Consider the following 57,671-nt stretch of genomic DNA (forward strand, 5'->3'; position numbering starts at 1 on the left):
GTTTAATTCCTTACGAAGCGAAGTGCTAAAACCTCTAATGGCAGATTTTGTTGCTACATAAATGGTGCTTTTTGCTTCTTTGCTTTCTGCGCTCATCGACCCGATATTAATAATATGTCCTGATTTTTGCTGTTTCATCCTTAAGGCCGCTTCCTGTGCAAATGCCAGATATCCTGTAATATTGGTGTCTATGATGTATTTGTACTCATCATAACTTTCCTTGGTTATTCCCGGAGCTGCAAGTGCCGCATTATTGATCAGAATGTCAATACCGCCAAGTTCTGTGTCTGCTATTTTTAAGATTTTCTGTATGTCTTCTTTTTTAGTAACGTCGGCAGGAGTACCGTAAACCTCACTGCCGGGAAATTGTTTTTGAATATCAGCAACGGCATCTTTAAAATCCTTCTCATCTCTGCCAAAAATCAGCACCCTGCCTCCCAGCGATACCAAAACATCGGCGATTGCTTTTCCTATTCCGGTTGTTCCTCCTGTTATTACTATTCTTTTACCTTTAATATTCTGTCCAAAGTAATTTGTCAATTTTTCCATTATATATCTTTTATAAAGTGATTATTATTAGTTATCCTGAAGCTTTAATTCAATATTACCATTGAATTTTAATTGTGCCCCGACCTGAAATTTTATATTCATGTATTTCTGCCTTTTTATGAAAAGCCTTTTGTAGTTCCTTATCCTGAAAAACAGTCATTTTAATGCTGCTCTGGCCCAATTTTAGAATTTTCAAATTGCAGTACATTTCCTTATCGCCGTCAAGGTTTATAGTGATTGATTTTCCTCTCTTACTTTGGCGGGTAATGGGATAGTCAATAAAAATTAAAAAGTCTTCATCGATTTTGATGTATTGTCTCGGTACAACGCCAAATGCCATTCCGGCACCATAGACTTCCTGCCCGACCTGGCCGCTTTTTTCCCAGCCGTTGTACAGGTCTTCTAATGGAATCCATAAGTCACGCTGCAACTCACCAGTTTTTACTTCATCAGAAAGCATTTCTTTCGGAAGTAAAGGCGGGTAATAATAGGCAATCCTATTGACGGCATATTTAACAAATTCAGGAATCAGCGTTTTTACAGCAGGCAGCAGCTCTACATCTTCCGCTTTAATTAAATATTCTGATAAAGCGGCGTATACTTCCAGCTCTTCATATGCAGCAGTATAAGGCGCATCATTGAGAGGAAATATCGAAAAGAAATTGGTGTAATTTTTTCCAAATCCATACCTGCAGTCATACAGCTGTACATTTTTAAAGAGTCCGGCAAGACAGATATAACTCAGATCGAGATACATTTTTTTCTTGGTAATTTTATACAATTCTAGTAGGGCACCGGCAGCAAAGGCAGTATTATTGGCCTGGTATAAAATAGAAACGCCGAGATCTTCCAGTTTTTTTGCCGCTCTTTCAGCTTCGTTTAAATAGCGTTTTTCCTTTGTGAGCTTATAAACTAAAAGCATTAAATGAGCATAGGAGCCCGGGACGTCATTTTCCCCTCCGGCGCCGGGGGCAGTTTCTTTTTTTATAATTTCCAGTGTTTCCATATTATAAAATACAGGCCATTTATAATTAAAATGATGCGCGGTCCTGATTACATAATCAACGGAATCCAATAGAAGTTTCTCTGCTGTTTTATTGCCTTGGAGCGCCAGTCTCGCCAGATTCATCAGCGGGTGATGAAGGTACCAGGAATCCATCACCATTTCTTTTTTCTGTTCTTCAGAACCATCCAGCTGATCAGCAAGGGCAGGAAGCCAGCGGTTTATACATTTTATTTTGGGATCGTAAAAAGCAGGAAGTCCTTTAATCAAATCTTCGCAAACCGGCTGTTTCTCGCCGCTCCATTTTTCATATTCTTTAAAAGGAGTTAGTACAGCAAGCTGAACCATACTTTCAGCGGGAGTTTCATAATCGCATAAGTAAGCATTGAGGTAAGGAATTCCGCTTTTTTGAGTCCATGAACCCTTATTATTAGTTAAGTCGGCAATTACCTTTTTTGCAATATCCGGCCAGTTGTTATATTCAATTGCGGGTTGTTCTAATACCTTATATATTTTTACAAGATTATTTAAAAAGTGTTCACAAATGGCCGTTGGTTTATTTACAACTTCCGTTTCTAATATGACATAGGCGTCTGACAGGATAAAAGCTTTACCTGCAGGCAGAGGCAGTTTATCAGTGGCAGGAAGCTGAAAACCAAGTTCGGGCCATTTTCCCCCGACTGTATTTTTAGATTCAGTTTGGGTAGCCTCACAATATTCCGACAATGAAGTAAGATTTTGGAAATAAAAAAACGATCCTGTTTTAGGCTTTGTTATGCTGGCAAATAATAGTCCGGAGCGGGAACCAAATTGTTCCATATGAATTGTTCCTGCAGTATTTTCGACACTTCCATTTTGTGTCAGCGGAATTATATCACGAGGCCAAAACGGCATCATCAATGGAACAACGGCCGTAAATGACGTGGTGTAGTGTAAAACAGGTGTTACAGTATCCGGAAAATTAATACGGACTTCATAGCTCCCAAGTCTTGAATTTAAAATAATAACAATGCTATCTTGATCATCAAACAAATTTGATACCTCAAAACAGCTGTTCATAGCAAAGGCAGTACGAAAAGCTATTTTTCCACTATTTGGCATTATAACAGCAATCCAGAGCGAATCACCTGTGTTATAAAGCTGGTAAGTAAAAGAACTAATTTTTCTTTCTAAAAGGATCTCACTATTCTCAATATCTGCCTGAGCAGTCGCGCTCCAGGGTGTAACTGTATGCATAATGATATTTTTTAGTTAGTTATATAATAGCGTGTAAGCGAGTAAGAAATAAAACATGAGCCATGCATTTCAATCTTTTAGCAAGCTCACAGTTATTATTAAAGATAAATGCCCACTATCATCGTACCGAAGGAGATAAGCATAAAATAAATGAATAATCCGTATCTGTGTAAAAATGGCTTCATATTAAATTGATTTACAACAAATTTCAGAAGGTTAACTAATTTTTTCTTTACATAATTTATATAACATTTTATAAGATTTTGCCTAAAGCATATTTATATTAGTTTTTTAGAAAAAAGACTTTTTTAATCTAAGCGATGCAAGGTTTGAATACTATAAGAAATTGCTTAAAACCTATAAAGTCTTAAGATATAGGCTGTTGTAATTTTGGCATTTAACCTTAAAAAAAACATTATGAAAACTGCGATAAAAAAAACGACCGCTTCAAAAAGCAAATCAGGCAACACAGGTACTGCTGCCAATAAAACAACAACAGCTAAAGCAACTGCTAAAACAACATCTAAAACCACAGCCAAAGGAACAGTAAAAGCAAAACCTTCTGCTGCTGAAGGACTAAGAGAATTGTTTGTAGACTCATTAAAAGATATCTACTGGGCTGAGAAAGCATTGGTTAAAGCACTTCCAAAAATGGCAAAAAATGCCACATCTCAAAATCTAATTACTGCAATAAACGATCATTTAGCTGTAACAGAGAAACAAGTAGCCAGACTTGAAGAAGTTTTTAAATCTGTAGGTGAAAAAGCAGCAGCTAAAAAGTGTGATGCTATGGAAGGACTTATAAAAGAGGGCGAAAGCATTATCGAGGAAACAGAATCAGGACCGGTAAGAGATGCCGGAATTATTGCCGCATCTCAAAAAATTGAGCACTATGAAATTGCTACTTATGGTACACTGGCGGCTTTTGCAACGACTTTGGGAGAAGATGATGCGGTACTTTTGCTTGAAAAAACACTTGCTGAAGAAAAAGAAGCGGATGTTTTATTAACTGAAGCGGCTTATAATACGATCAATTTTGATGCGAAAGAGGAAGATCAAAAATAATTTCAATCGCAAATCCCAGATTTGATTTGAAATAAAGAGCCTGTACTATTTTTAATAGTACAGGTTTTTTTGTACCGATAAAAATCCAGTCTTATCCTTATAATTATTGGCAGCAGTATTCTTTATTGTTTAGCTGTAGATTCATGTTGTATTTGTAAGAATTAGGAATTATTGTATAAGATTAATCGTTTAATTTACAGTTACTTAGTTTTCTGATAATTTTAAAAAAAACTATTATGAAAGCAGCAGTTATACACGGACCGGGTTCTGTTAAATACGATACGGTAGAAGATCCGAAAATCAATGCACAGGATGATATTATTTTAAAGGTTACTTCTACGGCGATCTGCGGATCAGATCTGCATATTTATTCCGGGGCCATGCCGACTTCTCCAATGGTTCTGGGCCACGAATTTATGGGAATAGTAGAGGAGACAGGAGCAGCAGTTACCCATTTAAAAAGAGGAGACCGGGTAGTGGTTCCTTTTCCAATTGCATGTGGAAACTGTTTTTTCTGCAATCATGATGTTCCGGGAAATTGCGAACATAGTAATCCTGAGCATTATGGACCTGAGGGAGGAATAGTGACTGAAAAAGGAGGAGCGCTTTTTGGCTATACTGATCTTTACGGAGGTTATGATGGGGGACAAGCACAATATGTACGGGTTCCATATGCCAATTATGGACCGCGTGTGGTGCCTGAAAACCTTACGGATGAGCAGGTGCTTTTTCTTACCGATATTTTTCCTACCGGATATACAGGAGTGGACTGGGGTGAAGTAAAAGGAGGAGAGACCGTTGCTATTTTTGGCTCTGGCCCCGTAGGGATCATGGCCGCTAAAAGTGCATGGCTTAGGGGCGCATCGCAGGTGATAATAGTAGATACTCTTCAGTATCGTCTTGATAAAGTAAGGGTTTCTACGGGAGCCACTACTATTTTATGGGATGATCCAAAAGACGTAGTTGAACAGATCAGAGCCCTTACTAAAGGCCGTGGTGCGGATGTGTGTATCGATGCAGTAGGATTTGAACCAGAGAGAAGTCTGACCGATAAAATCAAAGCCACTATCAATTTTGAAAAAGGTTCCATTAAAGTATTAGAAGCTTGTATGAGCGCTGTCAGACGAAGCGGTATTGTTTCTGTTCTGGGTGTTTATCCTGTCAATTATGATAATTTTCCGCTGGGACAGTTTTTTGATAAGGGTATAATTTTAAAAGGCGGACAGGCTCCTGCGCATAAACATATCGATAAACTTTTACAATACGTGATAGAGGGTAAAGTTCAGCTTGATGACATTATTACCCACAGGCTTCCGCTTTCTGAAATTTCACATGCTTATGATATTTTCAATAAGAAGGAAGATGGCTGTGTTAAGGTAGTTCTTGATCCATGGAAATAAGCGGCTATAATATCGCGCATTAATTTTTTTATAATATAATTGAAATATTATTAATGAAAAACCTGCACACTGTGCAGGTTTTTTATTTTAAATAGTACATGTTTTTTATATTATAAATTTCCACATTATTGCTTCATGGATTACCGTAAGTCTCAAGTATTTCTGTCACGATTCGCATCGATGCTGCCTCGCAGAAATCCAAACCTGAATAATCGGGGTTAAGGCCGCCCATATAAGGAACAGCCATCATATAAATATTTTTGTTGTAGGCTCCGTACTGGTCAATAATCTGAAAATTATCATTGACTGCAATTCCGGGAACCTGCATAAAATAGTCGCCCTGCTCGTCTTTTTCAATTATAGGGCTGTTTTTATTAAATGCTGTGAATCCTTCTTCGGATGATTTAAATTTTAATCGTGCCGAGCTGACAGCCTTCTGGGAGAGCAGACCCTGAAAAGGAAAATCATTATACGAGAGATGAGGCTGACCCACGCAGTCAATAAATGTTTTGTAATAAACAGACTGCTGTATATTATCATTATCAGTAAATTTATAAAGTATGCCGCCGTTATTTTGAGGCTCTACAGTGCTTTCGGCTCCTACAGGAACCAGATCCAGTACTCCGGCCTGATGAAGTGCCAAAAGTTCAGAACAAGATTTCTGGGGTACAAAAGCAATTATGATCGAAATAAGCGGCATGAGTACTTTCTGCAGACGCTGCATATCTTCGGCTGATAAATATTTTGCGGGATGATTCACTGCAAAACTAAGTACAGCAAGCATTTCTTTCCAATAAATAGATTCCTGTCTTTTAATGGATTTTTCTGCCTGCTTAAATTCTGCCCTTAACAGCTGAAAAGGGTCCAGCCGTTCACGCAGCTCCATCATTTCAGCCACAAAATCTTCAATTGTAAATCCTTTAATCTGCTGATAAAATTCGGGATCCCTCTCTCTGAAGATTTCTTTAAAATCCTTTTCAAAGAGAAAGTCAAGTGATAAAAAACCATCATTATTTTTTCTGTGCGTATCAATTTCTTCTGCTGTGAGCAGGGAGCTGTTGGAAAGATGGGAGTCTTCAAGGTGAAAACGCACTGCCGGAAGCATCCCGCTTCTGGAATGCATGATAATTTTAAAAGCATCATTTTCGGCCAGCGGCTCAAAAAAGAGGCTGCCATCTGCTGATTCTTCAAAATTACCGTTATGTCTGGCAAGTGTTCTTATAGCGTCAATTGCAGTAAGGGAAGAACCCTTTACAGCAATGGGATGATTAAGCCGTTGTGCCAGTTTTTGAGGAGGGTAAGGAGCATCATAATATCCCGGTATGGTACCTTCATAACGTACAGGCCATTTGTGTCCGGTGCAAATTACTACGTAATCAAATTCCTGGCTTTCACTATGAGCTGCTTCAATATTTACAACTTGTTTTGCTGAATTCCAAATGACATCAGTAACCGTGCTGTTTAAATGAACCTTTGTGACAATACCGGCTTTTGCTCCTGCTTGCTGAAGAAGTTCAAACTGTCCGCTGAGATAATAGCCAAAAAGAAGGCGCGGTACTACTTTATATTCATTAAAGCGCTCCGGATCAATTTTAAATCTTTCCAGTAAATCTGAAGGTGCAGTTTTAATCCATTCTGCCATAGCATTCACAATTACAGGTATTTCATTATCCGACACATTGGTAACATGTTCATCATTGGCGCCTTCAATGCTGTATGGCATTCCCGATCCAAGTTCTGCTTTTCTTTCAAAAATATCAATATCAAAATCATTTCTTCCTGATTCTATTAATCTCTTATAGACAAACAGCCCGCTTGGACCTCCGCCGAGAATGGCAATTCGTTTTTTTATTTTTTCAATATCCATTGGTAATTGTATTTATTGCTGAGAATTTAAGAGACTTCCTTTAGGTTATTGCGCGATGGATTCAATTTATGTATATCTGCATCGAGCTCAATTTCTATTGCTGCTGAGCGGGAACCAGAACTGAATCCATAAATTTTCCAGTTATAACGGTTCCTTGTTCGTCCTCCCACTGTGTTATGACATTTTCTATCAAATCGGGTTCAAAACCGATTACTTTCATTACAGGTCCGCCAAATTCCTGTTTTACATCTTGTCCTTTTTTAAATATTGTGCTCATAATGATAGGTTTAATGCAGAGACAGTCTTAAAAATAACTTTGGCTCTTGCGGTTTTGATTTATATTGTCTGTAAATATTAATAGGGCTTATTAGATTTTATTTTTTCAAAAATCAGCGAAGCGGTTTTGTCTGCTGCCTGCTGCAGGATTTCATGCGGACTGCCGGTGAAAACCTCTCTGTGATTTATGGTTCCCATAGGTGTAATTATAGAGAGAAATATTGTACCGACAGGTTTTTCCTCGTTTTCACTTCCTCCTGGAGTGGTAAGACCTGTCAGGGCAACGGTAATATCGGAATTAAATATAACAGCAGCGCGTTCTGCAAGTGCACTGGTCACTTCTGCTGATTCAGGCGTATAGGTCTCTATAAGATCGTGTGGCACGAGCATGATTTCTTCTTTTACAAATACTTCGTAACACACAATCCCGCCTCTTAAAATTTGTCCTGAGACAGGAGACAAAGAAAATTCAAAACTTAATTTTCCAGCTGATGCGCTTTCTGCAAAGGCAATGTTCCAGCCTTTGGCTGCTATGGCTTCGCTGCATTTGATTATAATTTCAGATGTCATACTTATTTGTCTATATTATTATTCTCCAGCAGGACTAATGTTAAGAAGTGTTTATAAACGGCAGGCAGTCTGTTGTATTGTAAAAATGTTTTCATGCCAGCTCTATTAACTAACCAAATTTCAGAAAACAGTTGTTTTATTTTGTTATATCTTTTGCTCTATTACTTATAAAATTAATTCGTACCAATTATCTATTATCCTGACGGAAAATATTAAGTAATGCTTTGTTATGCCGGAAAATCACGCAAATATGGATATGATAAGTGTAATTTCATCATAGAAATATGATGCTTTATCAATGTAGTAAACTAATGTTGAAATTTTAAAAGAAATTTATCTAAGAAAATGATTCAAAAAAAATTAAGTTTACTGAATAGTTCTCAATAATTTATAAGTAGCAAATGCATGAATTTTAATTGCCAATTTTTTAAGTTTTTTCTACTATGGCAATTTTTTTTTCATCTTGTATAAAAGATCAAGCACAAGATATTGAAAATCTAAAATCTCAATAATTATTCTAATTACAAGAAGATTGACCATGAAAAAACAAACCTATATCATTATCCTATTTTTTTTTATTAGTCTAATTCAAGCACAAAAAAATAGTCAAGATTATTTTACATTAAAGGGTGTTTTAAAAAATAACTACAAAGGTTATTTATACGTTTCTTATGATGATAAAAAAGATAGTTGTTTAGTAAAAAACAATAAATTTTCTTTCAAAGGCAATATACAAGGTAACATGACAAATGTATTTTTCTGGTTGACAGGAAAACCTTGTATAATGAAAAAAGAATTTTTTATCGAAAATAAAAACGTTAAAATCAACTTAGCTTTTTACGAAGAAATCCAAAACAAGGATACGACAGTTTTTTTTCATGCAACTTCAATTGTGGGTACAAAAACAGCTTTAATACAGGCCGATTATGAAAGATTTGCTGCTAGTAATTTATTTGCTAAAGATAGGCATCAAAAGTTATACAGAAAGCTCAACACAATGGCAGTTAAAAACCCCAAAAATTATTATGTGGGGAATTTAATAGAGGAAATGTGTTGGGATAGTACCTTGGATAAAAATCAATTAAAAAAAATATATAGTAAATTAGATAAAAAAAATCAACGAAAAGGAACTATTTATATTATAGAAAAAAAACTGTATCCTAAAAACGACATAAATGTAAACGATATGGTTTATGATTTTGAATTGCCGGATGAAAACAATACTGTATTTAAAACAGTATCTTTAAAAGGGAAATGGTATCTTATAGATTTTTGGGCAACCTATTGTAGTATCTGTATCGCTGCATTTCCTAAATTACAAAAGATTCACGATTTATATAAAGACAGGAATTTTGAGATTTTAGCAGTTTCCGTTGATAAAGATTTGCAACAATGGCAAAATTTCTTGAAAATGAATGATCTAAAATGGAAAAATTTGATTGAAAAAAGAGGTATTGACAATAGCGAAGCTGTAAAAAAATACATTTCTTTTACCCCATCAAATTTTTTAATTAACCCCGAAGGTAAAATAGTTGCAAGGAATATTAGTCCCGAAGATTTAGAAAAATTACTCAAAAAAAAATTAAAATAATCCTAAACAATGACCGAGAATTTCCTTTTCCAGTATTTGAAAAGGTAAGACATCTTTATTGATAAAAATGAGTTTTTGTTTCAAATACAATCATATCACGATAACCATTTTATGAATAATATAAAGAAATTGCCTTATTTTCAAGTGAATTTGTAAGATAATTATTTTGTATTTTATAATAGAGCGGTTAGTATGGATCGGTAGGAGTTAAATACTTAGAAAGTGAAGAATCAATTTTTAAATATGTTTTTTGAACAAAAATTTTTAATCCTATGTAAATGTATATTTTTTGAATTTTTGCATTATCAAAAACTAAAAATAAAAAGATATTTTGAAAAATATTAATGTAAAATTTAGCAAGTATCAAGATATCAATTTAACAACTCTTTACTCTAAACTTAATTCTTAAGCATTAATTTTAATCCTATTCTTTCAAGACTTTCAATCATATTTGAAACAACATTTTCAGTAAGAATATAACTTGAAATCATACCTTTAATTTTAAGTGCCGTATTTGGTTCCAATTCAATCAGTTTTACCAGGTATTTTTTTGCTTCAACATCTTCATTTAAGAATGATAAAGAGACAGATTTGAGTAGCGGATCCCAGAAAGTTTCTGCGCAATCCATTTTTTCTGCCCAGAAAAAAGCATTTTTATAATCTCCTTTGTAGATGTAATAATAACAGTAACCTATATTTATCCACCATGGATAAATGGGGTTTGTACGAATCGCATCGTCCATTATTTGGAAACCTGTTTCAAAGTATCCGGCAAAGATTAAAAGGCAGCCAACTCCTGAAACCATGCCAGAAGAATGGGAATTAATAGCTATGCATTTTTCTGCATAAATAAGACAAGCTTCCGGGTCTCTCCTAAATAAATTAACCCATGTTAAGGCATACATCGCATGCTGGCAGTCGGGATCAATTTTAATAGATCTCATTAGACAGCTGTATGCCTCTGAAATTGTATTCGCATCATCATCAATCCCAAGCGCTATTCCATCCAGATAAAATTCTCCAAGCATTGCCCAGCTTACAGCATGGTTTGGGTGAAGTTTAACAGCAGTTTTTAAGGCATTTAGCGCATTTTGGTAATTTTCGTTAGAATATCCTCGTTGATATTGGTAATATGCGTATACTCCTTTCCAAATGCTTGAATTGTCGGATATTTTTGAAGGATGAGTTTTTATTACTTCTTTAAAGATTATACCATAATAACCGCCCATTGCAGAAACAACGTTTTGAACAATCCAGTTTTGTATATTCATAATATCTTCAAAACTATCATATTCAAAAGATTTTGTCAATATATAATGGCCTGTCAATGCGTTTAAGAGATTTATTCTTATTAGCAGTTTTTCTTTATGGCATTTCAGGCTGCCTGTCATAACAAAGTCTGCACCTATAAGCTTTGCAGCTTCAAGAGTATTCTGATTGATTTTAAAAAGTATTTCTGAAGAAAAATTTCCTATCACCGAAATATCTTGAAAACGAGAAAGTTCGGCGCTTAATTCTTCACAGATTAATAGCGAGAAAACATCTAGATCATGTTTCTCGGTTATAGTTTTAAAGGGAAAAATAGCTATCACTGGATTTGCAATGTCATGAGAAGAGACAGCGGGGTTTTCAGTTCCTTTATGTATAAATTGAGGTATATAGCAGCCTTTTGGAATAACAATTCTTATGGAATTATTCCTTCCTTCGCGATTATAAAATTCATCTAAGAATCGGCGCAGCCTTCCGGCATGAATACGGACTACCGAGTCATCATGAGAATTAAAATCCTGCGATCTATTCAGAACATTTACAGCAATAGAATATTCTTTTATTAAATGTTGCTTTTCATTTATGGTTTCTGTTACAATATGTTTTAAAAAACGGCTTAAGATAGGGGAATTTTTTAAAGCAGAATAATTTAAAACAGATTCCAGTTCGGTATAGATCTGATCTTGAGTAATTTTTTTTACAGCCTCCATATATAAGTTACATATAGTTAATAAATCATTTAACGGCTTGTAGAAAAATAAAAATCAAAATTAAATTGATTTAATTTATTATATAACTTTTTGTAAGATTTTAACTTTTATTTGTAGGTTTTAACTTTCTTTTTACCGTGAAATTTAACCCCTTTTAACGTCATTTGACGCAAATAAATAATTCTATCTATCTACATTTGGTTGATATTCAATGTAAAAGATGTCAAATGTCAATTCCTTTAGCCTTACAAAATGAAAAATTTGCAAACTGCCAAGAATCCATTAAGATTCTGTATCTGGTAGATGATAATTTTAGATGTATGTGTGATGACTATAATATTACTAAAGAAAATGTAGAATTTTTTAAGCAAAAAACCGAGGAAGATTTTCAATGCAGAATGGAATATGAAACTCTATCAATAGAATTAGAGGAAGAAATTCTCCGGTATATAGCAGAAAGAACAGATCAATAAACTGAATATTATGAATTTAATATTAAGCAGTAATATTTTTATTAACCCCTAATTTTAAATCTGATGAAAAAAATTGTAAAAGGCATTTTGGGAGCATTACTTTTAATACTATTACTTTCAGGCTGCGATCAAAGAAGCTTTGAAGTTTTTGAAAACGATACGCAGCAAACTCTATCTGCTGATAAAATTCCTGCAATTGCTAAGCAAAAAGGAGAGTGGGTAGTCATTACTGAAGGGCAGGGAAAAAGCGGTGAGAAAGTAGCCAGTTCCTGGTATCTTCTGCGTTTTCGCGAAGACAGTACAGTTAAACTTATATGGACAATGCCAGCGCATTATGCAAGAGAAAGGCTAAACTATACTCAAGTCGGCAATATCATAACTATTAACGGATCGGCTGAAGCTCCACAGATCAATGGAGTTCAATTTAAAATTGTAGACAGCGAATCAATGACGGCAAGTATACCAGGAGCTGGAGGCGGTGAATTAACATTTACACATCGTAGTATTGGCTGGCCTTATATTCATTTCTTATTGCTTTTTGTCGGGCTTGCATTAGTTTATATGGCTTGGAGAAAATGGAAATGGTTTACTCCAATTGTAGCTGGTGTCGGGGTCGTTATATTAGCGGTTTACTGGATAAATACACTGGATAATATGCCTTTGTTCCGCTGGGTAAAAAATTTAACATTGGTCTTTACGATTTGGATTTTTTGGTTGGCGAGACATACTTCACTTACTAAATATGTCTGGATGCGCTTTTTATGTGCGGCAATATTAGGAATCAATATTTTTGAAGCCTGCGAAGTAGATTTTCATTCCGGCTACCTGCCAAATATACTTAACGGAGCAGCAGGAATTTTCAGCATACTTGCCATGACACGATGGAGAGGAATAGGACCAAACCGCCAGCCTTCTAAAGATTTGATATGGGCAGGTCAGCCGGAACTTTGGATCATTGCTTATGATATTTGGAATATTACTTTCTCCTATCTCAATTTTAATGAATACACTTCCAATAGTATTGCACTTAATTTAACAGCGACATTTTTGGCCTTATGGATTCCGGGCACATGGGTTTCTACGCGAGGAACTACTCTGGGATTCTTTTATTTCTACCTTTTTTCGTTCAGTGTATTTGTTATGGAAAAAAGTTTTGTACCAATTCCAATCAGCAACACCAGTGCAATTGTTATTGCTTCTATAAGTTTTGTTGCCAATTTTGTTGTCTGTGCTTTAGTCTGGCGATGGAAAATATTCAAAAAAGGACCTGTATGGCCGAGTTTTGGGCAATATCGACATGCAGAACATGCTATGTCGGGACTGAATGATTCGATTCACGTAGACCTTGATAAATTTCCCGCAATGGCAGATTATCCTCCATTGAAAGAAAATGAAAATCCTGTTCATAGCTAAAGAATTCAAAGAATGTCATTATGAAAAATAGATATAAAATACTAATAATTTGTTTTTTGGCCTCCAGTCTTGTTTTCGGTCAGGAAAGTGATGAAGAACTGGCTAAGAAACTTTCTAATCCAATAGCGTCTTTAATCAGTGTCCCATTTCAAAACAATACAGATTATGGAATAGGTCCAAATAAAGGAAACCGTAATACGATGAATTTTCAGCCTGTGGTACCAATTAGTATTAGTGAAAACTGGAATATGATTGGAAGAATTATTCTGCCAATAGTGACCCAGAATAATATTACGTCTTTGGGAGCTAAAGAAAGTGGATTAAGTGATGCAGTTTTAAGCGCTTTTTTTAGTCCTAAAAATTCTAAAAATGGTATAACGTGGGGGGCAGGTCCGGTTTTTTTAATCCCTACTGGTACAGATGATTTTTTAACTACTAAAAAATTTGGTATTGGTCCAACAGGAGTTATTTTAAAACAAAGCGGCGGATGGACTTACGGAGCTTTGGCAAATCAAATTTGGAGCGTGGCGGGAAGCGACGACCGCCCGGATGTTAATCAACTGTTCCTTCAGCCATTTTTCACCTATAATTGGAAAAGTGGAGCCGGGTTGGGAGCTACTATGGAAATGACCCAAAACTGGGAAGCAAGTACCACTACAATCTGGCTGACACCAACGGTAAGCGGATTGACAAGCATTGGAAAACAAAAAGTTTCCCTTATTATAGGACCAAGATTTAATCTTGCTGCACCAGATGGCAATAAAGCAGACTGGGGCTGGCGTGCTGTTGTTATTTTTATTTTTCCGAAGTAATAAACAGATTGAACTTAGGCTGAAAGATTATAATTAATAACGGATAAAAACCCTGATGTCATGAAAAATAATGCTGTAAACAAACAAAATTTTAGTGTTCATAAATATCTAACTGTTATTTTTTTCTTGTCTTTAATGCCACAGGGAATTTATGCTCATGCATCCGGTGAAGCACTAGACGGAATAGCAGAAGCTATGAGCTGGGTAGTTTTAGTTATTGCACCAATAATTGGGATAGGAGTTTTTTTGATGATCCATATTTTGCCTGAGAAAATAGCGGAGAAAAGAAAACATCCTCAGGCAGAAGCCATAAAAACATTATGTCTGCTTTCATTATTTTTCGGAGGATTGTTGTGGCCGTTAGCCTGGCTTTGGGCGTATTCAAAACCTGTTCTTTATAAAATGGCATACAAAACAGATCAGGGAGATTATCACGAACAGACGATGAAAGATTTGGCCGACGAAAAAGCGGCAGAAAAGGCAGCAGAAAGAGAAAAAGAAGGTCTGGAATAGAAGCGGATTTATTGGATTTTAAATTTTAATTCACATCTTATGGAAATATTATTATTAGCAATTTACGGTGTATTTGTCTGGCTCATTTTCTTTAAATTTAAATGGCTGCCATGGAATACGGTCACTCAGGTAATTTCCATCGCTATTCCTGTTGTGTTTTTAAGCCTTTTGATTTTGTTCTTGAATCTTTTCGCTCCTTCCTCTCATGATGTCCGTGTGATTAATTATACCGTGGAGATTGTTCCCACAGTCTCCGGGCAGGTTATTGATGTTCCGGTTGAACCCAATACCCATGTAAAAAAAGGAGAAGTGCTATTTAAAATTGATCCGGTTCCTTTTCAGAATAAAATTAATAATCTTGAAGCCAGACTTCCTTCATTAGAAGCTAAAATTGTTACTGCAAAAGCCTATGACCGGGAACTGGAAGCACAATTACAGTCTGCTGAAAATACGATTGGAGTTGTAAACGCTAAATACCAGCTGGCTTTAAAAAGAGTAGATCAGACTAAAGCGCTTGCAGGTGCAGGTGCAGGAACAAAATTTGATTATGAGCAGGCGCAGGCTGATCTGCAGGATCTGGAATCACAGATTGGTGTTTCAAAAGCACAGAAATCAGCAATCATGCAGCGTATGTCAGCAAAAGCAGGTTCTGGAGAACTTTCAGAAATAGCACAGGCAAGAGCAGATTTAGAAGAAGTAAAATCTCAGATAAAAGATGCTAAATGGCAGCTTTCGCAGACTGTTTTTTATGCACCGGCAGACGGACGTGTGATCAACCTCCAGCTTAGAAAAGGTTCTATGGCAGTGCAGCTTCCGTTGAAACCAGTTATGAGTTTTGTCGAAGATGAACAGTGGGTTATTGCGTTTTATGAACAGAACGAATTAAGATATGCCAAAAGGGGCAACGAAGCGGAAGTTGCTTTAAAACCTTATCCTAATCAGATCATAAAATGTGAGGTGGACAACATTGTTTGGGCAACAGGGCAAGGGCAGATACCTATGAGCGGACTTGTTCCTCAGACAGGAGCTGAAGCACCACCGGAAGGCCGTTTTGCAGTGCGCCTGAAAGTAGCAGATAAGGATAAAAGCTTATTTCTTGCACCTGGTGCTATGGGCCAAGGGGCTATATATACTGATAGCGGAAAAGCTATTCAATTAGTAAGAAAGGTTATTCTCAGGGTAGGCACAAAATTGGACTGGCTTATTCTTAAACTACACTAATACGAATGAGAGCATATCAAACATATTATTCAAGAATTAGAAGCAGGAAGAGCGCTTTGATTATCAGCTTTATTCTTGCAGTTTTGTTATACAGCTGTAAAGTGAAAACGCCGCCTGACAGAAATGAACTTCAAAGGGAGGCTTTAATCAATTTTAATCTGCCTTCAAACTGGAAATCTGTAAAATATAATACATCTGATGCTTCGGCTGTTCAAAATAACTGGATTTCTTTTTTTAATGATTCCCAATTAGATTCTGTTGTAGCAGAGGCAATAAGATATAATGTGGATCTAAGGATCAGCAGTGCAAGAATTGAACAGGCCTCAGGCTATGTAAAAGCATCACAGGCTGCACTGCGTCCCGCAGTAAGTTTATTAGGAAGATCAAGCACCAAAATGGGGGATGATTTGAATTCAGGACTAAGCGGTGCCTTATTTTCTGCTTCCTGGGAAATTGATATTTGGGGAAAATTACGAAATGCAAGAAATGCTAATCAAGCATTGTTAGAGGCAACACAAAATGATTATGAGTTTGCTAAATTATCAATTTCTGCCGCAGTTGTCCGAAATTATTACTTAGCATCAGAAACTTATCTTGAAAGTCAGCTGGCAGATCAAATGGTTGATGCTTCTGAGAAAATTTTAGCATTAGCCCAAAAAAGACACGAAATTGGAATAGGAACAGAAATAGATATAGAAGCAGCAAATACAAATCTAAGCGCAGTAAAAGACGGTCAGCTGCAGTTGGCACTAGCATATTCGAACCAATTAAGAGCATTGGAGATTTTGTTGGGAAGATATCCGTCGGCAGAAATTCAGGTTAAAAATGAATTAATTGAAATTAAAAGTGCCATACCAGCAGGAATTCCTCTGCAGATTTTAGAAAACAGACCAGATATCATTGCGGCAGAAAAAAGATTTGCAGCAGCATTTCATAGAGTAGAGGAGTCTAAACTGGCTCGTCTGCCTAATTTAAAACTTACAGGAAGTTTTGGTGCGATTACAAGTGAAGTCATTCAGTTAAAACCAAGTTTTTCTAATCCTATTGGAGGAGTTGGAGCAACTTTTGCACAGCCTCTTTATCTAGGAGGTGCTTTAAATGCAAATATTGAGATCAGAACTGCAGAACAAAAAATAGCTGTTGCAGAATATGCACGCTCGGTGTTTAATGCAATAGTTGATGTCGAGAATGCTCTTGATGCAATACAGAGTTTGGAAGTTAGAGAGAAACTTTTGCTAGAATCGGTTAACAGCAGTCAGAAATCATTTCAATTAGAACAGAAGCTTTTTGAAGTAGGTAAAGCTGATTTACGAAGCGTATCTAAACAGCAGATTGATTTATTCGCTGCGCAGATTAATCTTTTAAGAATTCGCAGTGAAAAAATCACACAACGCATAAATCTTTTTCTTGCATTGGGAGGAAATAGTTGAAATTATAATCTTTTAAATGAAATTATGAAGCCTACAAAGAATCTTTTTTTTGTTTCTGGATGGAAGAAAAAGTACATGTCACCTGATTTTGCATAAGTAAAATAATGATCTAAAATAAAAAAAAGAGACTCGAACGTCTCTTTGTGAAATTATAGATCTTCTATAAATAAATTATTTATTTATTAATTTTTCAAGCCTCATCATCATTTCATCTTTCTCTTTCAACATACGCTCGTACAAAGCAATTTTTTCTTCGTGCAATTTTAGCACTTGGTCTATAGGATTAAATGTACAAGTGTCATTATTTTGATACCCAATTGAACCGTTGTCAAATGTATTAGAAATAATATTTATTGCCTGCTCCTCATCAAAATTTTGAAAAGCTTCAACAGGAATTTTTAATACAGCAGAGATTTGTTTGAGCAGATTATCTTCAATTACATCTTTCTGCTCCAGTAAAGAAATTTTCTTTTGATTCCATTCTTCTCCCAGATCATAAGCTAATGCTTCCTGCTTTATGTTAAGCATTTCTCTGAAACGTTTTACGTTTTTACCCTGATGTATTTTCTGTTCCATAGCGAATGTCAATTTTTCTAAAGGCTCAAAGATAAAACCATTTTTTTGAATTAAAACCTAGCGTTTCAAAAATTAAAAAAAAATCCCATTTCGTTAGAAATGGGGTTTTAGTTTTTTGTGACCGTTACTGAACAATTTACAAACCATTTTATGAATGATTTAAAGAAATTAGCCTATTTTCAACTGAATTTATAAGATAATTATTTTGATTTTCGATTAGTTGGCGGTTTGCATGTATCGTAAGGTTTAACGTTAAAATATTTTAAACAATGGTGATTTTAATTTATAAATAAGGATTAGTTTTGAATATATAACCCGGTATTTAAGTGAAGAATTTAGATCAGTTTTAGCAAAATTAAATAATTCCTATTTCTATCTTTTGGCCTATCAATTTACAACCGCATCAGTTTGAATATTTATTTTGTTTGAAACCTTGTCTTTAACAATACTGGGTATCTCAATATTAAAATCATTTGAATCTACAGTAAAATTAGATAAAATATTAATTCCAGTTCCTGACTTGCGTATTCTTGCTGTAGTTTTTATATCCTTTGATTTTCCGTGAAGTTCCAGTTTTCCTTTTATGGTAAAAACCTTAAAATCTGTAGTTAGGCTGTTAAAATCAAATCCTTCTATTTTTCCTTTAAATATTGCTTTTGGATATTGGTCACTTTCTATATAATTTTCATTAAAATGTTCTTCCATTAAAGCAACCTTAAATTGAAAACCTTTCATAAGGGCTAAACTCGCAATTTCTCCTGTTGCAGGATTCAAAACAAAAGTAACATTCTTATTTACTGCCTTGACTTCTTCAAAAGAAGGAACAGAAGCTTCAAAAGTAACTTTCCCTGATTTGCTAATCATTTTTTCTTGTGAAAAACTAATAGCGCAAACACATAACATTGCAATAAGTATGATTTTTTTCATTATTCTGTCTTTTATTTTTTTTATAAAATCATTCTGTTTTGTTCGGCTTTTATTTTAAAACCGCAATTATTTGAATTTTGACTTTATTATCCAGTTTATATTTAATAAGCGACGGAATTGGAATACTAAAATCACTTGCATTTACTTCAAAATCAGAAATAAAAGTAATTCGGGAACCTGATCTTGTAATTTTTGCATCGGCATTTATATCCTTAGATTTTCCATGTACTTCTAATTTTCCTTTTATAGTGTAATCTTTATAATCTTCAGTTAGATTTTTAATGTCAAAATCTTCAATTTGTCCTCTAAAAATAGCTTTCGGATACTTATCGGTTTCCATATAATTTTCATTAAAATGTTCTTCCATTAATGCCATTTCAAACTCGAATCCTTTCATTAAAGCCAGACTTGCTACTTCTCCTGTTACGGGATTCAAAACAAAAGTTACATTGCTGTTAGTTCCCGCAACCGGCTGAAAAGAAGGAACTGAAGCTTCCAGAGTTATTGTTGCAGATTTAGTTACTATTTTTTCTTGCGAAAAAACAATAAAAGAAGCCAATATCATTGGCATTATTATGATTTTCTTCATGTTGCTGTTATAGATTATTTTTCTAATAATCCATCTTGATTCCATTTATTTATAATGTCGATAGTAGCTTGAGGCAATCTTGGTCCACCTTGCGGCATTAAGGAACTATCTCCATTTTCTAAAGAAATTCGTGTAAGCAATCCTCGGTTTAAAACTGCATTTTTCACCTGTTCATAAGTAACTAAAGACATTGGCGCGCCATTTTTAGGAACTGCGGCATGGCATACAACACAGTTATTATCAATAATAGATTTTACATTTTGGTTGTATGTTGCCAAACCATTAATTGGTGTAGAGTCAATTAAAGTACTTGGATCATCGTTGGCACAACTTACAAAAATTGATGCTAATGATGAGATGGCGAAAAGGGTTTTTAAATTCATAAGATTGGTTTTTAGTTATAAATAAATGCATGATTTTTTTAAGAATCATCAGGCATTTCAAAATCATATACGTTGAAAAGAATAATACAGATTTGGCAAGAGGCATATTTAATGTTTTAAATCCAATAGGTATTTTTTAACGTAGATAATTTGAAATACTAAAAACCAGTTATGAAAAAAAAAATACTAATTACAATTTCCATTTTTATAATAATCGGAATTTCGGCGTACCTCTACATCTACAAAGGGCATAGAGATATAGAATCAGAAACTGCCGATTATGTTGTAACCGTTAACGAACTAGAAAGAGAGTTTACTTCAAACGATAGTCTGGCTTACATCAAATATCAGGACAAAACAATTGAATTATCTGCACGAGTAACAAGTATTGATAAAGCCAGTAATGGAATTGTTATGAGCGAAAAAATATTTGTCACATTCAAAAAACCTTTGCCGCAAAATATTATATCTGGGAAAAATATCAAGATTAAAGGGCGTTTTTTAGGATATGACGAACTGCTCCAGGAATTTAAAATAGACCAATCTTCAGTTGTACACTAATACAAATAACAATTTAAAACTAACCTCATGAAAAACTTTATTCTATTATTTTTTTTATTTCCGCTCTTAACCTTCTCCCAAACCGATTTGTTGTCTGGAGTAGAAACTCCTTCTGCAAAAGAAAAAGTGACTTCTGCATTCAAAGCCTTAAAAATCGTTAATCTTGAGTCTACAAAATTGGCCGCAAAAGGAGATTTGTATTTTGTTGTTGCACACCGATTTGGTTCTATTAAAGATGGTTTTGAAGGTTTCTACGGACTGGATAATGCCAATACACAAATAAAATTTATTTACGGTTTAACAAATGGACTCAACGTAAGTGCTGCCAGAAGTGAATTTGCTTATGACTTTGCAACAAAATATATGTTGTTCCCTCAAATAAAAGATGGTTTCCCAGTTACTATTGCCGGGTTTAATAGTTTGTCTATTAATAACACGTTAAAAGAAAGTCTGTATCCGAAACTTCAATTTAAAGACAGACTTACTTATGTAGCGCAGCTGCTGATTTCCAGAAAATTTTCTGAAAAACTGTCTTTAGAGATTGTGCCGTCATTCTTTCATCAAAATTTTGTTGAAGATGTAGATCAAAGCAATACTCAATATGCCATAGGATTTGGAGGTAGATATAAATTCGCTAAACGCTGGTCTTTAAATATGGATTATGCGGCGCATTTAAACAGAGCACCAAATTCTCTTTATAAAAATCCATTATCTATAGGTTTTGATTTGGAAACTGGCGGACATGTTTTTCAAATGCATTTTACCAGTTCACAAGCAATTGATGAAGCCGGATATCTTGGAAGAACTACTGGCGACTGGACAAAAGGAGATATATTTTTTGGATTTAATCTTGCCAGAGTTTTCTAGTATCTCCTTTATAATTAAATTATTAGGTAATTTCTGTATTTAAAACGATTCTAAATTAATCGATTTGCAATTATTTATAAAACCGCAACGATAAAGTAAACGTAGATAATTTTAAAACCATAAAAATTATGAAAACTAATAAAATAATCAAAAAAGGACTTTTTATACTGATCGGAATATTTGGGTTATTTATCGCCATTTTACTTTTTCACATTATAACAGCAAAACCACCCGTTTATGATACTCCAAATCTACAAGTAAGCAGAATCGATTTTAAATCAGATATCGATTCTCTGCAAGCCAGACAAATCTGTGCCGACTTAAGAAGTATAAAAGGTCTGACATCTGACTCTATTATCGTTAAAAGAAATGTTGTGGTGTATTTCCACAATAATAAAATTACAAACTCTGAGAAAGTTTTCAATGAGTTGATGTCTAAAAGAAACTATGATGCTAAGCGTTATATTTTACCGGCAAATTTAGCAAACAAAGAAGTCTGCCCAATGGATCAAAACAGTTTGAGCTATAAATTATCTCAAAAAATAAACCGTTTTTTTAATTAACCCTTTAATACCTTAATTTATGAAAATTTATTCAAAACTTACACTTAGTGTATTACTTGCTGCATCTGCAGCTATGATTTCCTGCAGCAGTAATGATGACGAAACCCCAGAACCTCCTGTAAAGGCATCAATCTATGAACGCTTAGGTGGAACTAAAATGGTTTCTGATCCAGATAACTCCGGTCAAATGATTGAACAGGGACGTTTGAGTTTCCGTAAAGTGGTAAATTCAACTATTGGATTAATTGTTGCTGATATTCAATCTAATGCTTCGGGGAATTTACAAGCACATTTTGCTCCTTTATTAGCAGAAACCGGAACTACTCAGTCTACTAATATTGCTAAACTGTCCGATAATCTGACTGATTTCTTTTCTTATAATACTGGTGGTACAAATGCGGTAAATACATATTCCGGTTTGAACATGGTTGCTGCTCATGATCCTGCAAAAAATCCTCGTATGGGAACAAAATCCAGTAGTGCAGATTATACAAAATTTGAAGGATATGTTGGAGCTGCAGCAAATGCAAATGGTGTTGCTTCAAATACAGAACTTTATACAGACATTGTTGCTGTTTTAGAATCATTGAGAACTCCTATAGTTCAAAAATAATTTTCTTATCAAAACGCTGTCTGAAAAGGGCAGCGTTTTATATTTCAATATCATTTTAAAATATATAAATATTTTTGAAAAACTGTTATTGTTATAATATCAGGAAATTATATAAAATCGCCGGTTTGAATCAATTTGTTCCACAGCGATATAAAAAGCACTTTTAGCGCTGTTGTATAAATTAGCAAGTAATAATTTTTGAACTTTTTAAGGAACCCCATAAATATGGAAAATTTTAATATGTCCAGATCCACCACTTTTTACGCATTAGGGTTAAGTTACAAGAAAGCAGATGCAGTTATAAGAGGAAAATTTAGTCTAGACACTAAAGCACAATCTGATTTATTATTACAAGCTAAAGCAGAAGGTATAGAATCTTTGATTGTTACTTCTACTTGTAATAGAACTGAAATTTATGGTTTTGCCCATCATCCTTATGAGTTAATCAAATTACTTTGCGAAAACAGCAATGGTTCTGTAGAAGAATTTCAGGAAGTTGCTTATATATATAAAAATGAAGAAGCTGTTAACCATATGTTTCGGGTAGGAACAGGTTTAGACAGTCAGATTTTGGGAGATTTTGAAATTATCAGCCAAATTAAAATCGCTTTTAATAATAGTAAACAGGAAGGTTTGGTAAATACTTTTCTGGATCGTTTAGTAAATACTGTTATTCAAGCGAGTAAAAAAGTTAAAACGGAAACTAAAATTTCTTCTGGTGCAACATCCGTTTCTTTTGCATCAGTACAATATATAATCCGAAATGTAGCAGATATTGGAAATAAAAATATTTTGTTATTTGGAACAGGAAAAATAGGAAGAAATACTTGTGAAAACTTAGTAAAACATACTAAAAACAGTCATATTGCTCTTATAAACAGAACAAAAAATAAGGCCGAATTATTGGCTGGAAAACTAAATGTTATTGTAAAAGATTATGCCAATTTACAAGAAGAATTACAGCAGGCAGATGTGCTGGTTGTGGCGACTGGAGCGCAAAATCCAACTATTGACAAAACATCTCTAAATTTACAGAAACCTTTATTAATCTTAGACTTATCCATTCCAAGAAATGTAGATACTAATGTAGAAGAAATATCAGGAGTAACTTTAATACATCTGGATTATTTATCTCAAATTACTGATGATACGCTGGAAAGAAGAAAACAACATATTCCTGCTGCAGAAGCTATTATTGACGATATGAAATTAGAATTTAATACGTGGATAAATGGTCGTAAATGTGCACCAACTATTCATGCATTAAAATCCAAACTAAATGACATTGTATCGGCTGAATTTGCTTTTCAAAAAAAGAAAACAACCAATTTTGATGATGTTCAGATTGATTTAATCAGTTCCAGAATTATTCAAAAATTAACAAACCATTTTGCAAGTCATTTAAAAAATGAAAATACGTCAGTAGATCAAAGTATCGAATTTATTGAAAAAGTATTTCAAATAGGACATCTCGCAACTAAAAAGCCAGCATCACCAGTAGAAGAAAAATACAAAATCAATCTCTCATAAATACTTAATTAACTACAGTTTCGAACCTATACGATGTCTCTGAAACAAGCTATAAAAAAATAGAACCCGCCAGCGGCGCTGCATGCTTCGACGGGTCTGTCCATAAACATAATCTTCCAAAAAATGTTTACTTAATTTTGCATAGGAGTAATGAATTCCTTATTGGTTAAAGTTAGATTAATTAATTTAATGACAATTTACACGATTATTAATTAATTTTATAATTACCTTGTTTACTATAAATAATCTGAGATCATTAATCCATCTTATAAAAAAGAAGTAAACCATTTTTTTTGCTTCTGTGAATAAGGTTTTATGGATTATATTTTAAAATATGACGTAATGGCTGCTCTTTGAAGATAAAAAAGAGGCTCCCAAAAGCCTCTTTTAAATTAATGTTTACCATTTCCTTTTCCCTTGCCATTTCCATTATGGTTTCCATTATCATGGTGGCTTTTATCTTTATTGTTTCCTTTTCCTGGCTTTTGTCCTATTGTTTTTTGAGGTTTTCCTTTATACCCTTTTCCGTATTTTACTTTGTGAGATTTAAAGTTGTCGTAAGGTCTGTCTCCTCTGTAATCAGTCAGTACTACTTTGTATTCATTATAAAGATCATAGTTTCTATAGGCTGAAGGCAGTGATCTGGTTCTAACCCATTGTCCGTTATTTAAATAAACATAATTTGACGTGCTTACGTCATAATAAGTTTCAAGATCCGGCAGATAATAATAACGAACATCTGAATAACCGGCAGGTCCCCATGCAGGAGGTGTTCCTATATTCACATTTACTGATACCTGAGCCTGAGTGTAACTAAATGAAAGGAATAAAATTCCGATCAAAAAATATTTTAAAGTTTTCATGATTTTACTTTTTAAGTCATTAATTATATTTCGGTAAAAACAATAAACGTGCCGAAAAATTTATATGTTTTTAAGTGTTTGATTATGTTTATTTATATTTTATGTTAATGCTGATAATATCAGAAGTCATATTAGTAGTTCTGGTATAATGCCCATAACGAATCTCTAACGTATTCCAATGCTTGAGCCCGAAAATGCCATTAAGGGGCGTGAATTTCGTTCCCATCCCAAAGAAACTGCTGTCAAACTTAGATAAATCATAGTTGCTGGTATAATATTCATCAGCTGCAGTATGTTCGCCGTAAGGTTTAAAATATTTCGTTCCTGTCTGGGTATAATATCTGTAGAACGGACTCACTGAAAACGCCTGTGTTAACTTCACCGGAATTTCAAGATCAGCGGTATGAGCTTTTAAACTCCAGTCATCAGTATAATATCTGTAATATGCACGAATAATTATATTATCCCCAAAAAAATAACTGGCCCTGATTCCAAGTGGAATTTTAAGTCTTGTATCCGGCATTTTTTCCTGATGAACAGATCCGTCTGCAAAATAAACCCTGTGAAAAGGAAGACTTAAATACCCATTTTGTCTGATAACATCACCTACAAGCATTACCTGCAGGTTTTTGTTTACAACCTGAGAATAACTTAAAGTTCCTGCAAAAGTATTTCTGTTAGCGCTGTCATAACCTTCACTTCCAGGTACACGAAGTTCCACGGGTTCAATTAATTTCAGCTGATCTATAAAGGTTTGAAATTTAGCGGTAAATTCTCCGTTTCTGTCCTTTGTTTTTTGTGAGAAGCTGATGTTTCCTCCAAAAGATTGATAATCAAACTCAGTTGATGATGAAACGCCAATCCCAAGTGTTTTTCCTTTTTCCTCATTTTCTCTCAGATAAGTTAATGAAGGGTAGAAGCGGTTGTCTGAAGATGAAGCAGATGAATTCGCACTCAAATCAATCATATCTGATGAAGCAGAAGTATAATGGTCAATGCCGGCTTCAATATCAAAGGTATGTTTGATCCCGTTTTCACCATATTTTACCAGTTTAACATCAATAGTGTTAGCGATATCAGTAAGATGCTCAGAACCAATTCCTCCTGTAACGGCAGAATTGTTTCCGTCTTGTTTATAATAACTGGAAACCAGATTTACCTCTTCGAGTTTTAATTTTTTGCTTTTATAACTGGTAGAATCAGTAGGAACATTTTGTGCTCTTAGCTGAAATAGTGCCAATAAAGCAAATCCTGTTATGAATATTCTTTTCATTTTTTGATCAAATCAAATTAGTTACAGCCGCAGCCGCCGCCGCTTTTTCCTGAATTTGCTCCGGAAGCTCCTTCACGGTAGGATTGAAAACTAAGTTCTGTCTTTTCGATTTTTCTATTAGAAAGTACCATTTCAGAATCGTTGATTTTCCCTTTCTGGTATTCCTTTACTGAAGTGCAGGAGGTGAGCAGTATACCTGTAAAAGCAATACTGTAGAGGAGCACGAGATTTTTTTGCTTTGGCTTTTTCATTTCAGGTTAATGTTTTTAGAAGTGTAAATTTTATTGTTGTCGTCGATTATAATACAATACAGATCCGGTATCTGATCTATTAAAAACAAGCCGGCTTTAATACCCATAACTGCTATTGGGGTAGCCATTGCATCTGCAAATTCTGCATTTGATGCGATAATGGTCACGCTTTTTATTCCGGTTATTGGCAGTCCTGTTTTTGGGTCAATGGTATGCGAATATTTTTTCCCGTTAATGGTCACGAACTTTTCGTAGTTTCCAGAAGTTGCCACGGCTTTATTAGAGATTTCCATGTACGAAAATGCCGCATTTGGAGCATCGGGATCCGCCACGCCAATGGTCCATTTTTTGCCATTAGGCTGTAATCCCCAGGCCGAAAGATCTCCGCTGGCATTAATAATGCCGCTCTGCACATTATGTTTTATAAGAATTTGTTTTGCCATTTCAGCAGCATATCCTTTTCCGATACCTCCAAAACCAATTCGCATTCCTTTTTCTTTTAAGAACACTGTTATATTTTCTCTGTCAAGGATTATGTTTCGGTAGTCAATAAGATGTACCATTTTGAGTGCCGTCTCAGGATCAGGAAGACTTGTCATTGCTTTGTCAAAATTCCATAGACTTTTATCGATACTTCCATAAGAAATATCAAAAGCGCCTTGTGTAATTTTCGAAATTCCGATAGATCTTTCGATAAGATTAAAAACTTCCAGATCTACCTTAACAGGCTTAATGCCTGCATTATCATTGATAAAATTGGTCTGACTATCTGCCTTGTAGGTCGTCAAAAGTTTCTCAATCCGTCTGATTTCTTCAATGGCAAGATCGATATTTTCATTACCCAGCTTTTCATTTTCAGCAACAACTGTTATAGTAAAGTTGTTCCCCATAAGTTTTAGGGATTGCGAATATTTTTGGGTCTTAATTATGTTATTTTCGGCTCTCACAGATCGCTTTTATTTCGGCAGTCCACTGTTCAGGAGTAATTTCCGGTTTTCCATGCCAGGTTTTAAGTACTTTTCCATCGGCATCCAAAAGAAGCGTTAGAGGAAAACTTCCTTCCTTGTTGTATATTTCGGCTAAATCTTCGTTTCGTTTAACCTGCTGGGGTGTTCCGATATTTTTCTTTTTCCTTGGAAAATCAGCATTCACCAATACTAAATTCTGGTTGGCCATGTCTGTGAATACCTGGCTTTCAAAATAGTCTTTGCGCGTCACAATACAAGGTCCGCACCAGTCTGAACCGGAGAAGTTCAATAGGATTAATTCATGTTTTTCCTTTGCCGTTTTTTTTGCATTATTAAAGTCAGGTTCCCAGTTGATGGGAAGTATGTTTAATAGAAGAAATAATGTAATTAGTTTCATTTTGCAGTCTGTTTTTAGGTATATACGAAATAACGCATTGCTGCGATTCTTATTTTTTTTAATTGCTTAAGATTCAATTAATTTTTACTCCGCTTCAGGACTCTTTCTTTTTAAAAATTGAATAGGAGAATTAAATTTAACAAAGGAACGTCTTCATGTATACCCATCAATACACAGCTGGCATATTTTAACTATAGTTTTAATTCTAAAAGGTTAATTCTAAATCTCAAATGGTTCAGACTTGACAAGGCCGATAGTTCCCGTTTGAAGGCACTTTCCTTTAATATTCTTGAGCTTGAGCAGTTTCAGGCCTTTATAGGGCAAAATCCACTTAACTTTTCAGGTCAGTCATTTGTGGAGCCCACTAAAATAGAAGAATTTGATTTTTTATAAACAGTAATGTTCCGAAGGGAATATTGTCATTTTATCCTGTTCTTTCAAAAATGCAGATACAGACACTCATCCTACAATTCATCAGGTTATGAAAATTGTCCTCACCGATGAAAATTATCAGCCTGCTCTCAATTATACATTGGATTTTGATGTGATTGGCAAGATTGAAATTTACAGGAATGCAAAATAAAAAAGATGTATTTATGAAGCTGTCTAATATTATTTTATCAGACAGATTGCTGTTATTGTAAAATTCCTCTAACGGGTGAAGTTGTAAATTTCAATTGCTAAAGCGTATCGGTTTTTTGTTTTAAAGGAAGTGTCACCGTAAATTCGGCGCCGTTGTCCTTTTCTCCGGCTGCAGTTATTTTGCCATTATGCCTTTCGGCAATCTTTCTGCACAGGGCAAGGCCCAAGCCATTTCCCTCGTACTGGTCTTTAGAATGCAGTCTTTCAAATGCCGTAAAAATCTTTTCTGCAAATTTAGGATCAATTCCAATACCATTATCCTTTATTTTTATATGTACAAAATCCTGGCCGTCACTATTGATGATGCTGCTTGTTATGATAACTCTGGGAGGCTCGCCCGCTTTGGAAAATTTCAGGGCATTTTGGATCAGGTTATAGAAAAGCTGGTTAATTAAAATCGGCGCTCCCTGAATCTGCGGAAGATCAGAAGTAACTAAAATAGCACCTTTTTCTCTTATTATGAGCTCGAGGTCTATTTTTATGTCTTCAATAACCTCATTAAGAGTAATTGTTTCTATAAACTGTGAAGTTTTGTCAAGGGTGGAATAGGTCAAAATTCCCTCTATAATATTTTCCATTCTCTGGGCAGACTGGCTTACTTTATGAAGGTATTTTTTAGATTTTTCATTAACATTGTCTTCTATGTCATTTCGTAAAAGGGTATTGAAAAATTTAATTTTTCGCAGCGGCTCTCGAAGATCGTGGCTTACTACGCTGGCAAAATGCATCAGATCGCTATTAGAACGCGTGAGCTCATTTGTGCGGCTTGCGACCTGCTTTTTTAGTTCTTCCTGAAATTCCTTATGCTCATGTATATCCTGAACAATCCCAATGATGGTCTTTGCAGACCCGTCCTTGTCCTTGATAATCTTTCCATTGATTTTAGCCCAGCGGTAGGAGCCGTTATCATTTAAAATTCTTGCCTCATAACATATTTTTCCCGTTGCCTCAGCCTGCTGGTGTGCTTTTTCGCGCGCCGGGAGGTCCTCTTGATGAAGTTTTGAAATTAAATCGTCATTTGTTGTTTCGCTTCCAATGGAACAGATCGTATTGAAATTTGCTGAAGTCTTGATTTTTTTGGTCTCAAGGTCTATTTCATAACTTCCTATCCCGGAGCTTTCTATGGCTATGGTTAATTTTTCATTCGCTTTCAGGGTTTCTTCTTTTGCTTTGTGCAGATCCGTGATGTCAGCGCCGGTGTTAAGCACGCCATAGACTTTTCCATGCTCGTCAAAGAGCGGAATAAAACTATAATTAAAGTAATGTTCGGTCATAATTCCCTGCATGACCAGATCTACTTTTCTGCCCACAGCATGAAAGGCTGTTCCGGTTTTGAGAACGCCAAGGGCCTCATCGAGAATCTGCTGGTTTTCAATTTCAGGAACAACACTGAGATAGGTTTTTCCAAGTACATCATTTCCTTTGCCCCATGTTTTGATCATGGCATCATTGGCCAGTGCAATTTCTAAATTATCTCCCACATACACTCCGACGGGAAGAGGGATGGCATCAATTATATTTTGTAGAAGCCCTGGATTACGGTACATAGCGTTAGATTTGATTGGTATAGTTTTAATGGCGAAGCTATTGGCTTTTAAATGTTTATGGTTACATGAATTCTGCATTTTGTATCATAATTCCAATAATGCAGCTGATTGTTTCTATTGTTTCTGCTTCGATTTTTTGTTATTGGAAATGGCCCGCTGCTCGCTGCATCTAAAGCGTTTAATTGCGTCACTGCGTTTCCGCATATGCTTTGTTTGACAGTTTTCTACCCTTTTGCGCCAAAGTTTATAGCTGCCGGGTTTGAGTTCCTTCTTCATTAAAGTTTTTACATCAGCTTCCTGAAGCTCAAACTGATATGCAATGGCCTCAAAAGGGGTTCTGTCTTCCCATGCCATTTCAATGATTCGATCCAGGTCACGATCGGGAAATTGCCGTTTTACTTTTTTCATAATTGTATTTTTTTGAGGGATTCCCAATAGGGAATTAAGGAGAGCATAGCGAAGTTAAATAAAATAGTTTTTAATTTGTTTAATATTTATTAAAAATAGTTAAACAATTATTATCTTTAACATTAAGATATTATCTTATATGAAATACCCCTTTGGTCTTTTTGATATTTAATAAATAATATCTTATTTTCTTGAAAATCATAGCAGAAACAATCAGAACGGTTCTTTAATTCTAAATCTTTAAAAAAATGAAAACTATTGTAATTGTTGGCGGCAGTAAAGGAATCGGTAATGGTGTTTTAGTGCAGCAGCTGGAAAATTATAAGGTAATCAATATCAGCAGGACAGCTCCCGATATTACCCATCCAAATTTAATTCATTTTTCAGTTGATGTGCTCCGTGATGCTTTGCCTGAATTTGAAAGTATAGATGCCCTGGTGTATTGTCCGGGGTCCATAAACCTCAAACCCATTCTGGGCTTAAGCCTGGATGATTTCAGAAAAGATTTTGAAATTAACGTGATGGGTGCCGTCAAAGTGATTCAGCATTATCTGCCTGCGTTAAAGAAAGGGGAAAACCCTTCTATTGTTTTATTCAGTACCGTTGCGGCAAAGCTCGGAATGCCTTTTCACTCCAGTATTGCGGCCTCTAAGGCAGCAGTAGAGGGTCTGGTTAAATCGCTAGGTGCCGAACTTGCCCCGTTAATTCGTATCAATGGTATTGCCCCGACTATTACAGAGACTTCTTTGTCGGGATCTATTTTAAGAAACGACCGTATGAAAGAAAATATGATCGAGCGCCACCCCTTGAAAAATTACCTCAAGCCCGCAGAGGTGGCCCGTATGGCAGGGTATCTTATTTCTGAAGATGCAGCATCAATTTCAGGCCAGATTTTCGCGATGGATTATGGTTTGGTAAGCTTTAAATTGTAAAACAGCTCAGAGATGAAAATTCTATTAACAGGTGCTACAGGTTATATCGGCAAGAGGCTGCTGCCCTTGCTGTTGGACCACGGAAATGAGGTGGTCTGCTGCGTCCGGGATAAAAACAGGTTTTATTTTCCTGAACAGTTTAAAAATAAAATACAGGTCATTGAAGCTGATTTTCTGGATCCGGAAAGTCTTAAAAATATCCCTGATGATATAGATGCAGCTTATTACCTGATCCATTCCATGTCCGGCGCTTCCAATTATGATGAATTGGAAAGCATTTCGGCACATTATTTCATTGAAAAAATAAACCAGACAAATGCAAAACAGATTATTTACCTCAGCGGAATTGTAAATGATAAATCACTATCCAAACATTTATCATCAAGAAAGGCGGTGGAAGATATTTTAAAGACCGCAGCAGTGCCGTTAACTGTACTTCGGGCGGGAATAATAGTAGGATCAGGAAGCGCCTCTTTTGAAATAATACGCGATCTGGTGGATAAACTGCCCATTATGGTTACCCCTAAATGGCTCAATACAAAATGCCAGCCGATTGCCATCAGCGATGTTTTGGAATTTTTAATCCGCTCGCTGTTAAACCCGGCAGTTTATAATGAAAGTTTTGATATCGGGGGACCTGATATTTTGACCTACAAGGAAATGCTGCTGGAGTTTGCCAGAGTAAAAAAACTCCAAAGATACATTTACACCGTACCGGTGATGACCCCGAAATTATCGTCTTACTGGCTGTATTTTGTGACGTCAACTTCTTTTAAGCTGGCCTCGGCGCTGGTTAGCAGCATGAAAGTGGAAGTCATCTGCGGAGATAACAGAATTAATAATTTACTGGGAGTTACACCGATCTCTTACCGGCAGGCTTTAGAAAGGGCTTTGAAAAAGATCAGTGATGATGATATTATTTCGAGCTGGAAAGATTCACAAGTAAGCGGGCAATTTAGAGGAAATGTTTCTCAATATTTAAAGGTTCCAAAAAGAGGCTGTTATATTGACAGAAGAAAAAGAACAATTATAAACAGGGAATATACCATCGCACGGATCTGGTCCATAGGTGGGGACACAGGATGGTATTATGCCGATTGGCTTTGGGAGCTGCGCGGGTTCATCGATAAGATTTTTGGCGGTGTAGGCACAAGGAGGGGAAGGACACATAAAAAGGAAATACATGCAGGGGATGCGCTGGATTTCTGGAGGGTTGTATACGCCGATAAAAAGCAGGGCAAACTGGTTTTATATGCCGAGATGAAACTTCCCGGCGAAGCCTGGCTGGAATTTAAAATAATCAACAATACCTTATATCAGGCGGCCACTTTTAAGCCCCGCGGGCTTATGGGAAGACTATACTGGTATGCCGTGCTGCCGTTTCATGGATTTATATTTAACGGCATGCTTAAAAAACTAATTTAAGGGATTGTCGGATAACATGGGCTTAGCCTGTGGATTATTTTACAGCAGGGGGTATATTGTACCGGCATAATGCTGTTTTCAATATTCCGCAGTTTAAAAGGGTTTGTAAAATGAGATCCTTTGACCATTAATTTTGTACGGCATAATTTCATTTGGGCATTTTTAGTACATTTGGAAATTATAAAACCGCTTCAATATGATAAGTGCTGAGAATCCGGATGCTGAAAGCCCAAAAGAAAAAGAGCCGATAAAAATTCTGCTGGCCGAGGATGATACCGAAGACCAGGAATTATTCATCGATGCCCTGGATGAAGCGCAGATTGCTTCTGAGGTAACGACCGTTGAAAATGGGCAGGAGCTCCTCGATACGCTCAGGGATGAATCTCAGAGCGATCCCGATATTATTTTTATAGATGTCAATATGCCCGTTAAAGGGGGCAAAAAGGCGCTGGAAGAAATAAAGAAAGACGATGATCTTCGTGGCATTCCCACCGTTATGCTCTCCACCTGGGATCATCCTGCCGATATTGAAGATGCCTTTGCTAAAGGGGCAGACCTTTATGTGCAGAAACCAAATTCTTTTAACGCTTTTGTGCTGCTGCTGAAAAAAGTCTTTCTTCTGCACTGGGCAAAAGCCTTATTGGGTCCGGTGAGAAATTTATTTTTTGTTTCGGAAAAGAATGTCGGAAAGGGGTAAAGGATTGCTTTTTAGTCTGCGTGTTTGACCTTGCGCGTTCATATAACTGATTTGGCTAATTTAGTTTCAGGCTGCGCAGGGAACTTTATAAAACTTCGGGCTGTCGAAAACCCGGTCTATAGTATCCAGGGTCAATTTTATATGATATTATTTTTTGGAGCTCTTTCCACTATACGTTCCACCCGAGCGCAGCGAACTGGCGAAGCAATCTTTTGCACCGAACACCAGCACAAAAGGATTTTCACTGCTATCGGAGCTAATAGGGAAAGGGCGTATCTATTTTTTTGGAAATGATTTTAATACAAAACTTTGACTGTAAATAATATGCTGATGTAAGACCTTATACTTATAATTTCTAAAAGAGCATATGGCGGCATTATCTCTAACATCAAAGCAGTCCTATTATTTATTAAACTTCCCTGATCTTGTCACGGTGGTTTTTACCCCACTCAATCATTTCGGAGATCATATTGTGCAGCGTATCGCAATACACCGAAGCTGTATACTCAACGGTCGGAGGTGAGTCATCATAGACCCTGCGCAAAATGAGCTTGTTTAGTTCCAGTTCTTTAAGTTCCTTTGACAGTACTTTGCTTGTGATGCCGTTCACACTCCTCTGTATGTCACGGAATCGGCTGTTACCCTGGTGCACAGCTGTCAATATGGGGAGTTTCCATTTCCCGCTTATCACGTATAGGGCATCCTGCAAATGCTTGATCTGCTGTGCATTTTCTGAATTATCTTTTCGTATATCTGGCATCCTTTAGGTAACTGGTATCTTTTGTAAACCAATTACGGCGTAAATTTACAAAAAAATTAAATTATAAAAATATGAAAGATAAATCATTAATAATGGTAGCTGGCGCGGCAGGTACTCAGGGAGGAGCAGTGATTGAAGCATTATTAGCTAAAAATATAGCGGTGAGGGCTATTGTACGAAATAAGAACAGTGAAGCTGCAAAAGCACTCGCTGCAAGGAATGTTGAATTAGCTGAAGCGACGTTCGATGATTTAGAAAGTCTGACTGAAGCCGCTAAAGGTGCAACAGGCGTATTCTCGATGCAAATGGGGTCCCATCCTGGAAATAAGGGAGAGGAAACTAGACATGCAAAAAATCTGGTTGCTGCAGCAAAAGCCGCTGGGATTCAGCAGATAGTTCACACCTCTGTTGCCCGCGCGGGAGATCATCAAAACTTTGCGGACTGGGATAAAAGCAGATGGGAGCCGCTTTACTGGGAAGAGAAAGCTGCAGCTATAAACGTTGTTAAAGATGCCGGATTTACCTTCTGGACAATCATAAAACCTCCGTTTATCATGGTAAACCTGCTTCCTCCTAAAAATGAGTGGATGTTTCCTACTATTTCGGAGGGTAAAATAATGAGTCCAACTGCGCCGGATACAAAAATAGACTGGGTGTCTCCTGAAGATATTGGTCGTTTTGCAGCTGAGGCATTTGCAGAGCCTGACAAATTCAACAAGAAAGAATTCGCTATTGTGGGAGATTCACTTACAATGGGAGAGGTTGCAGATGCGCTTTCAAGCGTTACTGGTAAGCAATTTGAGGCCATTAGTATAACGGATGAGCAAGCCACCGACAGCGGGTTGTTTAAATGGGGGACCGAAGCTTTTATCTGGCAGAATGTGGAAGGGTATAAAGTTGACCCTCAAGAAGCAGCAGGTTTAGGAATTGAGCCTGAATCGCTAAAAACTTACTTGGAGAGGAATAAATCCCTTCTCCAGAGAGTATACAATAATCTAAAATAAATCCAATTATTAGGTGTAAAAATGTAGGTATAAAAGTTTTTTTGCATAGATTTTATTGCCCTGTGATTTGACAATTTTTAACTCATTTAGTTAAATTAAAAAATAATATTTTATTTTTTCAATGTATTGCAGTTTTATAACAGCACAGAAATATTTCTAAAAAGTATAAGTATGTGAGGGCAATTTCAATAAATCGTAAAATTTCAGTTAACTGATATTTAGCTTTCAAAAAAAACAGGCTCCTAACTGATTATTGTTATACTGAATTTTTAATTACTCTAATTAGAAATAATGATTTTCTGAGTGATATTTGCACCATCGGCCGCTTTGAATATTGCGATGTATATCCCGGCACTTAACCCTGAAGTTGAAAAGCTAAAGTTTTGTTGGGTGCCTAAATTATCTTCTGAAATAACAGTCCTTCCAAGAATATCATAAAGCTCAAATGATTTCATAATTTCATTATTTGGATTTGTGGCATTTAAAACCTGGTTTTTATTGTCCTGACTAATAAAAAAAATGCCTCTGACTGCATTATTTGTTGCCAACGTTGTATTATTAGTAAAGCTTATTTTAAATCGTTCTGTATCTTTTCCGGGTGCAACTACAACTTGATATGGGGTGTTTCTAATATCATGGTAAGACCCATCAAGTGCATCGTATATATAAATTGGCTGTCTATCATCAAAGCCGTCATTTTCAGATATGTAAAATTTAAATTTTGTACTTACAGCTGCTTTTACAGAGAGTGGAATTCTTTTGAATAAATTGAAACTGAGTCCCTGAATTACGTAATCTCCGTCTTCAATCCAGAAAGAAATGTCCTGAGGATAATCTCCATCCATATTTTTTACATCGAAATTACTATCGACGCCGTCTGTTGCTTCATAAGCAAAAACTAATTTAAGCTCTCTTGTAAACTCATCGTTTATTATAGTATTGAGCTTAAAATAAGGAATTAGGGGAGGCGGGGGAGGCGGTCCATCATAATTGTCACCATTACCATTATAGATAGGTGTATTGGCACTAATATGTATTTGTGAAAAACATTGAAAAGAAAGCAAAACAGAGATTAATAGTAAAGTTTTTTTCATATTCTTTTGGTTTAAATTATAATACTATGGCGCATTTTAAATTTAAAGTCTATTTCTTTTTAAAATGATAACTATCAAATCCGATACCTCCTGTAAATAGTAAAAAAAGCATTGAGTCAATAGGAGCTTTAACTGATTCATCGGGTAAACCTGGGGAAGGTAGATTTGTTGAATGAGGTATTATTCGAATAAGAAAAATGAAATAGAAAGTTAGTTTTTTTCATTATTTTGATAACAGTTTATTACGCAAAAAAAAATTGACGTTTTACAAGGCATTGATTTTAAAAGCTTATATACAAATTAACTAGAATGCCTTTTAATGTAAAAGGGAGAAGTAATAACTGACAGCTATACGGTATAACCGTTTAATGAAGGAAAACTATAATGCTGAAAATTATAAAAGGAGCAACAAAAACCAGCATACCTGATTTTTAAAATTCTGCTAATTTGTTATGCTGAATTTCTGATTTAAATTTTAAGAATCAATATATTAATCCGTTATGGAAGTGGGGCACACTTAAAAACAACAGTTGTAGTAATTATTAAAATCACTGAGATAGTGCCAGCTTAGTGGTGAAGTATAAAATACTGATTTGGTTTGATTGAATTATTGGAAGTAATATTTAAAGTAATTATTCCTAAATAATTCGGTCAAGAAATTCTTTGGTAAGCGGTTTAACATGAAAAGAAACCACATTCTTATTATTGCTTGATCGTGCGATATCTTCATTATCTATTGTTGAGGATACGATGTAGGTTTTGCAATAATTTTTCAAGTTAGTTGATAATGTCTCATATGCTTCCAGAAATTCAAATCCAGACATTAAAGGCATGTAGATGTCTACAAAAATGATTTGAGGTAATTTCGAAATATTATCCTGATTCTCCTGCAAATATTTCATTGCTTCTTGTGCCTCCGTATAATGCAGCACATTTTTTCCAAAATTATTCTTAGTGATCATACGCGAGATAATATATAAATCTACGAGATTATCATCAATAATCATTACTGTTTCAAATTTTGAGTCTAGTTCTTTTGACATGGTTTCAAATTTTTTAGTGTGATATTAAATTTGGTTCCAGTCCCTTTTTCTGACTGTACCTCTATAGAGCCCTGCACTATTTCTACGGCATCTTTTACGATATATAAACCAATACCAGAGCCATCTTTGCCCGAAAGACGAAAAAACATTTCAAATATTTTTTTATGATACGCGGCATCAATTCCTATCCCGTTATCTTCTATTGAAAAATGGAGATTTTCATGATCTGAATATCCCAATATTTTTACAAATCTGTCAGCATTCTCTTTTTTATGGTATTTTATGGCATTGGAAATTAGATTTTTTAGAATGGTTGTAAATCGCAGCCTGTCTGTATAAAAAGGTTTTTGTTCTTGTATTTCAATTTCAAAACGAATTCCTTTTGCTTCTTTCATTCTTTGAAGCGAATCTACTATGTCAAGTATCATTTCTTTCAGCGAAATTTGTTCCACTTCAAGCCCTGTACGGTTATTTCGTGAATAACTTAAAATGTTTTTTATAAAGTCATCCAGACGATTGATACTGATCCGTATCAGTTCGGCATGTTTAAGCGTATCAATTTCCTTGCTTTCTGTTTCAATAAAAGAGATCAGACCAAGAATTGAAGTTAGGGGGGAACGCAGATCGTGTGATACACTGTATACAAATCGATCCAGTTCCGAATTGGTTTTGATGAGTTCCCGATTTCTTTTTTCCAGATTTGTTTCTGCTTTTTTACGATCAGAGATGTCATTAGAGAGAATCAATCTTGCTGCAGTTCCTTCATATACAATATTATGGGCAATAATTTCAACCGGAACAATAGTTCCATCTTTTTTTATATGATTCCATATTCCCCTGTTATAATTTGATTGATTAATATTTGAAGTATCACTCGATTTTATGAAATGGATTTTATCATCATTTGGACGTATGTCCAAAGCAGTCATAGAAAGGAATTCTTCACGGCTGTATCCGTATTGCAGAATTGCCATTTTATTTACATCCAGAAATTTAAAAGACACTAAATCTATAATCCACATTGGCATGGGATTGTTGTCAAAAAGATACCGGTATTTTTTTTCACTTTTTCTCAGTTCTTTTTGTGCCAATTTCATTTCTGTAATATCAGAAAGTACAATAACGGCTCCTGTTATCTCGCCATCAGTATTGTGAAACGGAACTGGATAAGGCAATACATTGCGTTTATCTCCATTAGGGCGTTCTATAATTATTTCCTTATTGTCCGTACAATTCCATGAATTATACCATACATCTTTTCCTAGTTCAGGCTCTTTGCCCCATAACGCAGCTGCAGCTTTATTATAAAGCACTATTCGTCCTTCAGCATCGCAAGAGTAGGTGGCAACTGGCAATTTATGGATTAGATCTTTATACATTTTTTCGCTTTCTTCAATTTTTTTTCGCGATAGAACCTGCTCTGTTACATCATTGCCAAAAATAAATATTCCGTCAATAGTATTATTAGCATCCCTTCGAGCCTGAAAAATAAAATTTAAGTAAACATCTTTTAGTTTTCCGTTGCTATAACGATCAAATGTTATGAGCATTTCATTAGCTGAAAAGCTTTCACCTGTTTGATATACATTATCTAGAATTTCAAAAATTCCCTGCGTTTCAAGTTCGGGTAAAACATCTTTGACGGCCTTCCCAATAATATCCTTCTTATCAATTAATTGCAGATAAAGTTCATTTGCCAATTCATAAACATGGTCGCGACCAGTTAAAATTCCCATATAGGAAGGTGCCTGCGAATATATATTAAAGAATTGCAGTCTTTCTATTTCAATTGCTTTTTCTATATTTTTTTTCTCAGTAATATCTCTGCCTATGCAATAAGATAATTTTTTAACATCATCCCGTACAGCAGACCATTGCAAATAAATAATGCTTGTATTTTTGTGTATGAACTTTTTTTCAAACATAGGTAAGTGTGTCTCGCTTCTAAAATCAATATTTTCGTTTATAGGAATATTAGCATCCTCATGAAATATAAAATCACGGCATTTTTTACCAATTAATTCTTCAGGCGTATAGCCTAAAATACGTTCTGAAGCTTTATTTACCCATACAAATCTTCCCTCTTCATCACAAGAGCAAATTAGATCCATGGAAAAATCTAAAATTTTAGCAAGTTCATGTAACGGTTCTTCAAAATAATAAGGAGTATTATTATTTTTCTTTTTTGCCGCATCGTTTTCTGGAATATTATGGGTATTCATTTGCTAGTAATTATATTTAGCTTATATTATTTTAATCTTTAAGTTTTATAAATTTATTAAAATCATCTTGTCGTCTTTTGGCAACTGGTAAAACTGATCCATTCGAAAGTTCGCAGAAATACCCATCTTTTTTTGAAATTTTAACAATATGACGTAGATTGATAATATAGGAATGATGTATTCTAAAAAAATAATTGTCATCTAAAATTGCACTGTATTCACCCAGATTTCTGCTTGACATTATACTGGTTCCGTTGGGTAGAATAAAAACGGTATACTTTCCATCTGCCTTACAAAAAATAATTTCTGACATTGGTATGAGTTCTATTTTTTCTAATGATGCAACGGCAACGTAGTCATTTTTTTGATTAACAGTGTTTGAAATATTTAAATTGTTAATTTTTTGATGCTGATAAGAGCGTTCCATTTCCCTTCTTTTAATTACTTTATAAATAGCCATTATTATGGAATTAAAATCAATTGGTTTCAGTAAAAAATCAACAGCATCATGTTTAAAGGCCTTGACAGCATAATCTTTGTTTGCTGATATAAACACAATTTTTGGAATGCTAAATTCCAATTGTTCGAGCATTTCAAAAAACAGATCATCCATAAGATGAATATCTAAGAGGATAAGGTCTGGTTTTCTTTCTTTTATTAAGATCATTCCGTCTTTTATACCATCAGCGTTACCAATTATTTCCATAATCATAGCATTTTCTTCTTCAAATTTTTTTAAGATTTGAAAAGTCTCTTTTTTTTCAGATATGATTACGGCATTAATAGGAGTCATAGTTTTTTTTACTTTTATTTATCAATGCAAAAATTTAGTTCTGAAAATTAGATATTAACGCGTTGATTATTAATTGTTTATTGATATATAGAATATCATATTTTGAAAGATAAATTACAGGAACATTTAGTAATACTTTTATAATTTAGTTGTTAGATTTATCGAAAAGTAATAAATGAATCAATAAGAGTATAAGTGTTTTAAATTGGCGGTTATTTGTGGATCGTTGCTATTTTTAAACTATAATACAGTTAACAAAAACGCCAAAATCTAATGGAACTATTGTGATTCTCAATCCTTCAATAGCGAGGATCCCTGGCTCTTCTAATGAATTGAAGATGATAATTGAGATGTTTTTGTGTTGCCAATTTTGCGTTACTAATGATATGACTGAAAAGACGGACCCTTTATTTTTCTGACATTATTTAATCTCCGTTCTAGTTTAGTTACTCTGTTTTATTTTTTATGAAATAGAAATGTTTAAAATAAAGCTGATGCTTTTTTTGGAGTTCTATTTCTTTTGCAAAATAAGATACAGTTAGTGAGATAGTTATAGGATAAAATACTTCATTTATAGGACTATTGTCTCTTTAACAAAAATTTGTAGGTGGTGAAAAAAATAGTGCTAATTGTGATCAACTGGCCATTTGGCTGTGTTGGCCGCGAGTTAATGTAAATATTATAGTTTCTGAAAATATTCTAAAGAAAACTATGGTCAACCGGTTTTTTTCTAAAAGCAACAACATTTTATCTATTAGCATGTTTAATTCTCTTTTGATTAATTGTAGATGAAATGATGTAACAGCTTGTATAGGTTTTTAAATCTTCGGGCAGTGAATTGTATTTATCTAATCCCTAACTTTTGTACATGATCCTTATTTTTTAGTATTTTATGAATGGTTTGAATCCAGTCAAGTTGACTTTAGTGGATTTACAAGCCGATCATACTTTGTAAGTTAAAGTGGGTTAAATTCTAGAAATAAGACTGTTAAAACATATGTATATTTAAATTTATTAAGATGTAATAGCTTTTTACAAAATTCTTGAAAATAAAATTTGGTACTATGTAAAGAGAACGGGTTAGTTTTTTGTAAAATTGTATAATAATTTTGAGATTATTCAAATCAAAATTTGGTCGGGATATTAGACTTTTTAAACCGCTTTAATCTAATTATAAGATAATTATTTATGCATTTTATTGCAATGAGGAGAGCAGGATTCGAACCTTACGCACGGAACCCGCGTATTCCTGCGTTTGTTGTTTTTTTAACCTCTTTTACCACGATTTTACATTGAACTTTACTGAAATGTTGGCAAAGAAAATTTGTTGATTATAATAATGAGAAAATTATGAGGTGTCATTGTTAAAACTTAAAAGTTTAATTTTATCTTTACAATCATATACGCACTTCTTACTTGTCATAACAAAATAATCCTTCCTAATTATTTTGGCAAGTTACTAGTTTAAGAAGGTATTTTCGAAACTCACTTTCATTTACATAAACTTATAATTTCATGTTTCACACTGTAAAATATATTTTGCTGCTTTTTTTGGCATCATCAACTTTAATTTCCTGCAAACAAAAACTGGACGATAAAATAAAAGTTGGATTTTCTCAGGCTATGACTACAGATGATTGGCGTAAACAAATGAACAGCTCAATGAAGATTGAAGCTTCCTTACGACCAGAAGTAGATTTAACTATAAAAGATGCCAATAACAATATCGAGAAACAGATAGAAGATATTGAAAGATTCATATCTAATAAAGTTGATGTTATTATTGTCTCTCCAATTCAATCTAAACCTTTGACTGCAGTTGTAGAAAAATCAATAAAGGCAGGAATTCCTGTTCTTGTTGTTGATCGAAAAATCGAGGGAGAAAGTTATACTGCTTACCTTGGAGCTGATAATATTGAAATTGGAAGAATTGCTGCCCGATATATTATTTCGCATAGTAAAGGGTCAGGTAAGATTATAGAAATTACAGGAGCAAACGGTTCTTCACCAGCATACGAGCGAAGTCTTGGTTTTGAACAGATTATCAATGAAAATAAACATTTCAGAGTCGATAATATTATTCATGGCAATTGGGAAGGAGAATCTGTTAGGGAGCCTTTAAAAACTATTCTTTTGCAAAACCCTGACATCGAATATATTTTTGCCCATAATGATCGTATGGCTTTAAGCGCCTGGGAAACTGCTAAAACTGTTGGATTAGAAAAGAAAATCAAATTTATTGGTGTTGATGGACTAAATTCAGTAAATGGGGGGATAGAATTGGTAAAAAGCGGAGTTTTAGACGGTACAATACTATATCCGACAGGAGGAAATGAAGCGTTGAAATTGGCTTTAAAAATGTACAATAAAGAAGCAATTGCAAAAAATAATATTCTCAATACAATTGTAATAGATAAGAATAATGCTGAAATTATCGAAAATCAAATGGACAAAGTCGATCAGCAGCAAACAGTTATTGAGTCGCAGCAGGGAGCGATAAAAGTTCAGGAAAGAGAATATGCTTCACAGAACAATCTGGTTCGATTGCTAAGTTTTTTCTTAGTGATTATTTTGAGTTTGACGATTTACAGTATTTATTCTACAATTTCTATTTCGAGAAAGAAAAAACAGCTTGAAAGAATTAATCAAACTGTAATTGATCAGAATAATGAAATTCAGGAAATGGCTAAAATAGCGCAGAGAAGCAATGAAGCAAAATTGAATTTCTTTACAGGACTTTCACATGAATTTAAAACACCCATAACGCTTATTATGAGTTATGTAGAGTCGTTGATTGAAAATGAAAAAATTAAAGGTACAGCACTGATTGACGAAGTAAAACTAATTCATAAAAACTCAAATCGATTGCTCAGATTAATAAATCAATTGTTGGATTTCAGGAAGATTGAAGAACAAAAATTTGCACTTAGAGCTTCCAATACAAAAATTTACGATTTCACAAATGAAGTCATGGCTAATTTTAAAGGCGAAGCTGCCCGTAGAAATATCGATTTTCAACTTATATGTAAAAACAAAAATCTAGAGTTATTTATTGATAGGGAGCTCATGGATAAGGTGTATTTTAATTTGCTTTCAAACGCTTTTAAATTTACTCCAGACAATGGAAAAATTAGTATTTCGATTATCGAAAATCACGACAACACAGTTAAAATTAGTTTTAAAGATTCTGGAATTGGGATACCGGAAAATGAATTGTCTAACGTTTTTAATCCTTTTTTCAGGGCTTCAAATAATAATAAAAACAGCTCCGGAATTGGTTTGCATTTGTCTAAAGAGTTTGTGCTTTTGCATCAGGGAACTATTGAACTGAAATCTAAACAAGGCAGCGAATTTGTGATTACGTTATTAAAAGGAAACAGTCATTTGCAACCTGGTGAAATTATTCAGAAAGTCGAAGGCCTAACCAGTATTCCGAATTTAATTACCGACAATTTAAACATAGAACCTGATTTAAAAGAATCAAATACGAGTTCAGATGCTGAAAAACATTCGTTGCTAATTATTGAAGACAATGTAGATTTAGTTAATTTTTTAAAAGCTAAACTTTCGAATGAATATTTAGTTTACAATTCTGACGGAAGCGATGCAATTGAAAAAGCGTTGGAAATTATTCCGGATATTATTATCTGCGATATTAATTTGATAGACAAAGATGGTTACGAAATCAGCAAAGAACTAAAGAAAGATCTTCGTTCGTCACATATTCCAATTATAATTCTAACGGCGCAAAGTAATAAAGAATCTGTTTTAAAAGGACTTCAGAGTGGAGTAGACCAGTATTTGACAAAACCTTTTAGCCTTTCAATTCTAAAACAATCTCTATCGAGTTTGCTTTTCAACAGAGAAAAACTACGTTATTATTACACCAATAATATTTACCGAGTTGAACCTGAATCTAAGTTTGGAAATCAGGAACAGTCATTTATTACCAAAATGAATGATATTATTAAAAAGAACGTTGAGAATCCAAAGTTTTCTGTTGAGGATTTGGCGGATAAACTTGGGGTTTCGAGAGTTCAGCTGTATAGAAAAGTGAAAGCAATTATCGGAATTAATATTAGCGATCATATTAATAATGTCAAATTAGAGAAAGCAGCAGAGCTTTTGAAGTCAAATGAAATGAATATTTCTGAAATTGCCTACTCGTTAGGTTTCTCTTCTCCAAACTATTTTTCTACAGCTTTTAAGAATAAATTTGGAATTTCTCCTAAAGAATACAAAACGTCAAGCTAATTTGTCTTTGAAATTGTTTCTTTTAAAGTATCAATTTTGAAGGTTATGTAACAAAATCGAAACTACAAGGTTTTCGTAAAAGTTTTTTAATTTGCGTAAAACCTTGTAAATAAAGGCTTTGAGTTTAAAATGCTAAACTATCAATATTTATAGAAATAAATTGTAACATCATTAAAAATAAGTTGTTTTTTTTGCAGATATCTTAGCGACAAGTTTTTAATACATGTACAATGAATAAGATATTGATTTGGTCTGTTACTGCTGCACTGGCAGGTTTTCTTTTCGGTTTTGATACCGTAGTTATTTCTGGAGCTGATAAACAATTACAGCTTCTGTGGCACTCGTCAGATGCCTTTCATGGTTCAGTTGTTATGGCAATGGCATTATGGGGAACTGTAGTCGGTGCTATTTTTGGAGGGATTCCAACGAATAAAATAGGACGTAAAAAAACGCTGTTCTGGATTGGTATTTTATACTTTGCTTCTGCAATTGGTGCCGCTTTTGCTAATGATCCGTTTGTTTTTGCTGCCTTCAGATTTGTTGGTGGTTTAGGAGTTGGTGCTTCAACTATTGCTGCTCCGGCTTATGTATCAGAAATTGCTCCGGCAGACAAAAGAGGAAGATTGGTAGCTTTGTATCAATTCAATATTGTATTAGGTATTTTGATTGCTTTTATCTCTAATTACTTTTTAAAAGATATTGGCGAAAATGCATGGAGATGGATGATTGGAGTTCAGGCAATTCCTTCTCTAATCTATATTCTGTTTATTTTGACAATTCCGGAAAGTCCAAGATGGCTTTTGTCGAAAAATCGTGACGAAGAAGCTCGTAAAGTTTTATATACAATTGATCCGTATGCAAATATTTCTGATTTAATCGACGATTCCCGTGAAAACGGTGTTACCAAACACGAAAATATTTTCATGAAGAAATATCGTTTCCCATTGATTCTGGCTTTTTTAATTGCCTTTTTCAATCAGTTTTCAGGAATTAATGCATTTCTATATTATGCGCCAAGAATTTTTGAAGAAGCCGGCTTAGGACAAAATACAGCGTTGTTAAGCAGTATCGGAATTGGAGTTACAAATCTTATTTTCACCTTAATTGGTGTGGCATTAATCGACAAATTAGGAAGAAAGTTGTTAATGTACATTGGTTCTGTTGGGTATATTATTTCACTCGGATTAGTATCGGCTTCTTTTTATTACAATTGGGGAGGTTTATCGGTTCCTATTTTCCTTTTCCTTTTTATTGCTTCACATGCAATTGGTCAGGGTGCGGTCATTTGGGTTTTTATTTCAGAAATTTTCCCAAATCATATTCGTGCATCCGGACAGGCATTTGGAAGTTCAGTACATTGGGTTCTAGCGGCAATTATTCCGTCTTTAATTCCAATGTTATTTTCAGAAATCGGACCCGAAGTTGTATTCCTTATTTTTACATTGATGATGGTGTTGCAACTGTTGTTCGTAATTTTTCTGATGCCGGAAACAAAAGGAATCTCTTTAGAAGCTTTAAGCGAAACACTAACTAAAAAAAATAACCACAAAAATGAAATCAAAGAAACATCTGCCGTTAGCTCTTTATAGTGCTGCCTTACTGTCGATAGTAGGATTAAAACCGTCTTCTGCAACTGCACAAACTGCTGCCGTAACTGTATCGAACACAGCGGAAGAACAAATGTATCGACCACATTTTCATTTTACGCCAAAAAAAGGCTGGATGAACGATCCTAACGGAATGTTCTTCGCCAATGGCTATTATCATTTGTTTTATCAGCATTATCCTGATGGAAATACATGGGGACCAATGCATTGGGGACATGCGATTTCTAAAGATTTAATTAAATGGGAAGAACAGCCTATTGCGCTTTACCCAGATAAGGACAAATATATATTTTCAGGAAGTGCTGTTGTCGACACTCAGAATATATCTGGTTTAGGAACCGGAAAAGCAGCTCCGATTGTTGCAATTTACACGTTGCATGATATGACAAAGGAAAAAGCAGGCAAAATTGATGTGGAACAGCAGGATATTGCTTTTTCTAATGATAACGGTTTTACATGGCAGAAATTTGAGGAAGGAAATCCTGTCGTGAAAAACCCTGGAATTAGAGATTTTAGAGATCCAAAAGTATCTTGGGATGAAACTCATAAGCAATGGATTATGGCTTTGGCAGCACAGGATCGAATTCATTTTTACAAATCATCGAATCTGAAAGACTGGGAATTTGCATCTGAATTTGGAAAAAATATTGGTGCTCATGGTGGTGTTTGGGAATGTCCTGATTTCTTCGAAATAAAAGTAGAAGGAACAAAAGAAACAAAATGGGTTTTAATTGTAAACCTTAATCCGGGCGGGCCAAACGGAGGTTCCGGAGTTCAATATTTTGTTGGAGATTTTGACGGAAAAACATTTACAATGGACACTACTTTTGCTGAAAGAGTAAATAATGAAAAAGCAGTCTGGGCAGATTATGGAAAAGATAATTATGCCGGAGTGACGTGGAATAATGTTCCAACTTTAGACGGAAGACGCTTATTTATCGGATGGATGTCAAACTGGGAATATGCACAACAGGTTCCAACAACGACATGGAGAAGCAGTACCACAATTCCGCGCGAATTGAAATTGGTTAAAAAAGAAAACCATTATAATTTGGTTAGCACGCCGGTAAAAGAAATCAATAATTATGTTTCTAAAACCATTAAAACAAAAAGTAAAACCGGAAAAGGAACTTTAAATTTAATTGAAAGCGGAAAAGTAGATTTAACTCAGACAGTTGTTAGTTTAGATTTAAAAAACTTAAAACAGGAAGATTACACTTTTACACTTTCTAATGCAAATGGAGAATCTTTAAGTTTTGGTTTAAACAATAAAGAAAATTACTTATTTATTGATCGTTCTAAAGCTGGTATAACTGATTTCTCAGATAAGTTTGCTTTACCAGTAAGCAAAGCATTTTTGGAAGGAAGCCAAAAAAGTGCCGCTTTTAAAATTATTCTGGATAAAACGTCAATCGAAATATTCTACAATAATGGCGAAAAAGTAATGACGGAAATCTTTTTCCTAAACAAACCATTTTCAGCCCTTACTATTTCTTCAAAGCAGAAAATAGAAATAAAAAATGGGATTATTCAAGTATTGGACATCAATAAAAAGCAATAAGAAAATCGAATAGAATTTTTCTAATTCAATCCAAAAACAAATCGTACAACCGTAAGAAGGATAATCTCTTTCAGGCTAGTTACATCTATTTGCAAAATAAAAAACTGCCAGGGAAATGGCAGTAAAACATAACTAACTATTAAAATAACCTTAATCAAACCAAAATTTATGAGAAATAAGATTTTATATTTTCTATTTTTCTTTTTTCCAATGCTCATGATGGCACAGGAAAACGGAATAAAAGGAACGGTAATTTCGTCTGATGACGGAATGCCGCTTCCTGGAGCGACAGTAATTATTTCAGGAACAAATACCAGTTCGGTCACCGATTTTGATGGGAATTTTTCCTTCCCAAATGTTGCTCCAGATGCTGTACTTGTAGTTTCCTTTATAGGATATGCTCCACAATCTATTCCTGTTAAAGGTCAAAAAATGATCAATGTAACTTTAAAAGTAGATAACAACCAGCTAAATGAAGTTGTCGTAACAGGATACTCTAAACAAAAGAAAACTGATATCACAGGCGCAGTTGCCGTTGTAAACATGAAGGAAGTCATGAAACAGCCAGAGCCAAACCCGATCAAAGCTTTACAAGGAAGAATTGCAGGAGTAAAAGTATCGTCGGATGGTTCGCCAAGCGGAGGAAATACAAAAGTGGTGATTCGTGGCGTGGGGACGCTGAACAATACAGATCCGCTTTATGTAATTGACGGAATGCCAACAAAATCCGGAATGCATGAATTGAATCCTAATGATATCGAAACGATTCAGGTTCTGAAAGATGCTTCTTCAGCAAGTATTTACGGTTCCAGAGCTTCAAACGGTGTCATTATCATTACAACCAAAAAAGGAAAAGAGGGTAAAATGAGAATCAATTTCAGTACCTATGCTTCCTTTTCTGATTATTCAAGAAAGCTAGATGTACTAAATGCAAACCAATTTGGGCAGGCGCTTTGGCAGGCCAATATCAACGACGGTTTAAATCCGAATAATAACAATTTGCGTTATCAATTTGACTGGTCGGTTAATAACAACAAACCGCAATTGAACAAAGTTTTGGTTCCGGAATATCTTGATGCGCAACAAACCATTAAAGCTTCAAATACAGATTGGTACGATGCAATTTCTCAAACTGGAGTTGCCAATTCTTATGATTTGTCTGTATCGAATGCTTCTGATAAAGGAAATTATGTTTTCTCGTTGGGTTATTATGGAAATGAAGGTGTTGTAAAAACAACAGATTTCGAAAGAATTTCTGCGAGAATGAACAGTTCTTATAAATATTTTGATGGCAAATTAGTTATCGGAGAAAACTTTAGTTTAAACCGTACGAACGAAGTAACAGATCCGGGCGTTTTAGATCCTGCACTTAGAGCTTTGCCAATTATTCCGGTGCACACTGTAGACGGAATAGGCTGGGGAGGACCGGTTGGAGGAATGAACGACAGACAAAATCCAGTTCGTCTTTTAGAATATAATAAAGACAATAATTACGATTATTTGCGTCTTTTTGGTAACGCTTACGCGGATTTGGAAATTATTAAAAATCTGCATATCAAAACCAGTTTCGGAATGGATTATGGTTTTTACAAAAAACGCACGTTACAAAGAAGCTATAAATCAGGTTATCTGCAAAATGATCAAACGTCTGTTACAATCGACCAATCGATCAGCGACAAATGGACTTGGACGAATACAGCAATTTATAGCTTAAAGTTTGGAAAAAGCAATCTGAATTTGATGGCGGGAACGGAGATGTACAAAGACACTTATGATACAAATACATTACGTAAAAATGACTTTTTGATCGAAACGCCAGATTATATGTATCCTGATGCAGGAACAGGAGAATCGTTTACCAGCGGAACTTCTACTGTGTATTCTTTACTTTCTTATTTTGGAAAAGCAGATTACGAGTTTGACAATCGTTATTTGGTTTCGGCTACAATTCGTCGTGATGGTTCTTCTCGTTTTGGAAAAAACAATCAATTCGGGACATTTCCGGCAGTTTCTGCAGGATGGAGAATCAGCAATGAAAATTTCATTAAAAACAACGCCCCTGTTTTTTCTGACTTAAAATTAAGAGCAGGCTGGGGACAAACCGGTAATCAGGAAATAAGTAATACAGCAGTTTATTCGCTTTATTTGGCAAGTTACGCAGGCGGAAGCCCAACTTGGGCAACTTCTTTTGGAACAGCTTACGATATTGCAGGAAACGGGAACGGATTGCTTCCTTCTGGTTTTATTGCAACGCAATCCGGAAATGATGATTTGAAATGGGAAACTACGACGCAGACCAACATTGGTTTGGACTTTGGTTTATTCAAACAAAAATTAAGCGGCTCTATAGATTATTATATCAAGAAAACAGATGATATTTTGGTATTACCACCTTATTTAGGAGTTATTGGCGAAGGAGGAAACCGTTGGGTAAACGGTGCTTCTATGGAAAACAAAGGTTGGGAGTTTTCTTTAGGCTATCATGATGAAACTTCATTTGGATTGAAATATGATATTTCCGGAAACATTTCGGCAAACAAAAATAAGATTACACAATTACCGGATGAAGTAAAAAACAACTACGGAGGCGACGGATTGGATGATAATATTTTAGGACGTCCAATTAATTCGATGTACGGTTATGTTACTGACGGATTGTTTACAAGTCAGGATCAAGTGGACAACTCGGCAATTCAGGAAGGAAAAGGCCTTGGAAGAATTCGTTACAAAGACTTAAATGGCGACGGAACAATTACAGATAAAGACCGCACGTGGATCGGAAATCCAAATCCGGGATTGTTGTACGGAATCAATTTAAACTTGTCTTATAAAAACTTTGATTTTACTACTTTTTGGGAAGGTGCAACTGACGTTGATGTGATTAACAACACAAAATATCAGACTGATTTTTGGAGTGTTGATGACGTAGGATCAAATAAAGGAACTCGTTTACTGAATGCTTGGTCTTTGGATAATCCAAATTCAACTATTCCGGCACTGACAACAGTTGACAGAAATGCGGAATCTAGATTTTCAACATATTATGTAGAAAACGGAAGTTATCTTAAACTTAGAGTTTTACAGTTTGGCTACAGTCTGCCAAAAGATTTATTGAAAAAACTAAGCATGGAAAGTTTCAGGTTTTATATCAGCGGTCAAAATTTATTGATTCTTGATGCGAAAAGCTTCACAGGAGTTGATCCGGAAAATGCAGGTTTTGGATATCCTCAGCCGACAACTTTTACTGCTGGTCTTAATTTTACTTTATAATAAAAGATTTAAAAATGAAATCGCCATGATTCAAAATGGAAAATGATAAAAAAGAATGGCGATTCCATATTCCAATAAAAGACAAATATTATATTTATATGAAAAAAATACTATATATAGCAGGATTTGTAGTGATGGGTTTCTTCGCTTCCTGTTCCGATTTTTTAGAAAATGATCCGCGTGGTGTGTTGTCTGAAGAAGATATTGTAACACCGCAGTCGGTTGAAGGATTTATGAATGCGGCTTATGCACAGTTAGGCAATGATCATTACGATTCTCCTTACAGTTTATGGCCGTTTGGTAATGTTCGTTCAGATGATGCTTATAAAGGCGGAAGCGGTACAAATGATATTCAGGATTTTCACTTTTTTGAAGTTTCAAATAATATCCGTCCAGATTTTGGAGAGTTGGACAGTTTCTGGTACATCAGTTATGTGGGTGTTTCAAGAGCCAATAAAGCGTTGAAAGCTTTGGAACAAATCTCAGAAGCCGATTATCCGTTGAAGAAAACAAGAATGGCAGAAATGCGTTTTTTAAGAGGGCATTTTTACTTTATGTTGAAAATCATGTTCAGAAATGTGCCTTATATTACCGAAGATGTTCCGGTAGAAGATTATAAAACGATTTCAAACAAAGCGCTTTCAAACGAAGAACTTTGGAGCAAAATCGCTGAAGATTTTCAGGCTGCAGCCGAAAATTTGCCGGATGCTCAACCAGAAGTAGGACGTGCTAATAAAAAAGCAGCTTATGCTTATTTGGCAAAAACAAGATTGTATCAGGCGTACACTCAGGATGAAACATTTAAAGTTACAGGAATCAGTCAGCAGCACTTACAGGAAGTAATTGCAGCAACAGATAAAGTTATTGGAAAAGCTTCTTTAGAGCCTGATTTTGCCAATAACTTCTTGCCGGGAACGTACGAAAACGGACCGGAAGCTATTTTCTCGATTCAGTTTTCTGATAACGATGGAACTTTATACGGAAGATTGAATTTTTCAGATGTTCTTTCTACGCCACAGGGTTTAGGTTGTTGTGATTTTCATAAGCCAAGCCAAAATTTGGTAAATGCTTTTAAAACCGGAGCAAATGGTTTACCAGAGTTTGACACGTACAACAACGAAGATTTTGATTATAAAAATATAGATGCCAATACAGTTGATCCTAGATTGTATCATACCGTAGCAATGCCGGGCTTGCCTTATAAATATGATCCTGAATTTTTATATGTTGAAGCTTGGGTAAGATCTCCGGGAACGTATGGTTATTTTGCTTCATTAAAAGAAAACGTTGCTCCAAATTGCAGCTGTGTTGTAAATATTGATCCGTTTTACGGAAATTCTAAAAATAGAATTCAGATTCGTTATGCTGATGTGATTTTGATGCGTGCCGAAGCTTTGATTGAATTAGGAAGACAATCTGAAGCTTTGCCGTTGATCAATGAAATCAGAGAAAGAGCCGCACAAAGTACAGGACGACTGCCTTATGTGAGTAATTTCAAAATCAATACTTATGTGGACGGAAGCAATTGCAACTGGACGCAGGATTTTGCCCGTAAAGCGTTGCGTTGGGAACGTCGTTTAGAATTGGCAATGGAAGGAAGCCGATTCTTCGACCTTGTCCGTTGGGGAATTACAGATCAGGTGATGAATGATTTTTATGCTAAAGAAAAAACAAAACGTACGTATTATCAGGATGCTTTTTTTGATGCACATAAAGAAGAATATTGCCCAATTCCGTTGAAGCAAATTAATTTCAGTCAGGGATTGTACAAACAAAATCCAGGTTATTAATCTTTAAAGAATCAGCAATATGAAAAAAGCTTTAAATAAATATTGGACCAAAGTGTCTATAGTATTGGCAATGATTTTTATGATTACTGCCTGCGAAAATAGTTTTGAAACTGGCGGATTTGATGTGAGTTCGCCTTCAGATGTGCTTTCGTTTAAACTAAACGGAGTTTCAGGAAGTATTGATCAGACAACAGGAAAAATTACTGTGGTAATGCCGTACGGATCTGATATAACAGCTATAAAACCGGAAGTTGTTTTTGTCGATGGCGCAACATCAAATCCGGAATTAAATTCGACGATGAATTTTACAAATCCGGTAAAATTCAGAGTGGTTAATGGTAATTTATACAAAGATTATACGGTAACTACAACTGTTTTAAGTCCAATTAAGAGTTTTAAGATAAATGGTGTTGCAGCTACTGTAAACGATATTAGCAAAACCATTAATATGACGCTTCCTGAAAATACTGATTTGACAGCGCTAAAACCAGTAATTGAAACAACTGCTGGTGTTACGATTTCACCTGCTTCAGGAGCAACAGTTGATTTTACAAATGCAGTTACTTTTATAATAACATCAAACGGAAAAAGCGTTAATTATACAGCAAATGTTGGAGTTCCGGTAACAGGATTAACTGTGGCGTTTTTAGGAACTGCCGCTACAAGATCAGGAATTACAAACATGGATGAAGTTACAGCTTCGAACTGGTTGTTTGATAATTTCCCTGGTACGAAATACATTTCTTTCGAAAGTATACAAAACGGTGCCGATTTAAGTGATATCGATGTGATTTGGTGGCATTTTGATTCAGCTGCAAATTTACCTTCTGTGGCTTATAATCCTGCGGTTACCAATGCTTTGAAAAATTTCAGAACAAATGGCGGAAACTTGCTTTTGACTTCTTTTGCTTCGCAATATGTCGATGCTTTAGGAATTGTTCCGTCAGGAAAAGGACCGAATAATGTTTTTGGTGATTTTCCTCCAAATGGATTTGTAGACGGTAATTCATGGGGAATGTCATTTGTTGGTCATGAAGGCCACCCAATATTTCAAGGCCTAACCACTTTTGAATCCGGAAAAGCCAATTTACTGCAAAGCGGAACTTTCAGATTAAATCATACAGCGTGGTGGTTTTTACCAGAATGGGGTGGATACAGTAATGGGGAAGGTTGGAGAAACCAGACAGGAGGAACCAATCTGGCAAGTGAAGCCTGGGATAATGAACTGAACGGAAGAGTAACAATTGCAGAATTCCCGAACACGAGTACAAATAAAAATGTAATTGTTATTTCTATGGGAGCTTATGATTGGTACAATGAAACCAATAGCAGCGGTGTGCCAAGTCAGGCCAATGAGTTTATTGCAAACATAAAACTGCTGACACAAAATAGTATCAATTATTTAACGGCAAAATAAATCACTTTGAATTTAATAAAATGAAATATAGAAATATAATAACAATCGCCTTCGTTTTCTTTTCACTGGCTTCATGCAGTCAGGATGAAACGTATATTGGAGGTTCGATTTCAGGAGGCAATTCTGAAATAACAAGTGTTTTTCCTGTTCCGCCCGCGCAATGGATGGGCGCAAACGACCCCTATTACAGTGCGGGTTATACAGGAGATCTTATGCCTTTTTTCGATAACGGAAAATTTCATATTTATTTTCTGCATGATGCACAGAATAAACCTGCTGGAAAAGGATTTCATGATATTCATGAATATCAAAGTACAGATTTGGCACATTTTACTTATGAAGGTCAAACCATTCCATATGGTACAACGCTTGAACCTGATTTTGCTATTGGCACAGGATCAGTTGTCAAAGTGGGCAATCTTTATTATTTCTATTACACAGGGCACAATGAAACTCCGGCTTTTGTACAATCGAATGCAAGAGAAAGTGTGTTATGTGCAACCAGCAGTGATTTGAAAAACTGGACAAAAGTTCCGTCTTTTAAAATTACAGCTCCGGCGGGCTACTACAATTATGATTTCAGAGATCCGCATGTGTTTTATAATGATGAATTGAAAAAATATTCCATGTTAGTAAGTACACAAACAGAACCTGGAAGAAAAGCCGTTTTGTTACATTTTACAAGCGCTGATCCTGCATCAGGAAAATGGGATGTTCAAGCTCCAATTTATACCACAACGCCTGAAGATAATTATCTGATGATGGAATGTGCGGATGTTTTCAAAATGGGAAGCAATTGGTATTTAATTTTTTCTGAGAATTGGAGCGGAAACAAAGGAACGCATTACAGAATTTCATCATCAATAAATGGACCGTGGGTAAAACCCGAAAATGACCGAATTGATGGAGAATACTTTTACGCAGGAAAAACGGCTTCTGACGGAAATAAAAGATATGTTTTTGGATGGAATGCCAGAAAAACGCCTGAGAATGATTTAGGAAATAAAGATTGGGCGGGGAATATGGTCATTCATGAATTAACTCAGAATTCAGATGGAACTTTAGGAACTCAATCACCGAAATCGGTTAAGGATTTATTTTCGAAAAAGAATGCTACTGCAGAAGTAGATGAGATTACTTCTAATGCAACAGCTAACAATGGAACTTATTCTTTGTCCGGAGAAACAGAAAAAGCAATGGTTACTTTTAAAAGCGTTGGAAAGAAAGTCAAAATAAAAGCCGAAGTTACTTTAGCGAAAGCTAGTGGAACAACTGGATTTGTTTTTCATACCAATGATACAGGAAGTTATTATAAAGTGGTTTTGGATATTGCTAATAGTAAAATAAGCGGTTATAATTCGGCTTCGCAGGAAGTAACCCGTTTACCATATGCATTTCAGACGAATGTAAAATATGATGTTGAAATAATTACTGAAGGAAGTGTTGTCGTAGTTTACATAAACGGAAAAGCAGCGCTCACAAATCGCGTTTACGGAAGAGACAAAAATAAATGGGGTTTAATTGCTGAAGGACAAACGAGCACAATCTCAAATCTTCAGATAACCCAGCCTGAATAAGAACAATAATAAAATATTTTAGAATGAATAATGGAAAAAACCTTAAGGCGGTGGCATACGGAGAGGTACTTTGGGATGTTTTTGCCAATGAAAAAAAGATTGGCGGAGCACCATTGAATGTAGCCTTGAGAATGAAAACGCTGGGTTGCGAAGTAGCTATGATAAGCTGTGTAGGCAATGATGAAGACGGGAGAGCAATAAAAGAGCAAGTGAAACAACTGGGACTTGAAACGGATACAATTGTAGTTTCTGAAGATTTCCCAACTGGTTTGGTCAATGTTACCTTAAATGAGCGGGGATCTGCAAGTTATGAAATCAGTTACCCGTCTGCATGGGATAAAATTGAATTGAATGATTTGGCGAGGAATTCAGTTGCTAATGCGGATGTTTTAATTTATGGCAGTTTAGCTTGCCGTGATGACGTTTCAAGGCTGTCACTGGAAGAAATGCTTCAAAAAAAAGTCTACAAGGTTTTTGATGTGAATTTAAGAAAACCACATTATTCATATGAAATGCTCGAAAGACTAACGCAGTCAGCGGATTTTATAAAGTTTAATGATGAGGAATTATTAGAAATTACTGCAGCTATGGCTTCTCCGTTTACAAGTCTGGAGGACAATATGAATTTTATAGCTGAACGAAGTAAAGTAACGGGAATGTGTGTAACGAGAGGCAAACACGGAGCCTTGCTAATGTGGGAAGACCGACTATATGAAAATGAGGGATATCCTGTTGAAGTTGCTGACACCGTAGGTGCCGGAGATTCATTTCTGGCGGCTTTGATAGCTTCATTGTTAAGTGGAAAAGAACCTCAGTATTCAATTGATTTTGCCTGTGCAGTAGGTGCATTAGTAGCTGAATCTCCTGGAGCGAATCCCGAAATTTCACTTTCCAGAATTGAAAAAATGATGTTAAAAATGAAAATTTAACTTTGTATGAAATTTAAATGAAATATGTGTTATCTAAAACAAAATTCTTGCAATTGGCCTTGTTAACAGCAATAAGTTTAATATCGCTTATTAGTGGTCTTATCTATTTTTTAAAATCCGATTTTTATTAAATGCATTGAATTTTGTTTAAGTTTTAATTACTTACTTAAATATTCGTTTTTTGAAGTAAAGCCTGATATCTTTTTAGATATTAGGCTTTTATGGTAATATTATAAAATTTGGAAGCAAATACATGCAGGATATGCACTGGATTTTGGAAGGTAATATACGCCGAGAAGAAGGAAGGTAAACTGATTTTGTATGCATAAATGAAACTTTCGGGCGAAGCGTGGCTGGAATTTAAAATAATCAACAATATATCAGGATGCTACTTTTAAACCACTGGGACTTATAGGTAAAATATACTGGTATTCTGTCTTGCCGTTTAACGGTTTTATATTTAATGGAATACTAAAAAAAATAATTTAGGGGTTCGGTGAGGATAATTTAATACAGTTTCGAACCTAACCTCGTTAACACTTGAATTTGTTTACTTTCTATTTCCGAAAACACTATACGCCATCATTCTGCCACAATAATAAAAGTGTTTCATTTAAAGCTTTTGTAAAAAGTAAAAATCACGCCCTCAAATTCATTTATTCTGTAGGGCGTAATTCAATTTTAAAAAAATAATCTCTAGAATTTTAATTTGAGAAAGAAGCACTTTTAACTAAATTGCTTCAGGGCTTGCAATAATTTTTAGGAATCCCAATCCAGTATAATTTTACCAATATGGCTTCCTTCTTCCATGCATTGATGAGCGTTTATAACATTCTGGTACGAAAATGTTTTGTAAATGACGGGCTTGAATTTTCCATTTTCAATTAATGGCCAGATGTTTTGGAATACTTCTTTTGTTAATCGTTTTTTGTAGTTATAA

General features: G+C 35.0%; 49 protein-coding genes and 1 pseudogene (2 of these 50 only partly in view). 27 read left to right on the forward strand and 23 right to left on the reverse strand.

What is annotated here, in order from left to right:
- Positions 1-549: the 5' portion of an SDR family oxidoreductase gene (locus tag APR43_RS01220; RefSeq protein WP_053471220.1), read on the reverse strand. 210 nt of this gene lie to the left of the window's left edge; 549 of the gene's 759 nt are visible here — the first part of the coding sequence; its start codon is at positions 547-549; its stop codon lies off the left edge, out of view.
- Positions 550-604: 55 nt separating this feature from the next.
- Positions 605-2,788, reverse strand: a complete 2,184-nt coding sequence (locus APR43_RS01225) for a hypothetical protein (protein ID WP_053471221.1) — start codon at positions 2,786-2,788, stop codon at positions 605-607.
- 417 nt (positions 2,789-3,205) lie between these two features.
- Between APR43_RS01225 and APR43_RS01230 the strand changes: the two genes are divergently transcribed.
- Together APR43_RS01230 and APR43_RS01235 are read left to right on the forward strand one after the other, a co-directional pair.
- Positions 3,206-3,853, forward strand: coding sequence for a ferritin-like domain-containing protein (locus APR43_RS01230; protein WP_053471222.1), 648 nt, complete (start codon positions 3,206-3,208; stop codon positions 3,851-3,853).
- Between the two features lie 236 nt (positions 3,854-4,089).
- Entirely contained in the window at positions 4,090-5,253 is a 1,164-nt protein-coding gene (locus APR43_RS01235) for a zinc-dependent alcohol dehydrogenase (protein WP_053471223.1), read from the forward strand.
- Between the two features lie 133 nt (positions 5,254-5,386).
- On the opposite strand, the gene APR43_RS01240 is transcribed toward APR43_RS01235, so the two are convergent.
- The 3 genes from APR43_RS01240 to APR43_RS01250 form a co-directional block, all read right to left on the reverse strand.
- The gene (locus APR43_RS01240; protein WP_053471224.1) at positions 5,387-7,120 is read right to left on the reverse strand and encodes an FAD/NAD(P)-binding protein; all 1,734 of its coding nucleotides are present in this window, start codon (positions 7,118-7,120) and stop codon (positions 5,387-5,389) included.
- Between the two features lie 94 nt (positions 7,121-7,214).
- Entirely contained in the window at positions 7,215-7,397 is a 183-nt protein-coding gene (locus tag APR43_RS01245) for a hypothetical protein (RefSeq protein ID WP_053471225.1), read from the reverse strand.
- Positions 7,398-7,474: 77 nt separating this feature from the next.
- Positions 7,475-7,966 (reverse strand): CinA family protein, encoded by a 492-nt coding sequence (locus APR43_RS01250; protein WP_053471226.1) that lies wholly within the window; start codon positions 7,964-7,966, stop codon positions 7,475-7,477.
- A gap of 538 nt (positions 7,967-8,504) precedes the next feature.
- On the opposite strand from APR43_RS01250, the gene APR43_RS01255 reads away from it, so the two are divergent.
- Entirely contained in the window at positions 8,505-9,557 is a 1,053-nt protein-coding gene (locus APR43_RS01255) for a TlpA disulfide reductase family protein (RefSeq protein ID WP_053471227.1), read from the forward strand.
- 398 nt (positions 9,558-9,955) lie between these two features.
- Here APR43_RS01255 and APR43_RS01265 read toward each other — a convergent pair whose 3' ends face one another.
- The gene (locus APR43_RS01265) at positions 9,956-11,536 is read right to left on the reverse strand and encodes a tetratricopeptide repeat protein (RefSeq protein WP_053471229.1); all 1,581 of its coding nucleotides are present in this window, start codon (positions 11,534-11,536) and stop codon (positions 9,956-9,958) included.
- Positions 11,537-11,763: 227 nt separating this feature from the next.
- On the opposite strand from APR43_RS01265, the gene APR43_RS01270 reads away from it, so the two are divergent.
- The 6 genes from APR43_RS01270 to APR43_RS01295 all read left to right on the forward strand — a co-directional run bounded on the left by APR43_RS01270 (position 11,764) and on the right by APR43_RS01295 (position 17,398).
- Complete coding sequence (locus tag APR43_RS01270; protein WP_053471230.1) at positions 11,764-12,009, forward strand: hypothetical protein; 246 nt, start codon at positions 11,764-11,766, stop codon at positions 12,007-12,009.
- Between the two features lie 63 nt (positions 12,010-12,072).
- Positions 12,073-13,422, forward strand: coding sequence for a DUF5692 family protein (locus APR43_RS01275; RefSeq protein WP_053471231.1), 1,350 nt, complete (start codon positions 12,073-12,075; stop codon positions 13,420-13,422).
- Positions 13,423-13,442: 20 nt separating this feature from the next.
- A complete protein-coding gene (locus APR43_RS01280; protein WP_053471232.1) occupies positions 13,443-14,234 on the forward strand; it encodes a hypothetical protein in 792 nt (263 codons plus the stop codon).
- Positions 14,235-14,294: 60 nt separating this feature from the next.
- Positions 14,295-14,747 (forward strand): DUF3302 domain-containing protein, encoded by a 453-nt coding sequence (locus tag APR43_RS01285; RefSeq protein ID WP_240514909.1) that lies wholly within the window; start codon positions 14,295-14,297, stop codon positions 14,745-14,747.
- A 216-nt stretch (positions 14,748-14,963) separates the two neighbouring features.
- Positions 14,964-15,968, forward strand: a complete 1,005-nt coding sequence (locus tag APR43_RS01290) for an HlyD family secretion protein (RefSeq protein ID WP_205720321.1) — start codon at positions 14,964-14,966, stop codon at positions 15,966-15,968.
- A 5-nt stretch (positions 15,969-15,973) separates the two neighbouring features.
- Positions 15,974-17,398, forward strand: a complete 1,425-nt coding sequence (locus APR43_RS01295; RefSeq protein ID WP_082356395.1) for an efflux transporter outer membrane subunit — start codon at positions 15,974-15,976, stop codon at positions 17,396-17,398.
- Positions 17,399-17,569: 171 nt separating this feature from the next.
- On the opposite strand, the gene APR43_RS01300 is transcribed toward APR43_RS01295, so the two are convergent.
- The 4 genes from APR43_RS01300 to APR43_RS01315 form a co-directional block, all read right to left on the reverse strand.
- Positions 17,570-17,974, reverse strand: a complete 405-nt coding sequence (locus tag APR43_RS01300) for a helix-turn-helix domain-containing protein (protein WP_053471235.1) — start codon at positions 17,972-17,974, stop codon at positions 17,570-17,572.
- 387 nt (positions 17,975-18,361) lie between these two features.
- Complete coding sequence (locus tag APR43_RS01305; protein ID WP_053471236.1) at positions 18,362-18,901, reverse strand: YceI family protein; 540 nt, start codon at positions 18,899-18,901, stop codon at positions 18,362-18,364.
- Between the two features lie 49 nt (positions 18,902-18,950).
- Positions 18,951-19,490, reverse strand: coding sequence for a YceI family protein (locus APR43_RS01310; protein ID WP_082356405.1), 540 nt, complete (start codon positions 19,488-19,490; stop codon positions 18,951-18,953).
- 14 nt (positions 19,491-19,504) lie between these two features.
- Entirely contained in the window at positions 19,505-19,873 is a 369-nt protein-coding gene (locus tag APR43_RS01315; RefSeq protein ID WP_053471238.1) for a hypothetical protein, read from the reverse strand.
- A gap of 171 nt (positions 19,874-20,044) precedes the next feature.
- Here APR43_RS01315 and APR43_RS01320 point away from each other — a divergent pair, with 171 nt between their 5' ends.
- The 5 genes from APR43_RS01320 to hemA all read left to right on the forward strand — a co-directional run bounded on the left by APR43_RS01320 (position 20,045) and on the right by hemA (position 24,007).
- The gene (locus tag APR43_RS01320) at positions 20,045-20,434 is read left to right on the forward strand and encodes an OB-fold protein (protein ID WP_053471239.1); all 390 of its coding nucleotides are present in this window, start codon (positions 20,045-20,047) and stop codon (positions 20,432-20,434) included.
- Positions 20,435-20,461: 27 nt separating this feature from the next.
- Positions 20,462-21,301 carry a DUF5777 family beta-barrel protein gene (locus APR43_RS01325; protein WP_053471240.1) on the forward strand — a complete coding sequence of 280 codons (840 nt, stop codon included), beginning with the start codon at positions 20,462-20,464 and terminating at the stop codon, positions 21,299-21,301.
- 128 nt (positions 21,302-21,429) lie between these two features.
- Positions 21,430-21,864 carry a hypothetical protein gene (locus APR43_RS01330; RefSeq protein ID WP_053471241.1) on the forward strand — a complete coding sequence of 145 codons (435 nt, stop codon included), beginning with the start codon at positions 21,430-21,432 and terminating at the stop codon, positions 21,862-21,864.
- 19 nt (positions 21,865-21,883) lie between these two features.
- Positions 21,884-22,477: a hypothetical protein gene (locus tag APR43_RS01335; RefSeq protein ID WP_053471242.1), complete on the forward strand. Its 594-nt coding sequence runs from the start codon at positions 21,884-21,886 to the stop codon at positions 22,475-22,477.
- A 225-nt stretch (positions 22,478-22,702) separates the two neighbouring features.
- Positions 22,703-24,007, forward strand: a complete 1,305-nt coding sequence (gene hemA / locus APR43_RS01340; RefSeq protein ID WP_053471243.1) for a glutamyl-tRNA reductase — start codon at positions 22,703-22,705, stop codon at positions 24,005-24,007.
- A 392-nt stretch (positions 24,008-24,399) separates the two neighbouring features.
- Here the strand turns inward: hemA and APR43_RS01345 are convergent, their stop codons facing one another.
- The 7 genes from APR43_RS01345 to APR43_RS01380 all read right to left on the reverse strand — a co-directional run bounded on the left by APR43_RS01345 (position 24,400) and on the right by APR43_RS01380 (position 30,356).
- Positions 24,400-24,870: a hypothetical protein gene (locus APR43_RS01345; RefSeq protein ID WP_053471244.1), complete on the reverse strand. Its 471-nt coding sequence runs from the start codon at positions 24,868-24,870 to the stop codon at positions 24,400-24,402.
- Between the two features lie 88 nt (positions 24,871-24,958).
- Positions 24,959-26,143 carry a DUF3570 domain-containing protein gene (locus APR43_RS01350; protein ID WP_053471245.1) on the reverse strand — a complete coding sequence of 395 codons (1,185 nt, stop codon included), beginning with the start codon at positions 26,141-26,143 and terminating at the stop codon, positions 24,959-24,961.
- A gap of 17 nt (positions 26,144-26,160) precedes the next feature.
- A complete protein-coding gene (locus APR43_RS01355; RefSeq protein WP_053471246.1) occupies positions 26,161-26,394 on the reverse strand; it encodes a DUF4266 domain-containing protein in 234 nt (77 codons plus the stop codon).
- Complete coding sequence (locus APR43_RS01360) at positions 26,391-27,284, reverse strand: FAD:protein FMN transferase (protein WP_053471247.1); 894 nt, start codon at positions 27,282-27,284, stop codon at positions 26,391-26,393. Before APR43_RS01360 ends, APR43_RS01355 begins: the two co-directional genes overlap by 4 nt.
- Before the next feature lie 40 nt (positions 27,285-27,324).
- A complete protein-coding gene (locus tag APR43_RS01365; RefSeq protein WP_053471248.1) occupies positions 27,325-27,759 on the reverse strand; it encodes a thioredoxin family protein in 435 nt (144 codons plus the stop codon).
- Between the two features lie 680 nt (positions 27,760-28,439).
- A complete protein-coding gene (locus APR43_RS01375) occupies positions 28,440-29,948 on the reverse strand; it encodes a sensor histidine kinase (RefSeq protein ID WP_053471250.1) in 1,509 nt (502 codons plus the stop codon).
- Positions 29,949-30,062: 114 nt separating this feature from the next.
- A complete protein-coding gene (locus APR43_RS01380) occupies positions 30,063-30,356 on the reverse strand; it encodes a TIGR03643 family protein (RefSeq protein ID WP_053471464.1) in 294 nt (97 codons plus the stop codon).
- A gap of 248 nt (positions 30,357-30,604) precedes the next feature.
- On the opposite strand from APR43_RS01380, the gene APR43_RS01385 reads away from it, so the two are divergent.
- From APR43_RS01385 to APR43_RS01395, 3 genes are all read left to right on the forward strand, one after another.
- Entirely contained in the window at positions 30,605-31,288 is a 684-nt protein-coding gene (locus tag APR43_RS01385; RefSeq protein ID WP_053471251.1) for an SDR family NAD(P)-dependent oxidoreductase, read from the forward strand.
- 12 nt (positions 31,289-31,300) lie between these two features.
- Positions 31,301-32,713, forward strand: coding sequence for an SDR family oxidoreductase (locus APR43_RS01390; protein WP_053471252.1), 1,413 nt, complete (start codon positions 31,301-31,303; stop codon positions 32,711-32,713).
- A 196-nt stretch (positions 32,714-32,909) separates the two neighbouring features.
- Entirely contained in the window at positions 32,910-33,410 is a 501-nt protein-coding gene (locus tag APR43_RS01395) for a response regulator (protein WP_053471253.1), read from the forward strand.
- A gap of 409 nt (positions 33,411-33,819) precedes the next feature.
- Here APR43_RS01395 and APR43_RS01400 read toward each other — a convergent pair whose 3' ends face one another.
- Positions 33,820-34,170: a winged helix-turn-helix transcriptional regulator gene (locus tag APR43_RS01400; RefSeq protein WP_053471254.1), complete on the reverse strand. Its 351-nt coding sequence runs from the start codon at positions 34,168-34,170 to the stop codon at positions 33,820-33,822.
- Positions 34,171-34,241: 71 nt separating this feature from the next.
- Here APR43_RS01400 and APR43_RS01405 point away from each other — a divergent pair, with 71 nt between their 5' ends.
- The gene (locus tag APR43_RS01405; protein WP_053471255.1) at positions 34,242-35,174 is read left to right on the forward strand and encodes an NmrA family NAD(P)-binding protein; all 933 of its coding nucleotides are present in this window, start codon (positions 34,242-34,244) and stop codon (positions 35,172-35,174) included.
- A 278-nt stretch (positions 35,175-35,452) separates the two neighbouring features.
- On the opposite strand, the gene APR43_RS01410 is transcribed toward APR43_RS01405, so the two are convergent.
- The 4 genes from APR43_RS01410 to APR43_RS01425 form a co-directional block, all read right to left on the reverse strand.
- Positions 35,453-36,268 carry a T9SS type A sorting domain-containing protein gene (locus APR43_RS01410; RefSeq protein WP_053471256.1) on the reverse strand — a complete coding sequence of 272 codons (816 nt, stop codon included), beginning with the start codon at positions 36,266-36,268 and terminating at the stop codon, positions 35,453-35,455.
- 638 nt (positions 36,269-36,906) lie between these two features.
- On the reverse strand, positions 36,907-37,311 hold the full coding sequence (locus tag APR43_RS01415) for a response regulator (RefSeq protein ID WP_035644045.1): 405 nt from the start codon (positions 37,309-37,311) through the stop codon (positions 36,907-36,909).
- Positions 37,296-39,533 (reverse strand): PAS domain-containing sensor histidine kinase, encoded by a 2,238-nt coding sequence (locus APR43_RS01420; RefSeq protein ID WP_053471257.1) that lies wholly within the window; start codon positions 39,531-39,533, stop codon positions 37,296-37,298. Before APR43_RS01420 ends, APR43_RS01415 begins: the two co-directional genes overlap by 16 nt.
- A 31-nt stretch (positions 39,534-39,564) precedes the next feature.
- A complete protein-coding gene (locus tag APR43_RS01425; protein WP_053471258.1) occupies positions 39,565-40,326 on the reverse strand; it encodes a LytR/AlgR family response regulator transcription factor in 762 nt (253 codons plus the stop codon).
- Positions 40,327-41,841: 1,515 nt separating this feature from the next.
- On the opposite strand from APR43_RS01425, the gene APR43_RS01430 reads away from it, so the two are divergent.
- The 9 genes and pseudogenes from APR43_RS01430 to APR43_RS24265 form a co-directional block, all read left to right on the forward strand.
- Entirely contained in the window at positions 41,842-44,580 is a 2,739-nt protein-coding gene (locus tag APR43_RS01430) for a substrate-binding domain-containing protein (RefSeq protein ID WP_053471259.1), read from the forward strand.
- A 230-nt stretch (positions 44,581-44,810) separates the two neighbouring features.
- On the forward strand, positions 44,811-46,169 hold the full coding sequence (locus APR43_RS01435) for a sugar porter family MFS transporter (protein WP_053471260.1): 1,359 nt from the start codon (positions 44,811-44,813) through the stop codon (positions 46,167-46,169).
- Positions 46,132-47,748, forward strand: coding sequence for a glycoside hydrolase family 32 protein (locus tag APR43_RS01440; protein WP_053471261.1), 1,617 nt, complete (start codon positions 46,132-46,134; stop codon positions 47,746-47,748). The genes APR43_RS01435 and APR43_RS01440 overlap by 38 nt, the downstream gene beginning before the upstream one ends.
- Positions 47,749-47,916: 168 nt before the next feature.
- Positions 47,917-51,018: a SusC/RagA family TonB-linked outer membrane protein gene (locus APR43_RS01450; protein ID WP_053471263.1), complete on the forward strand. Its 3,102-nt coding sequence runs from the start codon at positions 47,917-47,919 to the stop codon at positions 51,016-51,018.
- A gap of 98 nt (positions 51,019-51,116) precedes the next feature.
- Complete coding sequence (locus tag APR43_RS01455) at positions 51,117-52,808, forward strand: RagB/SusD family nutrient uptake outer membrane protein (RefSeq protein WP_053471465.1); 1,692 nt, start codon at positions 51,117-51,119, stop codon at positions 52,806-52,808.
- A 19-nt stretch (positions 52,809-52,827) separates the two neighbouring features.
- Positions 52,828-54,225 carry a DUF4960 domain-containing protein gene (locus tag APR43_RS01460; RefSeq protein ID WP_053471264.1) on the forward strand — a complete coding sequence of 466 codons (1,398 nt, stop codon included), beginning with the start codon at positions 52,828-52,830 and terminating at the stop codon, positions 54,223-54,225.
- A 20-nt stretch (positions 54,226-54,245) separates the two neighbouring features.
- Positions 54,246-55,802, forward strand: coding sequence for a glycoside hydrolase family 32 protein (locus tag APR43_RS01465; protein ID WP_053471265.1), 1,557 nt, complete (start codon positions 54,246-54,248; stop codon positions 55,800-55,802).
- A gap of 23 nt (positions 55,803-55,825) precedes the next feature.
- Positions 55,826-56,731: a carbohydrate kinase family protein gene (locus APR43_RS01470; protein ID WP_053471266.1), complete on the forward strand. Its 906-nt coding sequence runs from the start codon at positions 55,826-55,828 to the stop codon at positions 56,729-56,731.
- 272 nt (positions 56,732-57,003) lie between these two features.
- A pseudogene (locus tag APR43_RS24265) lies at positions 57,004-57,220 on the forward strand (DUF2867 domain-containing protein); the annotation flags it as partial.
- Positions 57,221-57,490: 270 nt separating this feature from the next.
- Here the strand turns inward: APR43_RS24265 and APR43_RS01480 are convergent.
- A protein-coding gene (locus APR43_RS01480; RefSeq protein WP_053471267.1) for an NAD(P)H-quinone oxidoreductase crosses the window boundary here: on the reverse strand, positions 57,491-57,671 show its end. Its footprint extends 794 nt past the window's final position; the window shows 181 of its 975 coding nt (coding positions 795-975); its start codon lies beyond the right edge, outside the window; its stop codon occupies positions 57,491-57,493.

Origin of the sequence: Flavobacterium sp. NLM, assembly GCF_002210235.1 — a bacterium.
Classification (GTDB): domain Bacteria; phylum Bacteroidota; class Bacteroidia; order Flavobacteriales; family Flavobacteriaceae; genus Flavobacterium; species Flavobacterium panici.

Excerpts from the sequence above, each read along its gene's own strand:
- APR43_RS01295 (WP_082356395.1), top strand. The coding sequence starts at position 15,974 with ATGAGAGCATATCAAACATATTATTCAAGAATTAGAAGCAGGAAGAGC.
- APR43_RS01460 (WP_053471264.1), top strand. The coding sequence starts at position 52,828 with ATGAAAAAAGCTTTAAATAAATATTGGACCAAAGTGTCTATAGTATTG.
- APR43_RS01350 (WP_053471245.1), bottom strand. The coding sequence starts at position 26,143 with ATGAAAAGAATATTCATAACAGGATTTGCTTTATTGGCACTATTTCAG.
- APR43_RS01270 (WP_053471230.1), top strand. The coding sequence starts at position 11,764 with ATGTCAATTCCTTTAGCCTTACAAAATGAAAAATTTGCAAACTGCCAA.
- APR43_RS01255 (WP_053471227.1), top strand. The coding sequence starts at position 8,505 with ATGAAAAAACAAACCTATATCATTATCCTATTTTTTTTTATTAGTCTA.
- APR43_RS01390 (WP_053471252.1), top strand. The coding sequence starts at position 31,301 with ATGAAAATTCTATTAACAGGTGCTACAGGTTATATCGGCAAGAGGCTG.
- APR43_RS01380 (WP_053471464.1), bottom strand. The coding sequence starts at position 30,356 with ATGAAAAAAGTAAAACGGCAATTTCCCGATCGTGACCTGGATCGAATC.
- APR43_RS01355 (WP_053471246.1), bottom strand. The coding sequence starts at position 26,394 with ATGAAAAAGCCAAAGCAAAAAAATCTCGTGCTCCTCTACAGTATTGCT.
- APR43_RS01440 (WP_053471261.1), top strand. The coding sequence starts at position 46,132 with ATGAAATCAAAGAAACATCTGCCGTTAGCTCTTTATAGTGCTGCCTTA.
- APR43_RS01275 (WP_053471231.1), top strand. The coding sequence starts at position 12,073 with ATGAAAAAAATTGTAAAAGGCATTTTGGGAGCATTACTTTTAATACTA.
- APR43_RS01225 (WP_053471221.1), bottom strand. The coding sequence starts at position 2,788 with ATGCATACAGTTACACCCTGGAGCGCGACTGCTCAGGCAGATATTGAG.
- APR43_RS01365 (WP_053471248.1), bottom strand. The coding sequence starts at position 27,759 with ATGAAACTAATTACATTATTTCTTCTATTAAACATACTTCCCATCAAC.
- APR43_RS01335 (WP_053471242.1), top strand. The coding sequence starts at position 21,884 with ATGAAAATTTATTCAAAACTTACACTTAGTGTATTACTTGCTGCATCT.
- APR43_RS01435 (WP_053471260.1), top strand. The coding sequence starts at position 44,811 with ATGAATAAGATATTGATTTGGTCTGTTACTGCTGCACTGGCAGGTTTT.
- APR43_RS01420 (WP_053471257.1), bottom strand. The coding sequence starts at position 39,533 with ATGAATACCCATAATATTCCAGAAAACGATGCGGCAAAAAAGAAAAAT.
- APR43_RS01360 (WP_053471247.1), bottom strand. The coding sequence starts at position 27,284 with ATGGGGAACAACTTTACTATAACAGTTGTTGCTGAAAATGAAAAGCTG.
- APR43_RS01410 (WP_053471256.1), bottom strand. The coding sequence starts at position 36,268 with ATGAAAAAAACTTTACTATTAATCTCTGTTTTGCTTTCTTTTCAATGT.
- APR43_RS01425 (WP_053471258.1), bottom strand. The coding sequence starts at position 40,326 with ATGACTCCTATTAATGCCGTAATCATATCTGAAAAAAAAGAGACTTTT.
- APR43_RS01245 (WP_053471225.1), bottom strand. The coding sequence starts at position 7,397 with ATGAGCACAATATTTAAAAAAGGACAAGATGTAAAACAGGAATTTGGC.
- APR43_RS01320 (WP_053471239.1), top strand. The coding sequence starts at position 20,045 with ATGAAAAAAAAAATACTAATTACAATTTCCATTTTTATAATAATCGGA.
- APR43_RS01285 (WP_240514909.1), top strand. The coding sequence starts at position 14,295 with ATGAAAAATAATGCTGTAAACAAACAAAATTTTAGTGTTCATAAATAT.
- APR43_RS01325 (WP_053471240.1), top strand. The coding sequence starts at position 20,462 with ATGAAAAACTTTATTCTATTATTTTTTTTATTTCCGCTCTTAACCTTC.
- APR43_RS01305 (WP_053471236.1), bottom strand. The coding sequence starts at position 18,901 with ATGAAAAAAATCATACTTATTGCAATGTTATGTGTTTGCGCTATTAGT.
- APR43_RS01400 (WP_053471254.1), bottom strand. The coding sequence starts at position 34,170 with ATGCCAGATATACGAAAAGATAATTCAGAAAATGCACAGCAGATCAAG.
- APR43_RS01470 (WP_053471266.1), top strand. The coding sequence starts at position 55,826 with ATGAATAATGGAAAAAACCTTAAGGCGGTGGCATACGGAGAGGTACTT.
- APR43_RS01250 (WP_053471226.1), bottom strand. The coding sequence starts at position 7,966 with ATGACATCTGAAATTATAATCAAATGCAGCGAAGCCATAGCAGCCAAA.
- APR43_RS01300 (WP_053471235.1), bottom strand. The coding sequence starts at position 17,974 with ATGGAACAGAAAATACATCAGGGTAAAAACGTAAAACGTTTCAGAGAA.
- APR43_RS01450 (WP_053471263.1), top strand. The coding sequence starts at position 47,917 with ATGAGAAATAAGATTTTATATTTTCTATTTTTCTTTTTTCCAATGCTC.
- hemA (WP_053471243.1), top strand. The coding sequence starts at position 22,703 with ATGGAAAATTTTAATATGTCCAGATCCACCACTTTTTACGCATTAGGG.
- APR43_RS01345 (WP_053471244.1), bottom strand. The coding sequence starts at position 24,870 with ATGAAAACTTTAAAATATTTTTTGATCGGAATTTTATTCCTTTCATTT.
- APR43_RS01405 (WP_053471255.1), top strand. The coding sequence starts at position 34,242 with ATGAAAGATAAATCATTAATAATGGTAGCTGGCGCGGCAGGTACTCAG.
- APR43_RS01375 (WP_053471250.1), bottom strand. The coding sequence starts at position 29,948 with ATGTACCGTAATCCAGGGCTTCTACAAAATATAATTGATGCCATCCCT.
- APR43_RS01465 (WP_053471265.1), top strand. The coding sequence starts at position 54,246 with ATGAAATATAGAAATATAATAACAATCGCCTTCGTTTTCTTTTCACTG.
- APR43_RS01330 (WP_053471241.1), top strand. The coding sequence starts at position 21,430 with ATGAAAACTAATAAAATAATCAAAAAAGGACTTTTTATACTGATCGGA.
- APR43_RS01230 (WP_053471222.1), top strand. The coding sequence starts at position 3,206 with ATGAAAACTGCGATAAAAAAAACGACCGCTTCAAAAAGCAAATCAGGC.
- APR43_RS01280 (WP_053471232.1), top strand. The coding sequence starts at position 13,443 with ATGAAAAATAGATATAAAATACTAATAATTTGTTTTTTGGCCTCCAGT.
- APR43_RS01310 (WP_082356405.1), bottom strand. The coding sequence starts at position 19,490 with ATGAAGAAAATCATAATAATGCCAATGATATTGGCTTCTTTTATTGTT.
- APR43_RS01265 (WP_053471229.1), bottom strand. The coding sequence starts at position 11,536 with ATGGAGGCTGTAAAAAAAATTACTCAAGATCAGATCTATACCGAACTG.
- APR43_RS01235 (WP_053471223.1), top strand. The coding sequence starts at position 4,090 with ATGAAAGCAGCAGTTATACACGGACCGGGTTCTGTTAAATACGATACG.
- APR43_RS01315 (WP_053471238.1), bottom strand. The coding sequence starts at position 19,873 with ATGAATTTAAAAACCCTTTTCGCCATCTCATCATTAGCATCAATTTTT.
- APR43_RS01415 (WP_035644045.1), bottom strand. The coding sequence starts at position 37,311 with ATGTCAAAAGAACTAGACTCAAAATTTGAAACAGTAATGATTATTGAT.
- APR43_RS01430 (WP_053471259.1), top strand. The coding sequence starts at position 41,842 with ATGTTTCACACTGTAAAATATATTTTGCTGCTTTTTTTGGCATCATCA.
- APR43_RS01240 (WP_053471224.1), bottom strand. The coding sequence starts at position 7,120 with ATGGATATTGAAAAAATAAAAAAACGAATTGCCATTCTCGGCGGAGGT.
- APR43_RS01385 (WP_053471251.1), top strand. The coding sequence starts at position 30,605 with ATGAAAACTATTGTAATTGTTGGCGGCAGTAAAGGAATCGGTAATGGT.
- APR43_RS01455 (WP_053471465.1), top strand. The coding sequence starts at position 51,117 with ATGAAAAAAATACTATATATAGCAGGATTTGTAGTGATGGGTTTCTTC.
- APR43_RS01395 (WP_053471253.1), top strand. The coding sequence starts at position 32,910 with ATGATAAGTGCTGAGAATCCGGATGCTGAAAGCCCAAAAGAAAAAGAG.